Genomic DNA, 57,671 nt, shown 5'->3' on the forward strand with positions numbered 1-57,671 from the left:
TTAAAAGCGGTGGCATAAGCGGAGGCAAAAAAGGTGTAGTAAATAGCCAGGCTAACCGGCACATCCATGTTCATTTGGCGGGCTTTAATGCCGCGCCAGGCACTTTTAACAAAGGGCAGGGCCGCATACAGCACTACCGGCAGTGTCAACAGCATGCTGATCCAGCGCAGGTAACCCTGATGCGATGCCTCTATGCCAGTGTAATCGCCAAAATACAGGGCAACTGCCAGCATCATCACCTGCATGGTCATAATGCCTGAAACGGCCAGCCGCTTTAAAAAGCGGCTCAGCTCGGTTTTATAGCGCTGCTCTTCCTGGTCGGCGACAAAAGGGCTGGCCTGATAACCAATGTCGGCAAGCTTTTGCAAAATACCGCTAAGTGGCACTTGCCGCGCATCCCAGCTTAAATGACAGCGCTGGGTGGTTGAATTGACATTAACCTTGTGTACGCTGGGTAACTGCCGCAGTTGTTTTTCGATAAGCCAGGCACAGGCCGCACAGCTGATACCACTGACAGATAGCTCAATTTCAGTTAGGTCACCGAGCTGACGGCTGACATCTGTTAGCACATCGGCGGCGTCAAATTGGCTCAGTTCCGCTTTTAGCTGCTCAGGCAGGGCCTTGGCTTTGTTGGCCGGCTCGGTACGAAAACGGTAATAATCGGCCAGGTTACTGGCAATGATGGTGTCGGCTACTGCCTGACAACCGGCACAGCAAAAGACGCGCTGTTGGCCGTCGAACATCAGGCTGAAATTAAAACCCGCTGGCACGGGTTCATGACAGTGAAAACAGCGCGTGTCGCTCACATTTAGCCTTAGTGATAACCCAGTTTAACTTCAGCCGTGGCGGGCAGTTCCAGCGTGGCGCGTAGTTTCCAGTCTTTGGAGGCATCAGACACTACCAGCTGCCATTTGCCGGTAGGGGTAACAGGCAAGTCAGCAACATACAATAGCTCACCGCTACGCTGGGCATCCAGAGCAAAATCGCGTTCAGCCAGCGTCGGGTGATAAAAATCCAAATGTACAGCACCATCCAGAACGGTGTTTTCAGCAAAACGCACCACGGCCCGGTTACCTGCTACTAATACATGAGCATCCAGGTTACGCAGCGCGGCCTCGCGATACTTAGCCAATTGCATATTAATAGCGCGACCCGCTTTGTAATAATCGTCTACCACCAGATCGGGGGAGTGTTGCTGCATGACCACTATGGTATGCACAGCTTTTAGCGCGGTGATTACCGGTATAGCGATTAAGACCCAAGGCCATAACTGTTTGTACCAGGGTTTTGTATCTTGCTGCATTAACACCTCAACTTGCACGGCACACCGGGCCGGTATTATATAGCAATAAGCCCCAGAGAAAGGGGCTTATTTTATCGTTTACTCACGCCTGTCACTGTGCCGTTGTGGTAGGCTCAGGATGGGCTAAACGGTATACGTAGGCTGTTAAAATATGGACTTTGTCTTTACCCAGTGTTTGCTCGAACGCCGGCATCACACCATAACGGCCTTTGGTTAGGGTTTCTTCAACCGCAGCCGCTGAGCCGCCATATAACCAGATATTGTCAGTCAGGTTAGGCGCACCAAAAGGCAGATTATGTGCCAGGCTGCCTTTACCGTCAGCACCATGACAAGCGGCGCACAACGCAAACTTGGCTTTACCGGCTTCGGCTTCGCGCTCGTTGACACTGCGGCCTGACAGGCTAAGTACATAAGCGGTCATTTCTTTTACGCCTTGCTCGCCCAGTGCATCAATCCAACCCGGCATCGCCGCTTTGCGGCCATATAACAGGGTTTCTTTGATTTTATCCGGCGTGCCACCGTACAACCAATCGTTATCTGTCAGGTTAGGGAAGCCCTGCTGGCCACGCGCATCTGAGCCATGGCATAGTGCACAGTTTTGTAAAAACAGACGCTGACCAATTTTAATCGCTTCGTCATCGTAAGCCAGATCCAACACATCGCGCTGAGCAAACTGCTGGAATACCGGGCCGTACACTTCATCCGCTTTAAACACTTCACGGTCTAGCTGCACATTCAGGCCTTCCGCTTTGGCTTTTTCTACCGCCAGGCGCGACTCTTCCAGCGATTTTATGCCCTGATTCGAGCTGGTCCAGCCTAAAAAGCCCTGCCATTTACCCAGGCCAGGGTAGGCGGCCAGATAATACACCGACCACACCAACGTCAGCACGAACATGTAGGTCCACCAGCGCGGCAACGGGTTGTTGATCTCTTCAATACCGTCCACTTCATGGCCGGTGGTTGAGTCTTCAGGAACACCAACATGGTTGGTCAGGTTCCATTTCAGTAACAGCGCACAGCCGATAAGCACCGGCAGCGTTAACACTATGATCCAAGCACTCCAAAAGTTACTCATGACCAGACTCCTGTTTGTTTTTTTGTGGTGCCTTTTGTTCGTCGTCAAATACCAGGTTTGCCGCCTGGTCAAAATCCGTCTTACGCTTTTTGCTGTAAGCCCAGATAACAAAGGCAACAAAAGCGACGAACAAAATCACGGTAAAAATACTGTGTATCGTTGAATATTCCATGAGCATTACTTCAGGTGTGTGCCCAGTGATTGCAAATAGGCAATCAGCGCCTGCATTTCGGTTTTACCCTGCACCGCAGCGGCCGCACCGGCGATATCTTCGTCAGTGTAAGGTACGCCATAGCTTTGCAACACTGTCATTTTCTTCGCTGTGTGCTTGCCATCTAACAGGTTTTTATCCAACCAGGGGTACGCCGGCATATTTGACTGCGGCACCACTGAGCGCGGGTCCATCAGGTGTGCATAATGCCAGTCATCGCTGTAACGCTGGCCAACACGGGCTAAATCTGGGCCGGTACGTTTTGAGCCCCACAGGAACGGATGATCCCACACGCTTTCACCGGCGACCGAGTAGTGGCCATAGCGCTCTACTTCAGCACGAAACGGGCGTACCATCTGGCTGTGACAGCCAACACAGCCCTCACGGATATAAATATCGCGACCTTCAAGCTGCAGCGCAGTGTAGGGTTGCATGCCATCGACCGGTTGCGTGGTTTCATCCATAAAAAACAGCGGTGTGATCAGCACCAGAGTACCAAAGCTGATGGCGACAATACTTAATATCGCTAACAGGCTAACGCTTTTTTCAATCTTTTCATGATGATTTTTGTTCGACATGATTTACCTCTTACGCCGCTGCTGGTACAGGTTGCAATGATTCTTCTTTGGCGCGCACGGTTTTATACACGTTGTACGCCATCAGCAACATACCGGCGACCACAAAGACACCACCGATAAAGCGCATCAGATAGAACGGCATTGACGCTTCCAGGCTCTGCACAAAGCTGTAGGTGAGGGTGCCGTCGGTGTTAACCGCGCGCCACATCATGCCCTGGGTAATACCCGAGATCCACATGGCAACGATATACAGTACCACGCCGATAGTGTGCAGCCAGAAGTGAGTGTTAATCAGCGCAATGCTGTACATCCGGCCCTGGTTGTATAGCACCGGGATCAGGTGGTAGATGGCGCCGATAGAAATCATCGCAACCCAGCCTAAAGCACCAGAGTGCACATGGCCGATAGTCCAGTCAGTGTAATGTGACAAGGCGTTCACTGATTTAATCGCCATCATCGGGCCTTCAAAGGTCGACATGCCATAGAACGACAGCGACACAATTAAGAAGCGTAAGATTGGGTCGGTTTTTAGTTTATGCCAGGCACCAGACAGCGTCATAATACCGTTGATCATACCGCCCCAGCTTGGTACAAACAGCACGACAGACATCACCATGCCTAATGACTGTGTCCAGTCTGGCAGTGCCGTATAGTGCAAATGGTGTGGGCCGGCCCAGATATACAGTGCAATCAGTGCCCAGAAATGCACAATCGACAAACGGTACGAATACACCGGGCGACCAGCTTGTTTTGGCACAAAGTAGTACATCATGCCAAGGAAACCGGCAGTTAACAGAAAGCCTACCGCATTATGGCCATACCACCATTGGATCATCGCATCCACAGCGCCGGCATAGATTGAATAGGATTTAAACGCACTAACCGGAACCGCCATGCTGTTCACAATGTGCAGTGCGGCAACGGTAAGAATAAAACTGCCTAAAAACCAGTTTGCCACGTAAATGTGGCTGGTTTTGCGTTTTACCAGCGTGCCAAAAAACACGATGGCGTAAGATACCCAGACCAGGGTAATTAAAATATCGATTGGCCATTCCAGCTCAGCGTATTCTTTTGAACTGGTTAAGCCCATAGGCAGGGTAATAACGGCAGCAACAATTACGGCCTGCCAGCCCCAAAAAGTAAACATGGCCAGCTTTTCAGCGAACAAACGTACCTGACAAGTGCGCTGCACAATGTAATAACTTGTTGCGAACAAAGCGCTGGTACCAAAAGCGAAAATCACCGCGTTGGTATGTAAAGGACGAAGGCGACTGTAAGTTAGCCATGGCGTTTCAAAGTTTAACGCTGGCCAATATAATTGTGCCGCTATTAACACGCCCACCGCCATGCCGATAATCCCCCAAAAAACGGTGGTTAAGGCAAAGAGGCGGACAACGCGATAGTTGTAGTCAACATTTAACGTATTGGTCTGGCTCATGTTGAGTTCCGCTGCAGTTTGTGCTGGTTACTGATACAGGTTGCTTGCACAACCATTCTTGTTATAGGCAGGCTAAAACATCCACAACAGGCAATGTTTGGTCTACCAATTTGGGGCCGCATATTAAGGGTTTTACCCCTGAAAAGATAGGTAAAAGCACCCGTTTTATGATTTAGAACAAAGTCGTTGCTCACTAAATAACCAAGTGTAGCCGTTGTTTGAAGCTTTTCATTAAAACCGCGTACAATAACCACTTTGTTGTGCTAAAGGCTGACCCCGTGTTGCGATTTTACCCGTTGCTATTGCTGCTGTTAACCCTTAGCGCCTGTTCTCCTGAGCGCGCTGCGTCAACTAACGCCACCACGCTGTATCAACATGGCTCGGTCACAGTACAACTAAGCCCGGCGGCAGCGCCGGTTGAAACGCCACTGAAATTAACCGTAATTGCTGATGGCGCCAGTGCTGTGTCAGGCAATATTACCGGTGTGTCGATGTATATGGGCCGTATTCCACTTCGGTTCAGTCCGGCAGCTGGGGGCTTTGAAGCCGATTTTTTGCTCGGTGCCTGCGCCGATCCCAATATGTTATGGCAGCTTGATATTGACATCCTTGATAGCGACGGAAAAAAACACACCGTAAAACAGCAGTTTCACTCCAGTTGGCGTTAAAAGCGTAAATTTTTGCTTGAGATTTGCTTAAAAAGTAGCCAGTATCAGGCGGCAAATTAAACCGGAGTATGCGCCATGACCAGCGAATTTGTCCGTAATATTCACCTGGCTACCGCCCAACGCATGAAAGAGCAGGGCGTTGATTTATCAGGCATTGTAGAGCATTTTGAAAATGTGTTTATGCCAATGGACGAACTGCCACAGCTGCTGGGGCAACTGGGTTACCCGCAGCAGGATTTAAAGCAGTTTTTAAAAGGCACCGAAGGCTAAAGTGGCTTTAGCTGTTGGCTAACGGACAAGGCGTTGGCGTTAGTTGTTAGTCTGGCGGTTTCGACACAGACAAATTGCTGGTAACCCTCAGCTGGCATATCTGTCATTTTGCTGCTTTTAACCTGCCAGGGGTTCCACACCACAGTGGCATCATGACCAGCCTGGTTGATGCCAAGGGCGCCCAGTGCGCTGTCTAACCGAAGCTGACTGGCGCTTTGCGGGTAGATACGATCGACCTCTGTGCTAATTTTCAGCGCCACTTCAGCGTCATTAACAAGGCTATTGCTGACCTTATCCTGATAAACGCTGGGCAGTGGCCGCACAACGGCGGAATCAATAGTACCCACCTTGAAATAGCTGTGCAGTGCCGCTTGCTGTGCTATTTGGCTGTGGCAACTAAGCGATAGGCTTAGGCTGTCGTTCAGCGTAACGCTTAGCAGTAGCCGTGCTGTGCCGCTGTAGTGCGGTAAGTCGTTAAGCTCCAGCTGTAAATTGACACTGACGCCATTGTTGCTGACCTGCTTTGATACCAACTGCCATAAACGGTTACGCACCAAACCATGGTTGGGCACGACGATATTATCGGGGTTAAAGGCTTTGGTTGCCGGGCCAAACCATGGCCAGCAGATAGGTACGCCGCCACGAATGGCAGTACCGTTATGCCAGCTGGCCTGTGGCGATAACCACAGCACTTCACGCCCAGCGCTGGGCTGATAAGATAATAGCTGGGCGCCATATAATGAAATGACCGCCGTTGCATTACCGTGCCGCAGGCTGATGCAGGGTAAATCGGTTAAATGGGCAAAACCGGTGACTAATGTTATTGCTTCAGTCAATTCTCAGCGCTCCAGACAGTTGCTGATGCTAACTATATCAGCTGTGGAGCAGGTGTTCTTTCGTAACAGCGGCACGGACACCGCGCAGGCTGAGACAGCACAGGGATGTGCTGTTGAAGGCGGTGAAGAAAGAATTTCCTGCTCTGTAGCGTTACAGCCAGTGTTAGTTAATAAGTGTTGGTTAATAAAAAAAGCCAGCATAAAGCTGGCTGTGCGCTGACGCAATGGCTTACGCGTGCTTCATAAACTCAACGGTATTATCCAGCATGCGGTTACTAAAGCCCCACTCGTTGTCATACCAGCTCATTACCTTCACTAAACGGCCATTTACCCGGGTTTCGGTTGCATCAAAAATTGACGATTTCGGGTTGTGGTTAAAATCAACTGACACCAGCGGTAAGTCATTTACAGCCAGTACTTCGGCCATAGCACCGCCGGCACAGGCGTTACGCACTATATCGTTTACCTCATCAACAGAGGTATTGCGACCGGCAATAAAGGTCAAGTCAACCAGTGACACGTTTAGGGTAGGCACCCGAACGGCCAGGCCGTCAAATTTACCCACCAGCTCCGGCACCACCAAACCTACAGCAGCGGCGGCACCGGTTTTGGTTGGGATCATCGACATCGCAGCGGCGCGGGCGCGGCGTACGTCAGTGTGGTACACATCGCTTAAACGCTGATCGTTAGTGTAGGCGTGAATAGTGGTCATCAGGCCCGACTCTATGCCCAGGATGTCGTTTAACGGCTTGGCGATAGGCGCCAGACAGTTAGTGGTACACGAGGCATTAGAGATAATGTTCATTTGCGGCGTTAAAATATGCTGGTTTACGCCGTAAACTACAGTAGCATCGACATCTTTGGCGGGGGCACTGATAATGACTTTTTTCGCACCGGCTGCAAGGTGAGCGCCGGCTGATTTACGATCGGTAAACAGGCCGGTACACTCGAGCACCACATCAACATTTAATTGCTGCCAAGGCAGGTTAGCCGGGTTACGCTCGCTTAGGGTTAAAATTTCATCCTGATTAACGTAAATGGCTTTGTCGTTGTGCTCAACGTTAGCGGCGAAGATGCCATGTGCGGTGTCGTATTTCAATAAATGGGCATTAATAGCGGCATCGCCCAAGTCATTAATAGCGACCACTTTAATGTCATACTGTTTGCTGCTTTCGTACAGCGCCCGCAGCACATTACGGCCGATACGGCCAAAACCGTTAATTGCAACACGAATTGTCATGATAACCCCGTTAAACTTGCTAAAGTGAAAGTGGATGAATTGTTATGTAGTAAAATTACATTAATTACCAACTTTTTCAAGTTTTAGTCCGCTTTAAACCGACAAAAATGTAATTTAATGACACAAATTGACAATGACATTAGTCACAAGGCGGCCTAGAATGAGCGCTAGCCTTCTGACCAGACTGAGGATTTATCATGGACGCCAGCTTAAGGGCTGAACTTATCGCATTTTGCGGCATTGAAACCGAATTTAACGATGCCTGGGGTAAGCCAACTACCGTCAGTGAGGCCGATCAATTACAGTTGTTAGCGGCGCAGGGGTTTGCCATTGATGACGATGATACCGCCCGCAGCCAGTTGCTGGCGCGCCAGCTCGATTACTGGCAGCGCGTGCTGCCTTATGTATCAGTGCAGCGCGCCGATGAGCCGCAATACCTGACGCTACAGGTTACGCTGGCACAGGCCAATACCGCTGTTGCGCTTCATTTACACAGCGAAGACGGCGGCGCCGTCAGTTTTGAGCTGACGCCCGTCGATGGTGAGCTGGTGCAGGTGGTGGTGCTGGACGACGTGGAGTATCACCAGTACCAGCATACACTGCCTCAGCAGTTAGCGCCGGGGTATCACCAGGTTGCGCTGGCAGATGGTAGCGTAACGCAACAGCTTATTATTACGCCGGGCCAATGTTATCAGCCGTCGGCGTTTAGCCAGCAAAAACAATGGGGGATAGCGCTGCAGCTGTATGCACTGCGCTCGACACGTAACTGGGGCATAGGCGATTTTACCGATTTGCAGCACACGCTGACCTATCTGGCTAAATTAGGTGCCGATTTTGTCGGTTTAAACCCGATCCATGCGCTGTATCCGGCCGTGCCGGAAAACGCCAGCCCGTACAGCCCGTCATCACGGCGTTTTTTAGATATCCGCTATATTGACGTGACCGCCATGCCCGGCTTTAACCAGTGCGCGCGCAGCCAAAGCCTGGTGCAGGCGCCTGCCTTTGTGACTGCAGTCAGTGAGCAGCGCAGCAAAGATTTTGTTGATTATGAAGGCGTGATGCAGCTGAAACTGCCGGTAATGAAAAGCCTGTACCAGTGGTTTACCGAGCAGAGTGACAAGGAAACCAAGCAGCTGCAAAAGGCCTTTAGGCAATTTAAACAGCAAGCCGGCGACAGCTTAATGCAACTGGCGTTGTATGATGCGTTACATGCCTTTTTATATCAGCAGGATAACCAATACTGGGGCTGGCCGGTATGGCCACAAGAATATCGAGATCCTGAGTCAAAGCAGGTGAAGCAATTTGCCAGGCAGCAAAAAGCCGAGCTGGATTTTTACTGCTATCTGCAGTTTATTGCTCAGCAGCAAATAGCTAAGGCGCAGCAGGTAGCAAAAGACGCCGGCATGAGTTTGGGCCTGTACCGTGATTTGGCCGTCGGTGTCAGCGAAGCCTCTACTGAAATCTGGGCCAACCCCGGGCTGTATTGCCGCGATGCCAGCATAGGTGCGCCGCCTGATCCGCTGGGGCCAGCTGGACAAAACTGGGGCTTGCCGCCGATGTACCCGTACCAGCTGTACAAACAAGCCTATCAGCCTTTTATTGAGCTGCTGCGCGCTAATATGCAACATGCCGGTGCCTTGCGTATCGACCATGTAATGGCACTGTTGCGGCTGTGGTGGGTGCCTAAAACCGCAGCTAATGCCGGTGGTGGTGCCTATGTGTATTATCCGATTATGGATTTACTGGGCATTTTGGCGCTGGAAAGCCAGCGCCAGCAGGCGGTGATCATTGGTGAAGACTTAGGCACGGTGCCGGAGGGGATCCGCGAGCTGCTGCAGGACTATGGTGTGTATTCCTACCGGGTGTTTTTCTTTGAAACCGCTGCCGATGGTGGCTATATCTCACCGGCGCATTATCCGCGTCAGGCTATGGCGACGCTGACCACCCACGATTTGCCAACGCTGATTGGTTTTTGGCACTGTGAGGATCTGCGCCTGGGTAAAGATCTGGGTCTCTATCCGGATGAGCAGCAGTTGCAACAGTTGTATGCCCAGCGCCATGTGAATAAGCAGCGTATTCTCGACTCGCTGCACGGCCATCAGGTGCTGCCGGCCGATTACAGCCGCAGCACTGAGCATCTGGGCATGGACCGCACGCTAAACTTTGCCCTGCAGCGTCACTTGGCGGCTGGCAACAGTCAGTTATTGTGCCTGCAACTGGAAGATGCGCTGGAAATGACGCAACCGGTGAATGTGCCTGGCACCAGTAACGAATATCCAAACTGGCGGCGTAAGTTAAGCCAACCGCTGGAGCAGTGGCGCGACAACCCGGAGCTTGCCGGGCTATTTAGCCAAATTAGCGAAAAGCGGCGCCAAGCATAAAAAGGCGTTGGCGTATTTCGCCATCGCCAAGCCTGCCTGAGCTGGTAAGGTGACTTGATAAGGCCCGTGAGCAGAAATAGAAGGGATACAAGATGAGCGTAACACTGTTAGAACAGGTACAATGTGCCGAACCCTTTGCCGTATTAGGCTGGCAGAGAATAAAGCCGGACAGCGCAGTCGGTTTAGTGTTACGGGTGTATTTACCCCAGGCCACTCAGGTAACAGCTATAGCGGCAACGAGCGGTAAACCGCTGGGTGAGCTTACGGCTGTGCCCGGTTGTAGCGGTGTGTTTGAGCTGGTACTGGCCAAAAAGCGCAAAGCGGAAGCCTATTATTTGTTGGTGCAAAGCGGCAGTTATCAATACCAGCTGATTGACCCTTATCAGTTTACTGATGAAGCCTATTATGCTGTGCATTATGTCACCCACCAGCCGGAAAACCTGTATCGCCAGCTTGGCGCCCAGCTTATCCGCCTGCCATTTGGCAAAAGCAGTATTAACGCCACCCGTTTTGCCGTTTACGCCCCTAATGCCAGCAGTGTCAGCCTGATTGGCGATATGAATAGCTGGGATGGCCGGGTACACCCGATGCAGCGCACGCACTGTGGCCATTGGGTGCTGGTGGTGCCACAAGTGGCCGCCGGTGTGCGTTATAAATTTGAAATTAAAGATAAAAACGGCCATTTGCTGCCACATAAAGCCGATCCGATGGCGTTTTATGCCGAGCAGTATCCATCTCATGCTTCCCTGGTGTATGACCATAACCATTATCAATGGCAGGACAGCGCCTGGCGTCACCGAAAAGCGACCGATCCGCTGCAAAGCCCGATCAGCATTTACGAGCTGCAAGCCGGCAGCTGGCGGCGCAGCGCCGATAACCAGCCACTGAGTTACCGTGAACTGGCATCAGAGCTTATTCCTTATGTGCTGGACATGGGCTACAGCCATATTGAGCTGTTGCCGGTAATGGAGCATCCGTTTGACGGCTCCTGGGGCTATCAGCCGCTGGGTTTATTTGCGCCCACCTCGCGCCTGGGTAACCCGGATGATTTTAAATACTTTGTCGATAAGTGCCATCAGGCCGGTATCGGCGTGATTTTAGATTGGGTGCCGGCGCATTTTCCCGAAGACGGCCATGGCTTAGCCCGCTTTGATGGCAGCCATTTGTATGAATATGAGGATCCGCGCCGGGGCTGGCACCCGGACTGGAATTCCTGCATTTATGATTATGGTAAGGACTATGTGCGCCAGTTTCTGGTGGCCAGTGCGCTGTATTGGCTGGAACATTTTCATATCGACGGCCTGCGCGTCGATGCGGTGGCGTCGATGTTGTACTGGGATTATTCGCGTAACGAAGGCGAGTGGATCCCCAATATTGATGGTGGCAACCATAACTACGAAGCCATCAGCTTTTTCCGCTGGTTTAACCGTGAGGTGTATAGCAAATTCCCACAGGCGATGACCATTGCTGAAGAGTCGACGTCTTTTCCTATGGTGTCGCGTCCGGTTGATATGGGCGGGCTTGGCTTTGGTTTTAAATGGAATATGGGCTGGATGAACGACAGCTTGCGCTATATGAGTAAAGATCCGGCTTACCGGCGCTACCATCACAACGATTTGACCTTTTCCATGGTGTACGCCTACAACGAAAACTTTATTTTGCCGTTATCGCACGATGAAGTGGTGCATGGCAAAGGCAGCTTGCTAAACAAAATGCCAGGTGATGAATGGCAGCAAGCGGCTAATTTGCGTGCCTATTACGCCTTTATGTTTGCGCACCCGGGTAAAAAGCTGAATTTTATGGGCAACGAGTTTGCCCAGGGCCGTGAGTGGAACCATACCCAAAGCCTGGACTGGCATTTGCTGGATTACGACAAACACCGTGGCATGCAGCAGCTGCTGCGTGACTTAAACCAGACGTATCGCCGCTGCCCACCACTGTATCAGCTGGATTATCAGCAAGACGGCTTTCGCTGGCTGGACCATCAGGATGCCGATCACAGCACCTTAAGTTTTCTGCGTCGCGACGCCAGTGGCGATGTGATATACGTAGTGTGTAACTTTACCCCTATGCCGCGCAGCAATTTTTTACTCGGCGTTGAGCAAAGCGGCGACTATGAGGTTATCCTCAATACCGACAGTGAATATTACTGGGGCAGTAATTACAGCGTTGGCACCGCTCTGAGTAGTATCAGCGGCAGTTATCAAGGCCTGGCACAGCATCTTTGCCTGCAGTTGCCACCGCTGGCCACGCTGTATCTGCGTAAAAAGCGCTAAAGCCGGTGCTCGAAGTGATTAAGTAAAGATAAGTAACCTGGGGCATTACACCTTATGGCACAGCACATTCCGCTGTTAAAGCTAACTTATGGCCAAAGTACACCGCTTGGCGCAAGCTGGGTAGCGGCTGGCGCTAAAGACAGCATTAGCCAAGACAAAGACGAAGATAGGGCAGGTCATTGGAATTTCGCCGTTTATGCGCCGGAGGCCACGGCGCTGACATTGTGCTTGTTTCAAAGCGATACTGAAGAGCTACTGGCAGAGATTGCCTTTAGCGCCCGCACCGGCGATATCTGGCATTTAGCCGTAACCGGCATTGCGCCGGGCACCTTATACGCTTTTAAAGCCGATGGGCCAATGCAGCCCGGCCAGGGCTTGCTGTTTGATAACGAGCGCATTTTACTTGACCCTTATGTAAAACAGCTTAACCGCAGCATCAGCTTTAACGAGCGCTTATATGGCACAAAAAGCCATTTTATGCTGGCCAAGGGCGTGTTAAGCCAGCACGAATTTGACTGGCAGGACAGCGTAAAACCGAATATTGCACGGGAAAAAACCGTTATTTACGAAGCGCATGTCAAAGGCATGACCATGTGCCACCCTGAGGTGCCCGAGCATCTGCGCGGCACTTATCTTGGCCTGTGTCATCCGGCCATTATTCTGCATTTACAGCAGCTGGGCATTACCAGCCTGCAACTGTTACCAGTGGCGGCCTTTATGAGCGAGCCCAGGCTGAATAAGCTGCAACTGAGTAATTACTGGGGCTATAACCCGGTGAGTTTTTTTGCCCCCGAGCCGCGTTATCAATGTCAGGATGCCCTGACTGAGTTTAAAACCCTGGTGCGTACTTATCATCAGGCTGGTATTGAAGTCATTCTGGATGTGGTGTTTAACCACACGGCAGAGGGGGGCGATGATGGCCCGCTGCTGAGTTTTCGCGGCCTGGCTAACCGGCATTATTACCTGTTTGAAAGCCATGCCGATATTACCGATTTTAGCCAAAGCTGTAATTACACTGGCTGTGGCAATACGGTAAATCTGGCCCAGCCGATGGTACAAAAGCTGGTGATGGATGCACTGCGTTATTGGGCCACCGAGATGCAGGTCGATGGCTTTCGCTTTGATTTAGCCACCACACTGGCGCGTGAACATAAAAGGTTTAACCCTTATGCCGCGTTTTTTCAGATCATCGCGCAAGATCCGGTATTAAGCCAGCTTAAGCTGATTGCCGAGCCGTGGGATGTCGGCCCGATGGGCTATCAGCTGGGGCAGTTTCCGCCACAGTGGTCAGAGCTAAACGATAAGTGCCGCGATACCTTCCGCGCCTTCTGGCGTGGCAATAAAGGCGTACTGCCGGAATTTACTACCCGCCTGTTGGGCTCGCGCGATATCTTTCAGAAGCACCACAAACCGGCCTGTTGCAGTGTGAATTATCTGACCTACCATGACGGCTTTACGCTGCAGGATCTGGTGAGTTATCAGGATAAACACAACTGGTTAAATGGCGAAGAAAACCGTGATGGCCACAGCCATAACTTAAGTTGTAACCACGGGGTAGAGGGGCCCACCAAAGATAAATCAATTATCGCTAGCCGCTACCTGCATAAGCGCAATCTGGTCGCCACCTTGTTGTTAAGCCAGGGCATGATCCACTGGCTGGGCGGCGACGAGTTAAGCCATAGCCAGCGTGGTAATAACAACGCCTATTGTCAAGATAACGACATCAGCTGGCTCGACTGGCATCTGGATAGCGATGAGCAGGACTTTTTCGACTTTGTCTGTCAGATGCTGGCATTTCGGCGCCAATACAGCTGTTTACAGCAGTTATCCTTGCTGGACGATAACTACCAGCTGCATGGCGAAAAACATCAGATTTGCTGGTACCTGCCCGATGGCAGCGAAAAGCAGCAGCACGACTGGCACGACCCCGAGCGTTCAGCCTGTATCTTTCAAATTACCAATAAACACAGCAATGCCAGTTTATTGTGCATTATGAACGCTTCCAGCGACGCCTTGGTGGTTAGTTTACCCAAACGCCCCTGGCAGCCGCTGTTTGACACCAGCATAAACAAAGGTATGGCGTCTAAGGCTAAGGAAAAACAGCAGCAGTACCAGCAAAATGCCAACAGTATCTCGGTCTGGCTGTAGGTTTATCGGCCGTGTTTTTGTATAATGCGCGCCGTTCAGACGTGCCAGCGGGCGGCTTGGCACGTACCAGTGAAAAATAATAAAGGAATGTCAGATGACAGACACAGCTGCACTTTGCGATATCGGCTTTGTTGGCGCCGGTGTAATGGGCAAAAACCTTATTCTGAACCTGGCTGACAACGGCTACCGCGTGGCAGCGTTCGACCTTGATCACCAAAAACTGGAAGCCGTGCTGGCGCAGGATAAAGCCGAGCGTGGTGACAAGCCGGCCCGGGTGATCGCCTGTAGCTCTTACACTGAATTATTGTCGCGCCTGTCAGCGCCGCATTTAATTGTATTATCGGTACCGGCCGGCAAACCGGTAGATGATGTCTGTCATAAGCTGATTGACGCCGGTATTCAGGCCGACGATATTATTGTCGATACCGGTAACAGCCTGTGGACTGACACAGTAGCGCGGGAAAAAGACTACGAAGGCAAGTTTATTTTCTTCTCTACGGCGGTATCGGGCGGTGAAGTAGGCGCCCGTTTTGGCCCCTCACTGATGCCAAGTGGCGACCCGTACGCCTGGACCCGCATTAAACCCTTATGGCAGGCGATTGCCGCTAAAGTCGATCCTGCCACCGGTAAGCCGATAGAGCGCTTTGAGCCGGGCAATCCGGTGACCGAAGGCGAGCCCTGTGCCGCCTACATTGGCCCCAGCGGCTCTGGCCACTATGTCAAAATGGTGCACAATGGCATTGAATACGCCGATATGCAGCTGATTTGTGAAGCCTATCAGGTTATGCGTGACATTCTGGGCATGACAGCTGCCGAAATTGCCAGTGTGTTTACCGGCTGGAACAACGGCAAGTTGCACAGCTACCTGATGGACATCAGTGCCCAGGTACTGGCCACTAAAGACTCTGAAACCGGCTTGCCGCTGGTGGATGTGATTATGGATAAAGCCGGCCAAAAAGGCACCGGCCTGTGGACAGCCGTCAGCAGCTTGCAGCTGGGTAGCCCATCGCCCACCATTGCTGAGGCAGTATATGCCCGCTCCTTGTCTGCACTGAAGCACGAACGGGTAAAAGCCGCTACGGTACTGGCCGGCCCGGCGCAAAACCTGATTTCGCCGGAGCAGAAAGCCGAGATCATTCAGGCACTGCACGATGCGCTGTATTGCGCCAAGATCTGTGTCTACGCTCAGGGTTTTCACCTGATGAAAACCGCTGCCGACGAGCATGGCTGGCAACTTAATTTTGCTGAAATTGCCAAGATCTGGCGCGCTGGCTGTATTATTCGCGCGGTGTTTTTACAGTCGATCACCGAGGCTTACGAGCGCAACGACGAGCTGGAAAACCTGCTGCTGGACCCGTTTTTTGCCAAGCAAATTTCGGTGTACCAGCAAAACTGGCGCAAGGCTGTCGCCAACGCGACCTTAGCCGGCATACCGGTGGCGGCGCTAAGCTCAGCCCTTAGCTACTACGACTCCTACCGTACTGCTGTGCTGCCTGCCAACTTATTGCAGGGGCAGCGGGACTTTTTTGGTGCCCATACCTTTGAGCGTACCGATAAAGCCAAAGGCAAAATGTTCCATGTAGACTGGAGCCATAGTGATCGGCCAATGGTGAAAATAAAATGAGTACTTTCACAATAGGCACCCCCGGTGCGGCCAGCGCCACCAAAGTGTTGTTACTAGGTGCAGGCGAGCTTGGCAAAGAGCTGTGCATCGAATTAAAGCGCTACGGCTGTGAAGTGATAGCGGTAGACCGTTACCCTAATGCACCGGCCATGCAGGTGGCCGACAAAGCTGTGGTCATGTCGATGCTGGATAACGCGGCACTGCGCCAGCTGGTAATTAGCGAAAAGCCGGCACTGATTGTGCCCGAGCTGGAAGCCATTGCCACCTCAGTGCTGATTGAGCTTGAAGACGCCGGTTTTAACGTAGTGCCAAGCGCCAAAGCCGTTAACCTGACGATGAACCGCGAAGGCATTCGCCGCCTGGCAGCTGAAGAGCTGAAGCTTGCGACCTCGCCCTATGTGTTTGCCAACGATAAAGACAGCTTTGTCGCTGCCGTGCAGCAAATTGGTTATCCGTGCGTGGTAAAACCGATAATGTCCTCCAGCGGCAAAGGCCAAAGCGTACTGCGCTCTGATGCCGATCTGGATGGCGCCTGGTTGTATGCGCAGGAAGGCGGCCGCGCCGGCAAGGGCAGGGTGATCGTCGAGGGCTTTATCGACTTCGACTACGAAATTACTTTGCTTACGGTAAATTCGCTGTCCGGTATTCAATATTGTGCGCCTATCGGCCATCGGCAGGAAAAAGGCGACTACCGCGAAAGCTGGCAGCCGCAGCAGATGAGTGAACAAGCACTGGCCAAGGCGAAACACTATGCCAAAGCGGTGGTAGAGGCCTTAGGTGGCCACGGTTTATTTGGCGTCGAACTGTTTATTAAGGGCGATGCGGTGTACTTCTCCGAAGTGTCACCCAGGCCACACGATACCGGCATGGTCACCCTGATTTCACAGCAACTAAGTGAATTTGCCCTGCATGCGCGCGCTATTCTGGGCTTGCCCATTCCGCAAATTAAACAATATGGCCCGGCCGCCTCGGCGGTGTTGTTAGTGCCCGGCCACAGCGCCGATATTCAGTATCAGGGGTTAGCCGACGCCTTAGCCGAACCGGATACCGAACTGCGTATATTCGGTAAACCCGAAGTGCAAGGCGAGCGGCGCATGGGCGTAGCACTGGCACTCAGTGACAGTGTCGAAGCCGCGACACAAAAAGCGCTTAACGTGATTAGCAAGTTAACCGTAACGCTTAATTAGCGGTATTAAAGCAAAACCACCTACGGGTGGTTTTTTAATAACTTAAATTGTAAACGTATTGTTTTATTTTGAGTTAAACCCAAAACATGATATTGGACTTAAGGGTATGTTGAGATTTTTCATCGTTAGCTGGGCTTTGCTGTCTTTTCGGTATTTCACCAGATAGCGCAGCTGGCAAAGCTGGACCGGGGCATTTCCGCAAGGGCGGGCGGTGTTAACCGATAAAAGCGGCCATTTTGTTCAGTTTGATGAGCCACAGCTGGTTTTGACAGAGCTTAAACAACTAATCAGCCTGTTAGATAAATATTAAGGGCAAGAGATGAAATTAAATAGCAACCTGCTTTCAAGCACACTAAAACGAAATTTAAGCTTGTTGATGTTTGGTATTACGTTTTTTTTATCACATACCGCCACTGCCGAGCCTGAACAACACATTGTTGTGCAAAATCTGCAAGCCTGGCATCAGCGGGCTATTGCCGGTGGTTTTGATGGGCAGGTCTTGGTAATGCAGGCTGGCAAGCCGTTGTTACATCATGCTTATGGGATGGCAGATTATGAGGCAAATAAGGCTTTTAGCACTGACACTGTGTTTGACATTGGCTCTATTACCAAACAATTTACCGCCGCTGCCATATTAAAGCTGCAAGAGCAGGGCAAGCTGCAACTTATCGACACACTTGAGCGTTTTTTTCCTGAAGCTCCGGCAGACAAGCAGTCGATTAGTTTACACCAGTTACTTACGCACAGCTCTGGCCTGGTAAACAATTTATCCGGTGGCGATTACAGTAAAGTCAGCCGTAACACTTTTATCAGGCGCTTGTTTAAATCACCACTTGAGGCGTCACCTGGCAGCAGTTTTTCCTATTCCAATGCCGGTTACGCCTTACTGGGGTTAGTTATTGAACGGGCCTCCGGCCAAAGTTATGAGCAGTATGTACAACAGCATTTGTTGCAGCCTGCCGGCTTGCGAGCTACCGGCTATACAGTGCCGGACTGGCAAGCCTTGCCGATAGCGACAGGTTATGAATTAAAACGCGATAGTTTTTGGCGTGGCAAGGCGGATGGTAGTAGCGAGCGCTGGGGCACGCCATTGGAAAAGTCGTGGGATAAAGATGGACCCTGGTGGAACCTACATGCTAATGGCGGCTTTTTATCGACTATTGGCGATCTCACACGCTGGCACCAGGCATTACAAACCGAATCGGTGCTTACGAAAGCGTCAACCGCATTACTGTTTAGACCACATGTCGCTACAACTCGCGCTGGAACCTATTATGGTTATGGCTGGATAACAGAACCTGCAGGGGAACATGGTAAAGTGGTGCGCCATGGTGGCAGTAACGGCATCTTTAGTACGGACTTGCGTTATTACTCTGACAGCCAATTGCTGATTATTTTTATGACCAACAATGATAGCCGGTTTTTTCCGGACTACCGGGACACCTTACTGGCTTCAGTATTCACAATTACAAAGGAATAGTATGTATCAGGGAGCTTGTTTATGCGGCGCTGTTGAAGTTGAAATTCACGGCCCGATTAGCAGTATTATTCATTGTCACTGCTCGTTGTGCCGTAAATCCAGCGGCACGGCTTTTGCTACCAATGGCTTTGTACAGCGGGCGGATTTTAAACTGGTAAAGGGGGAGGCTGAGCTAAGCCAGTTTGCCTTTAAACCGGGGCGGTTGCGGCATTTTTGCCGGCACTGCGGCTCACCCGTGTACAGCAGTAATGCGCAAGATCCAAGCCGTTTGCGGCTACGCTTGGGTATTTTAACCACAGATATTAGCGAGCGGCCGATATCACACAATTTTTATAGCAGTAAAGCGAATTGGGAAGATCTCGATGCTGCTTTGCCACGTTATGATAGTTTTGAACCCGGCCGCTAATCCTTTTGCTGGAGTCTGTAGCTATTATCACCAGATAAAATAGCTGGTATTTAACGCAATTGATTGAATTCATATTTGTAAACAACTATAACTAAACCTGCACTGCGTGTTTATGCTGTTGCTGTTTCATAATGATGTCACGGAGGGGGTATGTTGTTACGAAGGATATGTCTGGTCAGTACCTGTCTGTTTACTACCTTGCTTGCCAGTGCCACTGTGTTGGCCAAACCTTTGGTAGACTTTTCAGCCGAGCAGAATAAACTCTGCTGGAAGATGATAGAGCAAAAAAACACCGGCCATTGCAAACTGCATTTTAACCGCTTAGATGGTAAAACCTTTGCCTATCCGTCACGTGATGAGATCTCCCGTGCTTTTAGCCGCTATTTCAGTGCGCGCACAGAGTTTCCTACCTCGTTTCAGCAGATGGAATATGCGCTGCAGTTTTTTAACTACAGCCTGGAGCGTTATCCGGTGCGTGACAGTTTAAATTATATCCGCAGTAATGACGGTACCACGCAGCTCAGTATGACCATTTTAACCTCCGCCAGCGGTGGCTACAGTTTTATCCTGGCCGACAGCGACGCGCACTTTCGCCAGGTTGTCGATGCGCTGCAATACCCCAAACCGCGTCCTGCAACGCATTATTACCGCAATATTGCCAGGCTATTTACCGAATAACCCGGCAGGCGTTAGCCTAAACTCAGGCGTGGCGCGGCATCGGGCAGCCATTCTACGAGTGCGGTTTGCTGCCGCTGGAGCAATAACTGGCCTTGTACGGCGCTGATATCATCGACAAAGAGCCACTGACAATCCAGCTGCTCGCGGCTGATGTTTAACAGCATAAAGCCTCGGTCATACACATTGGCATACTGCAAACCCGGCACCAGTTGCACCAAGGCGGTTTCTGCAGCGACTGCAGCGTCGCGGTCCGGCAGGTTAATATATTGCTCTAGACCTGGCGAGGTGACTGATGCGGTAGCAAGCTCAACTGCTACAGGCGTACCATCAGCTAAATCGATATGATTTGCCCAGGCATTGTGGGTATCGCCAGCCAGCACCACCAGCTTTTTCCCCAGGTTACTTACGTGTTGCAAAATTTGCTCGCGCTCTGCAGGGTAGCCATCCCAGGCATCCAGGTTGTATGGGATCGCCGGCAGTTGCAATAAAGCAATAACCTCTGGTGTCAGTCGTGCCTGATTTGCCTGTAAATATGCCAGTTGCTCCGCCGTCAAGCTGGCATCGCCAGCCTGTGCGCGGGCAGCCAGCTGTGCCAGGGTAGCAAGCTCGGCGTAGGCGCTGATACTGAGCTGTTGGGTGGCTATTGCTGCAGGTAGCAACATGCGGCCCATTAGTACCTGTTGTCCCAACAACTGCCAACGTGCGTCCGACTGGTTTAGCTTGTCTAGCAACCAGGTTAGCTGCTCGCTGCCTAGCAAGGTGCGGCCTTGTTGCATTAAATCGCTGCTAAAAGCCGTACTGTCTAACTGACCGCTGGTTGCATCGATATAATTTGCGTAGTCAAGCTGTTGGTCGCGGCCTATTACACGGGTGTCCAGCATCATTAAATTGACCAGATCACCAAATTCAAACTGGCGATAAATACTCAGCTCGTCATTAGGTGCAACCGGTCTTATTGGCATCCACTCAAAATAGGCTTTGAGGGCAGCTTGTTTACGCTCGCCAAAATCGCCTTCGTCTGCCTGATGATTTTCGGCGCCAGCGCGCCAAGTATCATTGGTTATTTCATGGTCATCCCATACGGCAATAAAGGGCGCTGTGGCATGTAGTTGTTGCAGCGCCGGGTCGCTGCGGTACTGGGCATAACGTTGGCGGTAGTCATCCAGGCTGATAATTTCTGTAGCCGGTTCAGACAGCCGGCCAAGAGCGGCGGCATTTTCGCTGGCATAGCCATCAGTACCATATTCGTAAATGTAATCGCCCAGATGGATAACCGCATCTAAATCGGCCACCTCGGCAGCCTTGGCATAAACATGAAAATAGCCGGCCGGGTAGTTCGAGCAGGAAAACACTGCCAGTTTTATGCTATTTACGCCGGCGTCGGGCAACGTTTTCGCACGCCCCGTGGCTGAGACCACGTTGCCGGCACTAAAGCGGTAGTAATACACTGTGCCAGCGTTTAGCTCGCGCACATCAATTTTTACGGTAAAATCACTGGCTGCACTGGTATCGGTAAGGCCACTGCGAATAATCCGGCTAAAGGCGGCATCTTCTGCCAGTTGCCATCTTATTGGCACTAACGGGGCATCTGCGGTTACTCTGGTCCACAATATCAGCGCATCTGCTGCAGGATCACCGCTGGCAACGCCATGTAAAAACTGTACTTGATAGGGTAGCGGCTCCAGCTCAGTGTTATCACTGCTGCATCCAAGCAGACTGGTAGAGATTACGGCAGTACCGAAGCCAGCAGCAGAAGCTTTTAAAAAATCACGGCGGGTAAGCGGGCGATTAAAAGAGGTCATTATTATTCTCCTGGTTAGACCAGTGCAGTGAAGCAGAGTTAAGTGACAATAATGTGAAATCGTTAATTGAAACTGGTTTTATCCGTTAATATAGCTGCACTGAACAGGCGGTGAGAGTTCGCCGTAAAAACACTTGTTACTTAAGTCATACTTTGCACAGGAGCAAAAAAATGAAACTTACCGAGCAGCAGTGGCGTGAACGCCTAAGTGACGAGCAATACCGGGTTACCCGCTTAAAAGGCACTGAATATCCGTTTAGCGGCGAACTGCTGCATAACGAGCAGGCCGGTAGTTACCACTGTATTTGCTGTGGTGAAATGCTGTTTAGCTCAGAGACTAAATTTGATGCCGGCTGTGGCTGGCCCAGTTTTTATCAGGCGCTGGAGGGCAAGGTAAACTACCAGCGTGATACCAGCCATGGCATGGTTCGCACCGAAATTCTCTGTGCTAACTGTGATGCCCACTTAGGCCATGTGTTTGACGATGGCCCGGCGCCGACCGGTCAGCGCTACTGTGTTAATTCAGTGTCGTTAAGCTTTAACCGCCGCGGCGAATAAAAAAGCTGTAACTGTTGTCGTAGCCTTTCAACTTCTATTACAATACGCGCCGGCAAAGCAGCAGCGGCGCAGACCGTGCTTTGGCCACCCTATTAATTCATCTTACTGAAGTAAAAGGCCGACACATGACCCTATCGCACGCAGAACAGTATCAAAAGAGCTGGCAGGAACGCCAGGAATATGCCGAAAACATGCAGCCTATTATCGGCCGTCTGTACCGTAACAAAGGCATTGAAGTGGTGGTGTATGGCCGTCCGCTGGTCAATGCGACGACTATCGACATTATTAAGGCGCATAAAAGCGTAGAGCGTTTTGAAGGCCAGAAGCTGCGTCTGCGTGAGAGCTTTCCGGTTTTAGAAGCGATCAGCAAAATGAACCTGGCACCGGGCCGGGTAGATATTGGCAAGCTGGCCTATGGTTTTATCTACAAAAACGCCGCTAACGGCACCGAGCTGGAGCAGTATTTAGCCCGCGAACTGGCTGAAATTTTGGATCATGAAGATCAGGTGAAGCCGGTAGATGTGGTGCTGTACGGTTTTGGCCGTATCGGCCGTTTATTAGCCCGTTTAATGTTAGAGCGCTCTGGCCCCAGCACTAAGCTGCGCCTGCGTGCTATCGTGGTGCGTGGCGGTAAAAAAGGTGACTTAGAAAAACGCGCCAGTCTGCTGCGCCGCGACTCTATCCACGGCCCCTTTAACGGCAGCATTACCGTCGATGAAGAAAACCAGGGTATTAAAGCTAATGGTACCTTTATTAAAGTGATTTATGCCAACTCGCCAGAGCTGGTCGACTATACCCAGTACGGTATTAATGATGCCTTAGTGGTGGATAACACTGGTATCTGGAAAGACGACAAAGAGCTGAGCATTCACTTTAACAGCAAAGGTGCAGCCAAAGTATTACTGACTGCACCGGCGAAAGGTGAAGTACCCAACATCGTTTATGGTGTTAACCAACACATGATTTTACCGGAGCACAAAATTGTCTCCGCTGCCAGCTGTACCACCAATGCCATTACGCCGGTATTAAAAGCGCTGGAAGACGAGTACGGCATTCGTAACGGCCACGTGGAAACGGTGCACTCTTACACTAACGATCAGAACCTGATTGATAACTTCCACAGCGCAGAGCGCCGTGGCCGCGCGGCACCACTGAACATGGTATTAACCTCTACCGGTGCGGCCAGTGCCGTTGCCAAAGCCTTACCGCAGTTAAAAGGTAAGTTAACCGGTAATGCGATTCGCGTGCCGACGCCTAATGTGTCAATGGCGATTTTATCACTGAACTTAAACCGCGAAACCAGCCGTGACGAGCTAAATGCCTTTTTACAGCGCACCTCGCTGTTCTCTGAGCTGCAGGATCAAATCGACTTTACTGCTTCTACCGAGATCGTGTCGTCTGACTTAGTCGGCTCACGCTATGCCGGTGTGGTGGACTCTCAGGCGACTATTGTTGATGGTGACCGCTGTGTGTTGTACGTGTGGTATGACAACGAATTCGGTTACAGCACCCAGGTTATCCGGGTAATGAACGACATGGCCGGTATTAAATACCCAACCCTGCCGGTAGCGCGTTAAACTGTGCCTTTATCGAAAAGCCGCTTAATAGCGGCTTTTTCTTTATGCTTAACCTGTTAGAATCTAACCCATCTTTTCGCCGCCGCGGTTTTTGCAGCTCTGGCGTACTGGCGGCGTTGTTTAACCTGAAATGGATCTACTATGAAAATCACCAGTAATTTTGACAGTGGTAATATTGAAGTATTAAGTGCCGACAGCCCGGACAATATCCAGCTGGCCATTCGTAAAGACAATCAGTCAGACTTTTTTCAGTGGTTTCATTTTCGCCTAAGCACTGAGCATGCCCAGGAGCATACGCTGACCATTACCAACGCCGGCCAGTCGGCTTACCCGGATGGCTGGAAAGACTATCAGGCGGTAGCCTCATACGACCGGCAAACCTGGTTTCGGGTTGACACCGAGTATGATGGTAAAGCGTTAACCATTAAGCACTTCCCTGAAGCCGAATCAGTGTATTTTGCCTATTTCGCGCCGTACAGCTATGAACGTCATATGGACTTACTGCATCAGGCCCAGTGTGATTACAACTGCCAGTTGGTTGAGCTTGGCGAAACTTTAGACGGGCGCGATATGAGCCTGTTAGTGGTAGGCGAGCCGGAAGAGGGCAAAAAGAAAATCTGGATCACCGCACGTCAGCATCCGGGTGAAACCATGGCCGAATGGCTGATTGAAGGCCTGTTGGATCGTCTGCTGGATGAAGATGACGGCGTCGCCCGCGCTTTGCTGGACAAAGCGGTATTTTATATAGTGCCCAATATGAACCCGGACGGCTCAGTGCGTGGCCATTTACGGACTAACGCCGCAGGCATGAACTTAAACCGTGAATGGTTAAACCCGTCGCTGGAGAAAAGCCCCGAGGTGTATCTGGTGCGCCAGAAGATGCTGGAAACCGGCGTTGATCTGTTCCTTGATATGCACGGCGATGAAAACCTGCCGTATAACTTTGTCGCTGGTACCGAAGGCGTGCCGTCATATAATGCGCGCATCAAAGGCCTGGAAGAGCTGTTTAAACAAACCTTGCTCAGCGTAACGCCAGAGTTTCAAACCGAGTTTGGTTACGATTTAGACGAGCCGGGTAAAGCCAATATGACCATCGCCACCGCCTGGGTTGGCGAGCAGTTTAACTGTTTAGCCTACACGGTAGAAATGCCGTTTAAAGATAATGCCAACCTGCCGGATGCCGCCTATGGCTGGTCAGATGTACGCTCAATGAAACTGGGTCAGGATATGCTGCCGGCCATTTTGGCGGTGGTTGATAAACTGCGTTAAGTCAAAGCATGCTTAAGCTTATCCGGCGAATTATTCTGGCGGGTGCGCTTTGCACGCTCGCCGGCTGTGCCGCCCTGAGTCAGTGGCTGGCAGTGTCACCGCTGCCGGTCAGCAGTCTGAGCCAGGCACAGCGCACTGCACTGGATAACCACAGCAACCTGGGCCAGCGCGACCTGCGTTGGCCCCTTCAGCAAAGCCAGAGGGCGCTGGTAAATAACCGCACCAATTTTTTCGCTTATCAGGGGCAGGGTAGCCTGCTGGTTGCGCTTGGCAATACCGTGCAGTTTAGCCTGAATATTAACGGCCGGCTGGTTCAAGTCCGGCCTGACGCCAGTCTGGGCCAATACCTTGAGCTTGATATCAGTAAGCTGACTAAAAACGGCATCAATCAGCTGGCGCTTACCGAGATACAGCCGCTGGGTGCACAGCTTCGGCTGGTGCTGCCGTTTCCACAGCTTGGTCACACCACGCCAGAGGCGGCGGGCTTTTCCACTGATGAGCTTGAACAGCTGGATGCGATGATTGAACGCGATATCCAGCAAGGCTTTCCCGGCGCTGTGCTGTTAATTGTTAAAGACGGTAATATTGTTAAACACAGTGCCTATGGCTATGCCAACCGCTATGCCCAGGATGGCAGCGCGCTGGAGCGCCCCGAGCCGATGCAAACTGACACGGTGTTTGATCTGGCGTCAAACAGCAAAATGTATGCAACCAACTATGCGCTAATGCAGCTGGTTAGCCGCGGTCAGTTGGATATTAATGCGCCGGTATCGCAGTATCTGCATGAATATCAGGGGCAAGGCCGTGAGCAGCGGCTGGTCAGTGATTTGCTGTACCATAATGCCGGCTACCCGCCAGAGGTGCATTTTCACCGGCCGGATAACCGCCATGGCCCGGCGTTTTACTCTACCGAGCGCCAGCTGAGTATGCAGCTGATTGCCACTCAGGTGCCGTTTGAACGCGAGCGGGGCGGCAAGGCGGTATACAGCGACATCGATTATATGTTGTTGGGCCTTATTATCGAGCGTATTACCGGCATGACACAGGATCAGTATCTGCGTGAAACCCTGTACCAACCGATGGGACTTAGTTATACCGGCTTTAACCCGCTGCGCCACGGTATCAGCGCACAGCAAATTGCCGCCACTGAGCTTGACGGCAATAGCCGTGCTGGTAGGGTACTGTTCCCGGCAGATAAACGGGTAGTGGTGCGCGGTGAGGTACATGATGAAAAAGCCCGCTATGCCTTTGACGGCGTCGCCGGCCATGCCGGGCTGTTCTCCAGCGCAGAAGAGACGGCAAAGCTGGCACTGCTGGCGCTGCACGGTGGTTATGGCTTAACAAGGGTGTTTGACGATAAGGTGCTGCAGCAGTTTGTCCGGCCGTCGGTGTTTGACCATACCGTTGGGCTGGGCTGGCGCACCGCCACCGGTGGCGATCTTAACTGGCACTTTGGCCCTTATGCCAGCCAGTATGCGTTTGGCCATACCGGCTGGACCGGCACCGCCACCTTAATAGATCCGTATTACAACCTGGTGGTAGTGCTGCTAACTAATAAAAAGCACAGCCCCATCTTAGCCGGGGCCGGCGACGGCTATTATTTTGCCGGCGATAAATTTGAAACTGGTATGTATGGCAGCATCATGAGTAAAATATACCAGGCAATGCAATAAGCAGCCCAGGGCTGCACCAAAGAAGGCTTAAGCGTTATGGCGATCATTTCCTGCCCGTTTTGCGGGCACAAAATTTCAGATAAAAGCCCCAGTTGCAGTAAATGCAATGGTGATATAGCCGGCTTAACGCCGCAAAAACGGGAAGCACTGGCGCGGGATAAAGCGCTGGATCAGGCGCAAAGCCTGGTTAATCACTCTATGTTTGCCTTACTGTTGTTTTTAGCTGGCTTTGGCCTGATGTACTGGTGGGACCCAGAAACCGGCAGCCCGCAGCAGTATATTGCCGGCGGCGCTATTGGCTTGGGGTTCTGCTGGTACATTATCAGTCGGGCCCGCATTATGTTATTGAGAAGGCGTAAATGAACTTTACCGCGTTAGTACAGGCGATGACGCCTGAAACCTATGAAAAGCTGTCGGACGCTGTGGCCACCGGCCGCTGGGCCGACGGTAACCCCCTTAGCGCAGCGCAGCGCGAGCAAAGCCTGCAGCTGGTAATGGCTTATCAGGCGCAGGTGTTAAAGTCTGAAGAGCTATTTACCATAGGCGCTGATGGTCAGATGATCCAAAAAACCAAAGCCGAACTGAAAAAGCAGTTCGAGGCAGAGCAGTCTATAGCAAGGTTCGCGCACGATGATCTTTAAACGTTTTTTCAAACCCAAATGGCAACATGCCGATGCCGCTGTGCGACAACAGGCGATTGCCGAATTAAACCGTGACGAGCAGGCGCATAAAACGGTGCTGCACGAGCTGGCGTTTAACGATGGCGCCGAAGCCGTGCGTAAGGCCGCACTGTTAAAGCTCAATGACTTTTCGCTGTGGTGGCAGGCCAGTAAGCATGACAGTGCTGAGCGCTTACAACAGTTGGCCGAGCAAACGCTGGTGCAGCAACTGCTGGATAATCAGGTAGAGCCCAAATTAAAGCAGCAGTTTATTGCCCAGTGCAACCGCAGCAGCATTTTAGAGCAGCTGGCGCAAACTGAAACTGACAGCGGGCTTAAATTCAGTTTGTTGCAACGGCTGAATAAAACCGAGCTGAATATTAAAGCACTGCAGGATGCTGTGCTGTCAACGGCGCAAAAGCTGCAGCTGTTAGCGCCGATTCACGATGAAAAAACGCTGGAAAAATTAAGCAAACAGTTAACGGGTGAATTGCAGTTAGCGGTTGAGCAAAAGCTGCAACAGCTGGCAGAGGCAAAACAAAAGCCGCTGCAGCTGCGTAAACAGCTGACACTGCTACTGGCTAAGCTGAATGCCCTGCGCGAGCGCGCCAATCTTAACGAGTTACCGGTGCAGTTTGACGAATATAAGCAGCAGTGGCAGCAGTTAGAGGCCGAGCTAGCTTGTTTAGGCGCCGAAGCCGACGAGTTTCGCGGCAAATATAATAAAATTTGTCAGCTGACCGAGCAGTGGCTGGCGCCCCGGCTTAGTGAACTTGCCAAAGCGCAGGCGCTTGAGGCCACAAAAGCCGCCCAGCACCGGGCGCAGCAGCAGCTAAGCGCCGAGCTTAATAGCGTTGAACAGCAGTTGCAACAGGCGTTGCTGGCGGCGGATATTACCGCAGCGCAGCAACTGGAAACAGCCCTTAGCGCCATTCAAAGCCGGCTTACCCAGAGTGATGTCGGCGATAAAACCGTTTTACAACGGCGGCTGACACAACTTGGCGAGCAGTTATCGCAGCTACCCAAATTGGCTGAGCAGCTGGCGCAGTTAACCCGTATCGTCGCCGATTGGGCGGCGTTACCCATACCAACTGATTTAGCCGCTTATCAGGCCACCTTGTCGCAGTTACAGCAACTGCAGCAAAACTGGCGTCAGCAAAGTAAAACTTTGGCTATCGCCGTACCCGACAGCCTGCAGCAGGCACAGGCCGACTTAGCCAAGCACTGGCAGCAGCTACAGCAGCAATTTGATGGTCAAAGCGAAAAGGCGTTACGCCAGTGCCGCAGTAAACTCTCGCAGTACCGCCGGTTACACAGCGCCGGTAAATTTAACGCCTTGTTTGGCTTGTTTAAGGGGATCGAGCAGGAGCACCAGCAGCTAAACCCTGCGCAGCAGGCGCAGCTTGCTAAAGACTATGAATTTGCCCGCGACACCCAGGCTGAGCTTACCGATTTACAACATTATATTGCTACACCGCGTAAGCAAGCACTGCTGACAGCAATGCAGCAGTTGCCCGGCACGATTGCTGACAACGAAGTGCACCAACGCGCCGAGCAGGTAAAACTGGCCCGTGCCAGCTGGAACAGCTTAGGCCGTGCTACACCAGAGCTGGAAACCGGCCTGAACGCTGCCTTTGATGCCGCCTGCGAGCAAGCCTTTGCGCCTTGCCGGGCGTATTTTGCCAGGCTGGATGCCGCGCGCGCTAAGCACCGTGAAGAGCGTGCAGCTATCATCGCTCAGGCAGAGCAGTTGGCGTTAGCGCAACTGGACAGTAAGGCGCTGCAGCAGCAACTAGCTCAGTTAAAGCAAGCCTGGCAGCAGGCCGGTGCAGTGGATAAACAGCAGTTTAGTGCACTTAACCAGGCCTTTAACCAGGCGCTTAAGCCGCTGAGCCAGCAGCTGGAAAGCCTGTGGCAGCAAGGCGCAGAAGCACGCCAACAGCTGATTGATAAAGCAACAGCCGCACTAAGCCTGACCGAGCCCAACCAGACGGCTAAGGTGTTAAAAGAATGTCAGCAGCAGTGGAAAACCCTGCCAGCCGCTGGCCGTAAGCAGGATCAGGCGCTGTGGCAGCAGTTCCGTCAGCTGTGTGATGGCTTTTTCAATGCCCGCTCGGCACAGTTTGAACAGCAAAAACAGGCCGAGCAGGACGAGCTGCAGCAATATGAGTCTGCACTGTCTGCCTTGTTAGCATCGCTGGAAAGCGCCGCCAGTGCCGCTGAGTTTGACCAACGGCAACAAGCGCTGCAGCAGATGGACCCGCAAGGTGTTGCCAGCCAGCAGGCAGTCAGGCAGGTGCTGGCAAAATTGCAGTTAAAGCGTCAGCAGTGGCAAAACACTCAGCAACAGCAGGGTTTACAGCTGATGTTTGAACAGTTGTCAGATCCCACTTTAAGCGCCGAGGCATTACCCGCCGGCTACCGCGAGTACTTTGGTGCCGGGCGTGAGCAGCAGTTTAGCCGTGAACAACTGACCATAGCGCTGGAGATCATCTGTGATAAAGCCTCGGTGGATACCCGTGCCGAGCTGCGTCAGCAGGTACAGTTAATGCTGTTATCGGATAAGCATAATCAGGGTAGTACGCTGGATAAACACAGCTTGCTCAAGCGCTGGTTAGACTACGGCGCGGTGACGACGGCAGAGCAGGGCTTACTGGCCAGAGTTAAAGCCCTGTTCATCTGATGCTGAGGTTATTGTTATCAGCAAACTGACTGCGGCTTAGTCCGCGGTCAGTTCGCCGCGCAGGTTTTGCTGCATTTGCCGGCGAATGTCATCGCTGGTTAAGTCTTTACTTAGCAGATAATGCAGCTTGGTTAACGCCGCTTCCAATGTCATATCATAGCCGCTTATCACGCCGGCCTGCGCTAACGCATTGCCGGTGGCATAGCCCTGCATATTTACTTTGCCTTTAAAGCATTGGGTACAGTTAACGATGATCAGGCCGTTTTGGCTGGCTTCGCGCAAGATCTGCAACAGCTCTGGCCGCTGCGGCGCATTGCCGACACCAAAAGATTTAATGATCAGCGCCCTTACCGGTGCTGTGGTCATATTTTTAATCACATCAGTGCTAATGCCCGGGTACAAGGTAACCACGCTGATTGGCTGTGGAATAACTTTCGCAAGCGTAAGCGGGGCGGCAAGCCTGGTTTGGCTTAATTTGCCGGCCACTAAATTAATATGAATACCGGCCTCAATCAGCGGCGGGAAATTGGGTGAGGCAAAGGCGTTAAAGCCGCTGGCATCGGCCTTGGTGGCGCGGTTACCGCGAAACAACTGGTTGTTAAAGAACAGCGCTACTTCGGCAATAGGGTAGTTGGCGGCCAGATAGAGTGCGTTTAACAGGTTAACCTGACCGTCTGAGCGCAGCTGCGCCAATGGTATTTGCGAGCCGGTAATAATCACCGGCTTTTGCAGGTTCTCCAGCATAAACGACAGCGCTGAGGCCGTGTAGGCCATAGTATCGGTGCCATGCAGCACAACAAAACCGTCGTAGTTGTCGTATTGCTGCTGAATATCTTCGGCGATATGGCGCCAGTGCTCGGGTGTCATATCGGATGAGTCAATTACCGGGTGGTATTCGTGAATATCAAATTCCGGCATTTCCGCGCGGTAAAATTCCGGCATCCGTTTTACCGTATCGGTTAAAAAACCCGGCACCGGCACATAGCCCTGCGGCGAGTGCTGCATACCTATGGTACCGCCGGTGTAGGCGACATAAATGCGTTTTCTGCTCATTGAAACTTAACCTAAAAAAATGCCCGGTGTTAGCCGGGCATTGTAGAGTGTTTTAGCGTCACTGTCAGTTGATGCTGCAGCTGACGCAGTATGAGTAAACGCCATTTGGATCATTAAACTGGTTTAACAGCACAAAGTCTTGTTTTAACTGTTTGCTCAGCTGTTGCAGCAGTTTTTGCTCGGCGCTAATGCCAGGTTGCGGTAACCAGCCCTGGGCTTTGGCTTCACCTAACAGATCTTTAATCATCTGCTCCGTTGGCGACAGCTCCTGCTGCACCACTTTGACGTCATACAGGGTTAAACCGGCTTTGTCGGCAGCGGCTTTTACCGCATCATCCAGCGTACCCAGTTTATCGACCAGGCCAAGCTCTAACGCCTTACGACCGGTCCACACCCGGCCCTGAGCTACCTTGTCTACGTCGGCGTTTGACATATTACGGTTTTCACCCACCAGAGTTAAAAACTCGGTATAGCCACGCTCAATTAACAGCTGGAACAGGTCTTTGGCGTTCTTGTCCAGGCCTTTAAACAGCGGTAAACCGGCCGAGAAACCGGCAAGCTCAGTAGTGCCAACGCCATCGACATTTAGGCCCAGCGTGGCAAAGGCGTCTTCTGCGGTGTGCAACAGGCCAAAGATACCGATAGAGCCGGTGATAGTAGTAGGGGCTGCCCAAATCTCATTGGCCGGTGCGGCAATCCAGTAACCGCCTGACGCAGCCACCGCACCCATAGAGGCAATAACAGGTTTACCCGCTTCACGCAGTAAGCGAATTTCCTGGCCAATCACTTCTGAGGCATAAGCACTGCCGCCAGGGCTGTCGATCCGTAGCACAACGGCTTTAATTTTATCGTCATGGCGTGCTTTACGCAGCAGGGCCGCAGTAGAATCACCGCCTATGGTGCCGGCTTTGGCGGTGCCATCGACAATAACCCCACGGGCAACAATCACACCTACTTTGTCGGTAACCGGGTTATCAAACTGCTTAGCGGGAATAACCAGCTTAGCGTAGTCTGCAAAGGTAACATGGTTATAGGTATGCTCGTCATCTTCACCGACGATAGCAATTAAATCGCGGCGAAAGGCTTCACGGGTTTTAATGGCATCGACCAGGCCGGCATTCACCGAATACTGGCTTAAATCGCCTTCAGCGGCTTGCAGTTTTTCCAGCAGGGCGGCAAAGGTCTCATCAAAGTTATCGACGGCAAAACCACGACGCTCGGCTACCTGGGCTTTGTAATCGCCCCACAGCTCGGTTAACCAGGCGCTGTTAGCCTCTTTGGCCTCAGGCGACATGTCGTTACGTAAAAACGGCTCTACGGCAGACTTATAAGTACCAACGCGGAACACATGGGTGTTAATTTTCAGCTTTTCCAAGGCGTTTTTGTAATACATCGGGTAGCTGCCATAGCCTTCCAGCAGCACAGCGCCCATTGGCGTTAAGCTGATTTCATCAGCATAGCTGGCCAGGAAATACTGGTTTTGGCCATAAAAACCACCATAGGCAAACACTTTTTTGCCGGCGGCTTTAAAGCCGGTAATGGCATCACCAATACGCTGTAATTTGTCCAGTGAGCCACGGCCCAGCATAGATAAGTCCAGTACCATGGCCTGAATACGGTTGTCGGTCGTAGCTTTGCTAATCACGGTGACCACATCTGATACCAGCACTTCGGGTGCTTCTTCTTCGGCGCCCAGGCTTTCGTTAATAGCGGTAGCAATAGGATCTGTCCAGCGCTTTTCTTCTACCAGATCGCCAGTCAGGTTCAGCACCAGGGCGGCCGTCGGCGGCACTTTTACCTTATCATCGCCGCTGAAGATAGAAGTGATAATGACACCTACCACGAAAATAAACAGCAGGTTAAGAATAAGCGAGCGAAAGCCACGGTATATACGTGCTATCGCGCTGAATAACCGGCGGATAGGGCCAGATTTTTTTTCGGTCATGGAAGCGTCCTGTATTAACAAACTATTTTTACTTAGGGTTATGCTAAACAATTTGCTGTCAAAGACTAAATGGAATTTGTAAGTAAATGTGTAACACTTTACCCGCTTAGCCCACCCACTAATACAGGGGCTTGCGCCTTTGCTTGCTATCGTTTGGCAAAGCGGCTAAAGTCTGCAGCAAACAACAGGTACGACCAGAGAGGCAAAAGTGGCATACCAAAAACTATTACAACCACTGGATCTGGGGTTCACCCAGCTGAAAAACCGCGTCATTATGGGCTCGATGCACACGGGCCTGGAAGAAGAGAAACAAGGCTTTGCCAAATTAGCGGCCTTTTATGCCGAGCGCGCTAAAGGGGGCGTCGGCCTTATTATCACCGGCGGCATCAGCCCGAACTTTCGCGGCAACTTGGTGCCTTTCGGCAGCCAGTTAAGCTTTTGGTGGCAGGTAGGCAAACATAAGCAGGTAACGCAAGCGGTGCACCAGCACGGCGCGAAGATTTGCTTACAACTGCTGCACGCTGGCCGGTATGGTTACCACCCATTTAGTGTGGCGCCCAGTAAAATTCAGTCGCCGATAACGCCGTTTAAACCCGCACAAATGAGCGTCCGTCAGGTACGCAGTACCATTAAAGATTTTGCCCACGCCGCTAAGCTGGCGAAAAAAGCCGGTTATGACGGTGTGGAAGTAATGGGCTCTGAGGGGTATTTAATTAACCAGTTTATTTGTGCCCGCACCAATCAGCGCACCGATGAATGGGGCGGCAGTTTTGATAACCGTAGCCGCTTCGCGCTGGAAACCGTAAAAGCAGTACGCGAGGCCTGCGGTGAAGACTTTATTATTGTCTACCGGCTGTCGATGCTGGATCTGGTCGAAGATGGCAACAGTTACGATGAAGTAGTCGCACTGGCCAAAGGCATCAGTAGCGCTGGAGCCACGCTTATCAATACCGGTATCGGCTGGCACGAAGCCCGGGTGCCTACCATTGGTACCATGGTGCCACGCGCCGCTTTTAGCTGGATCACGGCGCGTATAAAGCAGGAAGTGACCATACCGGTAGTGGCGACCAACCGCATTAATGACCCGCAGGTGGCGGAAGATATTATCGCCAACGGCCAGGCCGATATGGTGTGTATGGCGCGGCCATTTTTGGCCGATGCCGACTTTGTTAATAAAGCAGCGGCCAACAAAGCCGATGAAATTAATACCTGTATTGCCTGTAATCAGGCCTGTCTGGATCATGTGTTTCAAAACAAGCGCGCCAGCTGTCTGGTTAATCCGCGCGCCTGTTATGAAACCGAGCTTAACTTTACGCCGGCGGCCAGCCGCAAAAAAATTGCCGTGGTTGGTGCTGGTCCAGCTGGCCTGGCGTTTAGTGTGTATGCGGCGCAGCGTGGCCATGAAGTGCATTTATTTGATAAGTCGCACCAGATTGGCGGCCAGTTTAATTACGCCAAGCAAATTCCCGGTAAAGAAGAGTTTCATGAAACCCTGCGCTATTTTGGCCGCATGCTGGAATTACACGCAGTGAAGCTGCATTTAAACTCGCCGCAAACGGTCGGGTCGTTAACGGCTGGCGGTTTTGATGAGGTAGTGCTGGCCAGCGGTATAGTGCCGCGTGATATTGGTCTGACGGGCAGTGAGCATCCAAAGGTGCTGAGTTATTTGGATGTACTGCGCGATCATAAAGCCGTGGGTAAGCATGTAGCCATTATCGGTGCCGGCGGCATCGGTTTTGACGTGGCGGAATATTTAACTGAGCCGCACTCGCTAACACTGCAACCCGATGCCTGGCTGAAAGATTGGGGTATCGACAAGCAGTATCAGGCGCGTGGTGCTTTATTGCCGGACGAGGTAACGCCTCCGGCTGAGCGTAAGGTGTATTTGCTGCAACGTAAAACCAGCAAAGTGGGCGCCGGCTTAGGTAAAACTACCGGCTGGATCCACCGTGCGTCGCTGAAGAAAAAGGGCGTCGAGATGATTGCCGGCGTGAACTACCTAAAAGTCGACGATAACGGCCTTTGGGTAGAAATTGGCGGTGAAGAGCGCTGTCTGAATGTGGATAATGTGATTATCTGTGCCGGGCAGGAGCCACTGCGCGAGCTGCAGGCCGGCCTGACGGAGCAGGGCATTAAAACGCACTTAATTGGTGGCGCCGATGTCGCCGCAGAGCTGGATGCCAAGCGGGCCATTCGCCAGGGTGCTGAGCTGGCAGCGGCTATTTAGCGCGCACTAAGTGGTTTGCACCAAAGCCGGGCGCCATTTTGGCGCATTCCCTACGCAAAGGCACCATGTTGGTGCCTTTGTCATTTCTGCGTCATGCCATTGCCATATCCGCCACCTAAGCTGTTGCCTTGCCAGCACATAAATTAGCCGCTATTCAGGTATTTACTGCCAAAGGCTGCTATTCTGGTATCAGCTTTGCACCCAATTCATTCATATCAGTGTAATTATCAAAGCCAACAGGGAGTTATATATGTCCGGTGTATTAACCATGATACTGGCAGGTGGTGAAGGTACCCGTTTAGCGCCGCTGACCGGCATCAGGGCTAAACCTGCGGTACCTTTCGGCGGTAACTATCGCATTATTGATTTTGTGTTAAACAACTTTGTGAACTCGGATTTACTGCAAATCTTTGTTATTACCCAGTTTAAATCACACTCGCTGATGAAACACCTAAGCCGCGCCTGGCGGGTGTCGGGCTTAACCAACCGCTTTATTGACCCTATACCGGCGCAAATGCAAACCGGTAAACACTGGTATTTAGGCACGGCCGATGCCATTTACCAGAACCTGCATTTAATTCATGGCCTGGACCCGGAGCATGTTTGTGTGTTTGGCGGCGACCACATCTATAAAATGGATGTACGGGACATGCTGAACTACCACCGGCAAAATAATGCCCGTTTAACGGTGGCGGCGATACCGGTGCCAGTAGAGCAGGCGCATGAGTTTGGTGTTATTGAGGTCGATGCGCACGGTAAAATGATTGGCTTTGAAGAAAAACCGAAAAGTAACCCGAAAACCATTCCCGGCCGGCCAGATTATGTGCTGGCGTCGATGGGCAATTATATTTTTGAAGCCAAAACCCTGGTTGATGTACTGGAAGAAGATGCGAAACAAGTTGATTCCAAACACGATTTTGGCCATAACATTATTCCGGCACTGTATCCGTCGGGCGATGTGTACGTGTACGATTTTTCCTCCAATACCATTCGCGGTGAAAACGAGCGCAGTGCCGGTTACTGGCGTGATGTGGGCACCTTAGATTCGTACTATCAGGCTAATATGGATCTGATAGCGGTAGAGCCGCCGTTTGACTTGTATAACCGCTACTGGCCGCTACGCGGTTATACTCCGCCGGTACCGCCGGCCAAGTTTGTACACGACGAAACTAACCGCACCGGTCAGGCCATTAGTTCTATGGTGGCGTCGGGCTGTATTGTCAGCGGCGCCATCGTATATCAGTCTATCCTGGGTTTTAACGTGCATGTACACAGCCACAGCTACATTGAAAAATGCGTGCTGATGGGCAATAACGACATTGGTCGTGGTTGTCGCATCCGCCGTGCCATTATCGACAAAGACGTTAAAATTGCCCCCGGCACCGTAATAGGCGAAGATCCGGTGTTAGATAAGCAGCGTTTTCATGTCTCTGCCAGCGGTGTGGTCGTGATCCCCAAGGGCGCCAAAATTGGTTTTGACGAATGATGTTGATAGCTAAAAGATTGATAAGTAAAAGGTTAGGGTAGTGCATATAGTCTTTATTTGCAGCGAATACGAGGGCTTAATAAAAACCGGCGGCCTGGCCGATGCTTGCCGTGGTTTGGCGCAGGCGTTACTGGCACAAGGCCATCAGGTTACGGTAATACTGCCCTGTTACCAGCCGCTGTATGCGCTGCGTAGCGGCGTTTTTAGCAGTGTCTATACCGATCTGGCCGGCCGCCAGTTTGGCTGCGCGGTGCATGAAGTTGAGCAGGGTGGTGTCAATATCGCCCTGGTTGAGCACGATGATTTTTTCAAACGTGAACGGCCCTATGACGATGGCGAGCATGGCTACACCGATAACCCGCTGCGCTTTGCGTTTTTTTGCAAAGCGGCGCTACAGTGGCTGCTGCAAAGCGACAAGCCGGTTGATGTGATTCACGGTCACGACTGGCAAAGTGCGGCGGCGGCCTACTATTTAAAGCAGCATTTTAACCAATCAGCGCTGGCGGCGGTGCCTTTTGTGTTTAGTATTCATAATGGCGCTTATCAGGAGCGCTGCGCGGCGCATTGGCGAAGCGAGCTGGCCATTGAACCCGCGCGAAGCGATGAGCTTAATTTTTTGGCCACCGCCCTTAGTTATGCCGACAAAATTAATACCGTAAGCCAGGGCTACCGTGACGAGCTGATGCAAGAGCCGATGGCAAGCGGCTTAAGCGCTTTGTACCAGCAGCGCGCAGCGGATTTTGCCGGTATTTTAAACGGCTGTGATTACCAGCTGTGGGACCCGTCCAGCGATACGCATTTAGCGGCGAACTATAGCGCTTCGAAGCTCAGTGGCAAGCGTGTCTGCCAGCAAACCATACGTGAAGAGCTGGGGCTTGGTGCAAGTAAAGCACCGCTTTTTGTTGGCGTAAGCCGTTTAACCGGGCAAAAAGGCTATGACTATCTGGTGCCGGCACTGAGCCGCTTTTTGGCGCATTCTGCGGCGCAGGTCATTATTATGGGCACCGGCGAGCAGCGTTATGTCACGGCGTTGCAGCAACTGGCACAGCAGTATCCACAGCAGTGCCGTTTTGTTGAGGGCTTTAGCGATGCCATGGCGCATCAGCTTGAAGCCGCCGGCGACTTCTTTTTAATGCCCTCTTTGTTTGAGCCCTGCGGGTTAAACCAGCTTTACAGTTTACGTTACGGCACTGTGCCGCTAGTGCGCCTTACCGGCGGCTTAAAAGACACGGTAAAACCCTGGCCGGGGCGGGGTGCTACCGGCATTGGCTTTACCGAGCCGGATATTGCCGCCACCTTAGCTGCGCTTAACCAGGCTGAGTTGCTGTACAGCAAAGCCGATAGCTACCGGCGGGTGCAGCAAAATGGCATGGTACAAAACTTCAGCTGGCAAGCCGCTGCCAGCCAGTATCTGGCGCTGTACCAGCAGGCGCTTTGGCAAAACGCGCATTAAAAAGCCGCAAATTGGTTGAAAGGGCGGCAGGCGCGCGTTACCTTGCCATAATCTGATGTAAAGATTACTGTTAATTTGCTAGGCTGCGCGCAGCTACCACCATCGGGGTTTTTTATGGATGCATTAACTTTACTTCACAGCCGTTATTCGTCAGCCCGTTTAACCGAACCCGCCCCGGCAGGCGAAGCGCTGGACAACATTAAGCGCGCCGCGCTGCAGGTGCCGGACCACGGCAATTTACGCCCCTGGCGTTTTATTATCGCCGAAGGTCGTCAGGCGCTGTGTCGCCTGGGTGATATTTTTGCCGAAGCGGCCGTAGAGGACGATCCGGCCATTTCCAACGAGCTGCTAGAGCGCGCCCGGCAGCTGCCACTGCGTGCGCCTATGGTGATTGTCTGTATCGCCAAGGCGGTAGAGCATGCCAAAGTGCCGTTAATTGAACAGCAACACTCTGCCGCCTGCGCCATATTAGCCATGCAGCAAGCCGCTTTTGCTCAGGGTTTTGGCGGCATCTGGCGCACCGGCGCCTATGCCCAGTTAGATTTTGTTAAACAAGCGCTGGAGCTGGGTGAAGACGACGAAATTGTCGGCTTTTTATACCTGGGCACACCAAGCGGCGAACCAGCTAAACGCCACACGCCCGAGCCAGCGGAGTATTTTTCTTATCTTTAAGTTGCTTTGAATCAAATAAAAAAGGCGCTGATTAAAGCGCCTTTTCTGCAGTTAATGCTATTAGAGCAAGCTATTTAGAACTCAGCATTACCCGGTGTGCGTGGGAAGGCGATTACATCGCGGATATTACCAATACCGGTAACGTACGACACCAAACGCTCGAAACCTAAGCCAAAACCGGCGTGCGGCACTGTGCCGTAACGGCGCAGGTCGCGGTACCAGCCATAAGCTTCTTTATCCAGGCCCATTTCGTCCAGGCGTTTATCAAAAGCCTCTAAGCGCTCTTCGCGCTGGCTGCCGCCGATAATTTCACCTATGCCGGGGGCTAATACGTCCATGGCTGCTACCGTTTTACCATCGTCATTTAAGCGCATGTAAAAGGCTTTAATGTCTTTCGGGTAGTTTTGCATAATGATAGGCGCGCCCACATGCTCTTCAGCCAGGTAGCGTTCGTGCTCAGACTGTAAATCGACACCCCATTCCACCGGGTATTCAAACTTTTTACCGCAGGTTTTCAGAATTTCAATAGCGTCGGTGTAGTCCATCCGCACAAAGCTGGAATCGACCAGTTGCTGTAAACGGGTAACGGCGGTGGGGTCGATACGCTCGGCGAAAAACGCCATATCGTCAGCGCGCTCGGTTAATACCGCTTTACAGACGTATTTCAGCATATCTTCAGCCAGCTGGGCGATGTCTTTAAGTTCAGCAAAGGCCACTTCCGGCTCTATCATCCAAAACTCGGCCAAGTGGCGGCTGGTGTTAGAGTTTTCTGCGCGGAAGGTTGGGCCAAAGGTGTAAATTTTTGACATGGCACAGGCGTAGGTTTCGCCGTTTAACTGGCCGGATACGGTTAAAAAGGTTTCTTTACCGAAGAAATCCTGGCTGTAATCCACTTTGCCTTTGTCAGTGCGCGGCAGGTTTTCCATGTCCAATGTGCTAACGCGGAACATCTCGCCGGCGCCTTCAGCATCGGAGCCGGTAATAATAGGCGTGCTGATCCAGTAATAACCCTGCTCGTGGAAAAAGCGGTGTACCGCCTGGGCTAAACAGTGGCGCACCCGGGTAACAGCGCCCATAATGTTGGTGCGCGGGCGCAGGTGGGCGTGTTCACGCAGGTACTCCATACTGTGGCGCTTGGGGGCCATAGGGTAGGTGTCCGGGTTTTCTACCCAACCCAATACCTCTACGCTGGTGGCTTGCAACTCAAACGCCTGGCCCTGGCCTTCAGAGCGTGCGATAGTGCCGGTTACGGCCACCGAGCAGGAGGTGGTTAAACGCTTTACTTCAGACTCGTAATTATTCAGCTCTGCCGGCGCTACGGCCTGCACAGCGTCAAAGCAGCTGCCATCATGAATAGCTAAAAAGGAAATGCCGGCTTTTGAATCGCGGCGGGTGCGGATCCAGCCTTTAACGGTGACAGTGTCACCAACGGCATAGCGACCTGCTAATACATCTTTAATAACGGCGTGCGTCATGCAACAAACTCCAGAGGGTGTAAACTTTAGACAACTGCGTAAAGCCTGTAATGATACTGCGGCTAACGCACAACACAAGTAAAACTTAGCCGGGTAAAAAAATTGACTGACAGCAGCAGAAAAGCCGAAAAGTTTGAACGGCGTCAGGGGCCGGATTGGATCTGCCGCGCCTTTGGCTGGCTGGCCATTAGCGGCTGGTTATTGTTCTTGCTGGCGATGATTATTGCCCATTACGCCAGGCCAGAGATGGACACCGGTCTGGTGCGTTATTGGGGCATTGAAATTCGTAGCGAATGGCACCCTATGTTAACCTTGTGCCTGCAATATTTTTTACTGGCCTCGGCCATTAGCAGTGGCTTAAGTTTACTGTTAAACCGGCTGCGGCTGCGCCGGCGTACAGACCATCTGCACTTTAATATTGTGCTTTTGCTATTAAGCTGTTTAAGCCTGTTGCTGTATTTGTTCTGGTATGTTTAAACGCCAACGACCGCACGCATGGCAAAGCTGAGCTTAGTTAACTGTGCCGGGCTGATAATAAAAGGCGGCATCACGTAAATCAGGTTATTAAAGGGGCGGATCCATACGCCAAGCTCGACAAACTGCTGCTGCAAGGCGGCGACATTCACCTTGTCATGCATCTCCAGCACGCCAATAGCGCCTAACACCCGTACATCTTTTACCAGCGGTGATTGGACACAGGGCGCAAGCTCAGCCTTTAACTGGCGTTCTATCGCCGCTACCTGCTGTTGCCAGTCGCCCTGGGCGATAAGACTTAAACTGGCACTGGCCACGGCGCAGGCCAGTGGGTTAGCCATAAAGGTCGGGCCGTGCATTAGGCCGCCGGCGGCGCTTTGACTGATGCCACGGGCGATTTCATCGCTGCACAAGGTAGCAGCCAGGGTTATATAGCCGCCGCTTAGCGCTTTACCCACGCACATGATATCGGGTGCTATATTGGCATGTTCACAGGCAAACAGTTTGCCGCTGCGGCCAAAGCCGGTGGCAATTTCATCGGCTATCAGCAGTACCTGGTACTTATCGCACAACGCACGGGCGCGGCGCAAATACTCAGGATGATAAAAGCGCATACCGCCATAGCCTTGCACTATTGGCTCTAAAATAAGCGCGGCAATTTCATCGTGTTTTTCTGCCAACAGTTGCTGCAGCGGGGCGATATCCTCCGGCAAAAACTCACCGTCAAAGCGGCTTAGTGGCGCCGGTAAAAAGTAGTGCTGGGGTAACAGGCTGGCAAACATATCGTGCATGCCATCAACCGGATCGCACACCGCCATGGCGGCAAAGGTATCGCCATGATAGCCCTTACGCAGGCTAATCAGCTTTTGTTTTTGTGGCGTAGCGCTGGCCAGCCAGTATTGCAGCGCCATTTTTATCGCCACTTCTACCGCGATAGAGCCACTGTCGGCTAAAAATACTTTGGTTAACTTGCTTGGCACCATACTAAGCAGCTGCTGACACAGCTGCACCGCGGGTTGATGCGTAATGCCGCCAAACATCACATGCGCCATTTTGCCAAGTTGTTCGGTTACTGCAGCGTTAAGCACAGGATGGTTATAGCCGTGCACGGCCGACCACCAGGAGGCTGTGCCATCGACCAGACGCTGACCGTCTTCCAGCTCCAGTTCACAGCCTGCTGCCGCCACCACCGGATACACCGGCAGCGGGTTTAGCATAGAAGTGTAGGGGTGCCAGATATGCTCGCGATCAAACGTCAAATTAATGCTCATTATTTAACCTGTAGTAAAGTTTTGCTGCTGGTCTGTGTTGACAAGGCCCAAGTGGCGGTTAGACTAGCCGAAAATACTTATTAGCTCAATTTGATCAGGGATATTTATGCAGGCTGTTGTCCGCCATGATTGGACCTTAGCGCAGGTTAACGCGCTGTACGCACTGCCATTTAATGATTTGCTGTTTCAGGCGCAAACGGTGCACCGTCAGCACTTTAAACCCAATGAAGTGCAGGTAAGTACCTTATTGTCGATTAAAACCGGTGCCTGCGCCGAAGACTGTAAATACTGCCCGCAAAGTGGCCACTATAACACCGGTCTGGAACGCGAACGGCTGTTGGAAGTTGAGAAGGTGCTAACCCAGGCCAAAGCCGCCAAAGACAAAGGCGCCAGCCGGTTTTGTATGGGCGCCGCCTGGACCAACCCGAAGCAGCGCGATATGCCCTACATTATTGAAATGGTACGCGGTGTAAAAGCCATGGGGCTGGAAACCTGTATGACGCTGGGTATGCTTGATGGCGAGCAGGCGAAAACGCTGGCCGATGCCGGCCTGGATTACTACAACCACAATCTGGATACCTCACCGGAGTTTTACGGTGAAATTATTACCACCCGTACTTATCAGGACCGCTTAGACACCCTAAGCCATGTGCGCGATGCCGGTATGAAAGTATGCTGCGGCGGCATTTTAGGCTTGGGCGAGAGCGCCAATGATCGCTCAGCACTGCTGATGCAGCTGGCCAATTTACCCGAGCACCCACAGAGTGTGCCGATTAACATGCTGGTAAAGGTAGCGGGCACGCCACTGGAAAACGTCGATGACTTAGACGCCTTCGAGTTTATCCGCACCATAGCAGTGGCACGTATTATGCTGCCCAAAAGCCATGTGCGCTTATCGGCTGGTCGTAGCCGTATGAACGAGCAAATGCAGGCGCTGTGTTTCTTTGCCGGCGCGAACTCGATTTTCTACGGCGATAAGCTGCTGACTACCGATAACCCGGAGGCTGATGCCGATATGCAGTTGTTTGCCAAACTGGGTATTACGCCAGAGCAGCGCCATGATGTGTCGGACGAAGCGCATCAACTGGCACTGGCCGATGCAATAAAAGAGCAGGCCAACCCGCCGCTATTTCATGCAGCGCAGTAATCGATGACACAGACTAGACTGGCGCAAATGCGCCAGGCACTGGCCGAACGTGAGGCCAGCCAACTGCTACGCCGCAGCGTTACCCTTGAACAATACAGCGGCCGGGTGCTGCGCGTAGCAGGCAATAGCTACCTTAATTTTTCCGGCAATGACTATCTGGGTTTGGCCACTGATCCTGAGGTACTTAACGCCTATGCCGAAGGCGCTGCCGCTTATGGTGGCGGCAGCAGTGGCTCGCCTTTGGTTACCGGGCAGCATCAGGTGCATCAGCAGCTTAGCGACACCTTGTGCGACTGGCTGGGCTTTGAGCAGGTGCTGCTATTTTCCTCCGGTTTTGCCGCCAACCAAACCATGCTACAAACGCTGGCACAAAAGGGCGATACGCTGTTGTTGGACAAACTTAGCCATGCTTCGCTGATAGACGGTGCCTTGCACAGCGATGCACAGTTAAAGCGGTTTGCGCACAATAGTTTATCGGCTTTGCTCGCTGCGCTTAATGATGCCAGCCAGCCGCTGGTGGTGACTGAGGGCGTGTTTAGTATGGACGGTGACAGCCCGGATCTTAACGCCATGCTAAGCCTGTGCCGGCAATATCAGGCGCCGCTTTTGCTGGACGATGCACATGGTTTAGGCGTTAGCGGGCCAGAAGGTAAAGGCACCGCTGCGGCGCAGGGTATTGTCAGTGGCGACCTGTTTTGCACTATGGCGAATTTTGGCAAAGCCTTGGGCCTGGGCGGCGCCTTTGTTGGCGGCAGTAAAACCGTGATCGACTATTTAACCCAGTTTGGCCGGCATTATATTTACAGTACGGCGCTGTCGCCGGCACTTTGTGCGGCGGTCATTAAAAGCATTCTACTTTGCCGCGGCCAAAGTTGGCGGCGGGACAAACTACACAGCAATATTGCGCGCTTTCGTGCTTTGGCGGCGGATTTGCCGCTGTTAGCTTCACAGAGCGCCATTCAGGGCCTGGTGCTGGGCGACAGTGTAAGGGCACTTAACATGAGTGCGCAGTTAAAACAGGCCGGTATCTGGCTTAGCGCAATACGCCCGCCAACGGTGCCTAAGGGCAGTGCGCGGCTGCGCATTACGCTAAGTGCGCAGCATACCGAGCAGGATATTCAGTTATTAGTGCAGCAGTTAAGGCAGTTAGTATGAGTGCTGTAGTACAACAACCAGACAGTAGCAGCCGTTTTCGCCAACAAGTCGCCAACAGCTTTAGCGCGGCATCAGCGCACTATATGCAAGGCGCCCGTTTGCAGCAGCAGGTAGCGCTGGATGCACTGGCAAGGCTTGCTAAAACAAAGCATGGCCATTTGCTCGATCTTGGCTGTGGCCCGGGCTGGTTGCACCCACGTTTTAGTGAGTATTGCCACGCTTTTACCGCAGTAGACTTTAGCGCCGGCATGCTGGCGCAAGCGGCTAAAGCGGGGCTGGCACAACAGTACTTGCAGGCGGATGCCCAGCAGCTGCCCCTGGCCGATAACAGCGTTGATACCGTGTTTTCCAGCCTGATGCTGCAGTGGTGCAGTAAGCCTGCGGCGGTATTTGCTGAAATTAGCCGGGTGCTTAAGCCTGGCGGTACTGCGGTTATTACGACCCTGGTTGATGGCACTTTAACTGAGCTGGCGCAGGCGTTTGCCAGTTTGGATAACTACCCGCATATTAGCCGGTTTTTATCTGTCGACAGTATCCGCCAGGTCGCCGAGGATAGCCAAAAGGCGGGCGGCCTTAACTGGCAGTTTGAGCGGCGCCGTTACCCGCTGTATTACCCCGATGTGCAAAGCCTGGCCCGTGAGCTTAAGCTGTTGGGGGCCAATCAGGTTGCTGGCCGGCGAACTGGCTTAACCGGCAAAGGCTACTGGCAGCAGCTGGCACAGGCCTATGAGGTGCATCGCACTGTGCTGGGGCTGCCGGCCAGTTATCAGGTGCTGACGCTAAGCGGAGTGAAACATGCCGGCTAAAACCCTATTTATTACCGCTACTGATACCGACGCCGGTAAAAGCTATATCAGTGCTATGCTGCTGCAGGGCTTCAAAGCGCTGGATGTTACTGCCATCGGTGTAAAGCCCATAGCGGCTGGAGCTGACGCAAAGGGTTTTAATGGTGACGCGTTACTACTGCAGCAGCATTCCGGTATCGCGTTACCCTATAAGGTGGTGAATCCTATCTGTTATCAGGCACCGGTGGCGCCACATTTGGCGGCGCTTAATGAACAGCAGCCGATCGATGAAAAGCTACTGAATGACGCCTTGCAACACTGGCAAAATCTAAAAGCAGAGCAGCTGCTGATAGAAGGCGCCGGTGGCTGGTTATTGCCGTTGTCGGCTAAGCGCTATCTGGCCGATTGGGTAGCAGAGCAGCAACTGCCAGTGCTGTTGGTGGTAGGTATGAAACTGGGCTGTTTAAACCATGCCATGCTTACGGTACGCGAAATTGAGCGCAGTGGCTGTCAGCTAATCGGCTGGGTAGCCAACTGTATTGATCCGCATATGTTATTGCTGGAGCAGAACATTGCGGATTTGCGCCAGCGCATCAGTGCGCCTTGCCTGGCGGTGGTGCCTTATGCGGCAGAGCCGGCGCTATATCAGCAGCTAGCGAAACAGATAGCAGTTTCTTTGCTCTAGAGTCCGATAAGGTGTATGGGTAACCGGTTTGCCCACACCAACACGCCGTAAATACTTCCATGTAGGCTCGATTCAGGCATCCATGCCTTCAACGGTTGGTTTAGGGCAAGCCGGTTACCCCGCGTCGACACCGTTTTTTTTATACCAGCATTGTCGATAAATCTGCATGCTCTGCCAACGGCATTTTATCACCAGCCTGAAACAGATAACCGCCTTTGCTGCCAAGTAATGTTAGTTTACCGTCGTCGTGCTTAAGTGCGCTGCCCTCAGGCAAGGCAATAATCGGCGTGGCCGGGTGTAACTGCATAAACTCGGCCAGGCGCATATCGCGGGTTTCACCATGAAAGCCCTCCGGCTTGTAGTCGCTGTAATGCGGGTTTAACTGCAGTGGTAGCAGGTTTAGCGCGGTAAACGAGGCGGGCTCAATAATCGGCATATCATTGGTGGTGCGAATGCTGGCGCCGGCGATGTTTGAACCGGCACTCCAGCCCAGGTAGGGTATACCTTCGGTTACGCGTTTTCTGATAAGTTGCACTATATCCTGTTGATATAACTGATAAAGCAGATGAAAGGTGTTGCCGCCGCCAACCGCTATTGCTTTGGCGTCCATTACTGCCTGGCGCGCATCATTATGCTGATGAATACTGGTTACTGTTATACCCAGCGGCAACAGCGCTTGCTGCACCATGGCCTGATAGGCGTCGTATTCGATGCTGACACCGGCATAAGGGATAAACAGCAGTTTATCAATACCGCTGAGGTGACTGGCGATCCAGCTTATGTATGGCGCCAGATAGTCGCTGTTGTCGGCGCGGGAGCTGCTAAGTAGTAATAACTGCATGCTAAACCTCGATATGCTCAGCTGCTGAGCGTTGACATTAATAGTTACAAATTATGACTGCTAATGGTGGCACTGCTGATTGAAAACAAGCTCTAAGGCCATATATTAGCGGGTAGTAAGTCATTAGAGGTAGCTGTTATGAAAAGAGTGTTGTTGTTTTTAGCCACTAACCTGGCGGTAATACTGGTATTAAGTATAGTGCTTAATATCGTTTTCAGCTTTTTAGGCGTAGATCGCAGCAGCATTGGCGGCCTGTTGGTGTTTGCGGCGGTGTTTGGTTTTGGCGGCTCTTTTATCTCGTTAGCCATGTCTAAGTGGATGGCAAAACGCTCTACCGGCGCGGTAGTGATTGAACAGCCTCGTAATGCGACCGAGCAGTGGCTGGTAGCGACGGTGGCGCGTCAGGCTAAAGCGGCTGGCATTGGTATGCCGGAAGTGGCTATTTATGACTCACCAGAGATGAACGCCTTTGCTACCGGTATGAACCGTAATGATGCCTTAGTGGCGGTCAGCACGGGTTTGCTGCGCAATATGCGTGAGGATGAAGTAGAAGCGGTTCTGGCACACGAAGTGTCGCATATTGCCAATGGTGACATGGTTACCCTGACGCTTATACAGGGCGTGGTAAACACCTTTGTGATTTTCCTGGCGCGCTTAGTGGCCGGTATGCTGAATAACAACAGCAACAATAACCAGGGCGGTGGTTTAGCTTATTTCGCTACGGTAATTGTGCTGGAGCTGGTGTTTGGTGTGCTGGCCAGCATTATTGTGATGTGGTTCTCACGGCAGCGTGAATACCGCGCTGATGCCGGCGCCGCTAAGCTTGAGGGCAACCCGAATAAAATGATTGCGGCGCTGGAGCGGTTAAAGTACAACCACGAAAGCCGGTTGGAAGGCAGCATGATGGCCTTCGGTATTGCCGGTGGTGGCAAAAAGTCTGAACTGTTTTTAAGCCACCCACCACTGGAAAAGCGTATTGCGGCATTGCGTAGCCGCCAGTTCTAAAGCTGGCAAAATGGGGTCAGAGAACTCTGACCCCATTTTATTAGTCCTGCACCTTGCGAACAAATTCAGATTTTAAGCTCATGGCACCAAAACCGTCGATCTTACAGTCGATGTCATGATCGCCCTCTACCAGACGGATATTCTTTACCTTAGTGCCAATTTTTACTACAAATGACGAGCCTTTTACCTTTAAATCTTTAATTACGGTAACGGTATCGCCATCCTGCAATACATTACCTGCACTATCACGAATTTGCCGGCTGCTATCTGCATCTGGCACATTCGGGTTCCATTCGTGGCCACATTCCGGACACATTAGCAAAGCGCCGTCCTCGTAGGTGTAAACAGACTGGCATTTAGGGCAGGCGGGTAAGGTTGTCATACGGGCTCCAACATAGCGCTTGGGCGCAAAAACGCGCATTATAACCCAGTTACAAATGGCCGTTGGCACTATTAATCTTTTGAATACTGGCAATAGCCGAAGCGGGCTGGTATCCACGGCGGTTTTTGCTATGGTAGGGCAAAATCCGACAGTGGGAGTTGTTATGTTAGCTGCACCGAAAATAGACGCCTTTTTGCCACCCCGGCGTATTTTAATGGGGCCAGGCCCATCTGATGTGCACCCGCAAGTGCTGGCGGCGCAAGCCAGGCCAACCGTTGGCCACTTAGATCCGCTGTTTATCGGCATGATGGATGAGCTAAAGCAGCTGCTGCAATATGCGTTTCAAACCCGCAATGAAATGACGCTGGCGGTGTCGGCACCGGGCAGTGCCGGTATGGAAACCTGTTTTGTTAACTTGTTAGAGCCCGGCGATACGGTTATTGTTTGCCGTAATGGTGTCTTTGGTGAGCGCATGCGGCAAAATGTCGAGCGCTGCGGCGCCACTGCCATTACCGTAGATAACAGCTGGGGCGAACCAGTAAACCCGCAGCAGGTCGAGGACGCACTAAAAGCCAACCCGCAGGCAAAGTACCTGGCCTTTGTCCATGCCGAAACCTCAACCGGGGCCTTATCGGATGCTAAAACCCTGTGTGCCTTGGCGCAGCGGTATGGCTGCTTATCGATTGTTGATGCGGTCACCTCACTGGGCGGCGTAGAGCTTCGCGTTGATGAGTGGGGCATAGATGCGATTTATTCCGGCAGCCAGAAATGTTTGTCCTGTGTGCCGGGCTTGTCACCAGTGTCGTTCTCACCCAAAGCGGTCGAGCGCATCAAAGCGCGCCAACGGCCGGTACAAAGCTGGTTTTTAGATCAAAGCCTGGTGATGAGTTACTGGAGCGGCGGCGCTAAGCGCAGCTACCATCATACTGCGCCGGTGAATGCGCTGTATGCACTGCATGAATCACTGCGGCTGTTGGCGGCCGAAGGGCTGGAGCAAAGCTGGCAGCGGCATAAGGACATGCACCAGCTGTTAAAGCAGGGCCTGACCGGGCTTGGGCTGGAGTTTGTCGTGGCCGAGCCGCACCGCTTGCCGCAGCTAAACAGTGTGTATATTCCACAAGGGGGCGATGACGCTGCCGTGCGCAAACAGCTGCTGGAGCAATACAACCTGGAAATAGGTGCAGGCTTGGGAGAGCTGGCTGGTAAAGCCTGGCGCATCGGCCTGATGGGCTATGCGGCACGGCGTGAAAATGTGGCGCTGTGCTTAAAAGCCCTGCAGACGGTGTTAGGCTAAACATCGACGTCGTATTGGCTTTTTATGCGCTTAGCGCTATGTTCAGTACAACTTTATAAAAAGGAGTGACTGTGTATGCCAATATCACCGCAATTGAATGCTGAAATCCGCGTGCTGACGTTGTTTAACCTCGACAGTGCGATGGAAGGTATTAAAGTGCATAAATCGGCTGATGCAGACACTGTTGCTGCCATCAGCCGTTTATATGAAAAAGGCCTGGTGACACAACAGGACGGTGGTTACCTGACCGATTTAGGTATTCACTGTGCTGAGCATCTGCAAACCGCGCTACGTATTCTGGGCGCTGAAATGCAACCTTCGTAAGGTATTGCGGTGTTGTTTTAGCTGTTGTTTCAGCGCAGATAACGCCGCTGCATCATCATTGAAAAGCGCAAGCTCGTAGGACGTTATCAGCGCTAACAACAGTTGGCGCTGCTCATTCTGTTGCTGCTCTGCCAGCATACGTAAAAACGCTGACAATGGCTGGTGCGCCGGCTTATGTCGCAACATAGCGGACAGCGTCTTGCTTAACAGGCGATAAGCCTGCGGCTGTGTTGGACGTTCACGGCGTCGCCACCATAGCAGAGCGACAACCAACAAGGCTAATACCGTAATAAATGCCAGCCCATAGGCAAAGCGCTGCAAATTTTGCCTTACCTGTTGCCACAGGTCGCGCTGGTTATCGTCGTTAAAACCCAATACCCATACCGACCAGTAGTAATCCAGGTGCATCAGCTGCTGCCTTAGGTTATTAAGCAAGGCGTTACGTTGCCAGGGCGAGGTCAGCAGCTGACGCTGCTCAGCAGATAATGCATCATCTAAACTGGATAAAATGCGCTGTGGCGCCACGGCGGCTGTTGGGTCAAACTGCTGCCAGCGGCCCTGATCTGCATATTCGACCCAGGCATGGGCTTCACGCTGGCGCACGGCCAGATAGCCTTGCTCCGGGTGCCAGTCACCGCCCTGATAACCGCCAACTACGCGGGCTGGTATACCGGCGGCGCGCAGCAGCAGCGCAGTAGCAGAGGCATAATGACTGCAAAAGCCGGTGCGGCTATCAAATAAAAACTGATCAACACTGTTTGCGCCAAGCAACGGTGGGGTCAGGCTGTAAAAATACGGCTGCTGGCGAAAATGGCTGGCAATGGCGTCAATCAGCGCCGGCACTTGTGGATGTTGCGCTTTGAGCTGACGGCCAAAGGCCAGCGTTTGTTCGTTGCCGGCTGGAAGCCGCAGGTTCAGCTGCTGCTCCTGCTCAGACAGTACCGCCACTGGCTGCAGTTGGCTGCTAAGCTGATAACTGGTGCGCTGGCTTACCGGCTTGGTGGCAAGCACCAGGCCGGAGGGGGCAATATTCACATTAGCACTGCTTTGCCATGGGTTAGCCAGCGCAAATAAACTGCGTTGCTGACTGGCCTCGGCGATAATACGGTAATCTAGCGTTGCCTCTGCTGGCGTGGCGCCCTGATGAACGTTGCGATAATTGCTACCAGAGCGCAGCGGGTTTTCCTGCCAGCGGCGGCCATCAAAATCTTCATACAAACGGGCGCGCCAATACAATAATTGCCGCTCTGGCACACCGTTTTCAAACTCGACGCGAAATGCCAGGCTATCGTCTTGCACTAACTGCTCAATACTGCCCGGATCCAATGTATCGCTTAAGCCTGTGCTGGCAACCTTGGCGGTGGGGATCTGCCAAAACGGCGGTAAACGTGGAAACAACAAAAACATCGCCAGCCAAAGCGGCAGGATAATCAAAGTGGCACGAGCAATATTGGCCGGTTTAAGGTTGCTACCGGCTGGGGCGAACAACAGATAATGGCTGTACATATTGGCAAACAGGGCGGTGATAATAACCAGCGCCACCAGCATGTTCTGATGCAGAATAAAGCAGCAACCGATAAGAAAGTAATGTACCCACACCAGTTGCCGTGCTTCAAACAACTGCCGTAGCGCCAGTAACCGTAATACGGCGGCCAGCAGCAGAATTTGCAGCATAAAGTTAAGCACACCGGCTTGCTTTAAGTTAAACAGCAGAGCCACCGCAACGCAGGCGCCAATGACATTGACGGCTTTGAGGCTAAGACTGGTGTTGGCGTAAACCAGGGTGGCAAAACGTGTTAGCAGCAGCGCCGCGAAGATTAAACTTACCCACAGCGTAAAGGCTTCCTGTAACAACAGCAAAAACGCCAGTTGTAACCCCAGCCAAACCACCATTAAGCGTTTTTGTTTTAGCATAATGCCAGTGCCTGTAAACAACGTTGTAACTGTGCCGGCCCTTTGGCCTGCGCTACAGTCAACGCCGGTAGTTTAAGCCCATAGCTGGCACCGCTTTGCTCCAGCGTCAGTAAGTCGCGACTGGCCTGGCGTAAGGCGCGCTCCAGCGCATCGCCTGATACGGCCGGTACCACTACCCAGTCGCTCTGTAGCTGGGGTGGCGGTGTCTGCTGTTGCCTGACAACCGGTGTTGCCGGGTCGCGCGCTAAGCGTTTCCATACCAGATGGCGGATACTGTCCCCCTGTCTGTAGGCTGAGAGGGTATCATCACTGACTTGCTGACGGGTAGAGGTTTGGTCCTGCTCTGGCATGATACCGGCTGCCGGGCTCTGCTGTGCTGGTGACGGATATACCCAGTAATGCTGTAACAGCGCAATATAACTAAAGGCCTGCCATAAGCCAAACGGATACTGGCTGCTGACTTTGATTCTGGGCAAGGTATATTTGCCGCGTTTACCGGCAGCGATATTCAGCGTAATGGCCGGTACACAGCGCTGACTAACCACCTGATGCTGCTGGCCGGTGAACTGCAGCCTTAACATCCGGTGGCGGTTGTTGTCATTAGCTGCCGCAATCAGCTGCAGGCTTAGGCCAATGTCCTGCTCAGCGAAGCCTTCACCCGGTGCTAAACTGCTTAGCGTAAGCCCGCTAAGGTTTTGATAACACAGCACTATGCTTAGCAAAAACAGACTGAGCAACAAATAGCTTAACAGCAAAATCAGGTTGTTCTGGTAATTGGTGCCCAGCAGGTACAGCAGCACAATCAGGCCGAAAAACCACCAGCCATAGCGGGTTGGCAAGATAAAAATCAGCTTTTGTACCAAGGTAACACTGGGCACTGCGGGCTGGCGTTTGTCCAGATAACGGCTTAGCAGACGCCAGTACAACGGATACAGCGCTTTGGTTAGAGCTGACATGGCGTTTGTTGCAGTAATACCTGGCTTAAACGGCTGTCCTGTGCCGATGAGGCAGGGTCAAGCCGGTGCTCGGCGACATAAGGAAATACCTGCTGCACATCAGCGGCACTGACATAACTGCGCTCTTCCAGCAGGGCAAAGGCTTTTGCCGAGCGCAAAATGGCTTTAGAGGCACGCGGCGACAATGGCAGCATATCGCTGCGATGGCGGCTGTTGTTTACCAATGCTAACAAATAATCCAGTAGCGCATCTGAGGCATGCACCTGCGGCACCTGTTGTTGCAGCGCACGTAATTGCTCGGTGTTGAGTTGCTCAGTTAACAGTGTCAGCCTGGATTGGTTGTTGTCGTGTTTCAGTAATTGATGTTCAGCCTGATGATCGGGAAAACCCAGCGATAGCCGGAACATAAAGCGGTCTAATTGCGACTCTGGCAGGGGCGAGGTGCCAGCGTGAAACAGGGGGTTTTGCGTGGCAATAACAAAAAACGGCTTCGGCAGCGGGCGGGTTTCACCGTCAATTGATACCTGCTTTTCTTCCATGGCTTCGAGCAGCGCACTTTGTGTTTTCGGGCTGGCGCGGTTAATTTCATCAGCCAGCAACACCTGGCTAAACACCGGCCCGGCCTGAAAATGAAATTGCTGTGAACGGGTATCATAAATATTCATGCCGACTAAGTCGCCCGGTAGCAGATCATTGGTAAACTGCACCCGACGATAGCTCAGGCCAAGGCTATTGGCCAGCGCGTGTGCCAGCGTGGTTTTACCCATACCGGGCAAATCTTCCAGCAGTAAATGCCCCTCGGCTAATAAACAACATAACGCCAGGCGGATTTGCCGCGGCTTACCCAAAATAACCTGATTCAGGCTTTGTTCTACGTGATGCAACTGTGTTAACACCGGTACTCCTTACTGCTTGGCGATTGACCGTGCTTATTGATAGCTGGCAGAGGCTTAATAGTAACTGCGCATGGCAGAACTGCAACTATAAAAAAGGCGGCTTGCGCCGCCTTTGGGTTAACATCAGCCGTGATTAGAAGTTTACTACCAGCTCTGCTGAGCAGGCATCGGTACCCGCTAAACAAATTTTGTAGCTTACAGCTGCGGCCTGAGAAGTAAAGCGATCACGATAGCGGCCAGTATTGTCAACCGTATCGACCAGGTTACCGTCTCGGTAGATATCTACCATATCAGCACTGCCGGTAAAGCGCAGGTCAACAATGGTTGAACCGGTGCGGGTACGCACTGAGCGCTGCAGGCTTAACTGCAGATCAGTATTGGCCTCACTTACCGTTACCGTTTTGCTGATAGTGTTGCTTAAACCGGTAGCATCGGTAGCAGTCAGGCTTACGTTGTAAGAGCCTGATGCAGCATAGCTATGGCTTGGGTTAGCGTCTGCTGAGCTGTTACCGTCACCAAAATCCCAGCTCAGGCTGCTGATATCATCGTCAGCATCAGTGGATAAATCAGTAAAGTTTACCGTCAGCCCCGAAGCGACGAAGCTAAAGTCTGCTACTGGTGCCACTGGCACCGGCGGTGTCTCGTCGTCTGACAAGGCAGTAAGCGTCAGATCCCAGCTGTTCAGTGTGCCGGTATCCAGGCCGGCGTTGTCAGACACCAGTAAGGTCCAGTCGCCTTGCATTTGTTCGCTGTTAAAGGCATCGGTTTGCCAGCTTTGTACTATATCATCGGCACTGCCACCGGTGCGGTTATGCAGCGTATGCTCAGTACCCTCGGGTGAGCGTAGCTTGACAATCAAATCGCCTTGCCAGGTATGGGTAATGTTGACGCCGACGTTAGTGCCAAATACAACACCATTTTGCGGCACATTGATAACGCTGGTTATCCCTTCCGCGTTATTGTCTGGAATGGCAATTGGCGTGCTGTTGCTGTAGTCGTAGTCATTAAGCCCTTGCGGCAGCACACTTAAACTGGCGTTAACCGATTTAACCAGCTCGCCGGTTGCGGCATCGGTACCGGTGATGGTGAACTGGTAGTTGCCCCAGGGCGTGTCTGCACTGGTCGGCGCGCTAAGCATCAATGTTTGGCCAGGCTGAGCGGTTGATGCCGATAAGGTGACACCCTCTAATGCTGGCTGTGCACTTACGCTAAGTTCAACATCGCCTGTCCAGTCAGCAATATTGCCAACATTCAATGTGTATTGTGCGGTATCGCCAGCAGTGATTTGCTGATTACGCGGCGTTAGTGACAGTTTAAACGATGGCGTCGGATCTGCTTCAGCTAACGCATTAACCAGATTTAACCGCTTACCTGATACAGTTTTACCTTCTAAAGCGGCTAAGGTGTCACCGGAGTCCATTAAAATGGCTTTCATTTCCAGCGGGCTTAAATCCGGGTTAATCGACCACAGCAAGGCCGCTGCTCCGGCAACATGAGGCGATGCCATCGAGGTGCCAGAATAAGACGCATAACCACCACCAGGAATGGTAGACAGGATAGCGGAGCCGGGTGCACCTAAATCAACCGAGGTTAAACCATAGTTTGAAAAGCCTGACATGGCGTCGTTACGATCGGTTGAGGCGACAGATACGATAACGTCAAGATCATAGGCGGCAGGGTACATTGGCGCTGAATCGGCGTTACCGCCGTCGTTACCGGATGCGGCAATAAACAAAATACCGGCATCACCACCAGACTGAATGGCGGCGCGCAGGGTTTCAGAGTAACCACCGCCACCCCAGGAGTTGTTGGTGGCTTTAATATCGACACCGTGGTTCAGTTTTAAATCTGTGAAGTAGTTAATACATTCAATAGCACCTGCCGTACTGCCGCCCGTTGGGCCAAGGAACTGGCAGGGCAGCAGCGTAACATTCCAGTTAACGCCAACCACACCAACGCCGTTGTCACCAGAGGCGCCGATAGTACCGGCGACATGGGTACCGTGACTGTCGCTGTCCATCGGATCCTGCGCCGCATTTAAGGTTGAATAACCATAAGTGCTGCCTGGCAGGTTGCCTGGATTAACCCAGCGGTTAGCAATCAGATCCGGGTGGTTGTAGTCCATACCGGTATCAATAACACCGATAATAATATCCTGACTGCCGGTGGTAATATCCCAGGCCTCCACCGCCTTGATATCAGCGCCAGCAGTGCCGCCGCTTTGACCGGTGTTTTGCAGGCCCCACAGCTCACCAAAACGTGGGTCGTTCGGCGTTGCTAAGGCTTTTAACGGAAAGTCAGGCTCGGCAACTTCAACTGCGGCATGCGCGGTCAGCTTTTTAATTAACCGGTCGCGGTCCACGCCTTTAGGCACCTGAACTTTAACGATACGGCCATCTGCGACATAGCGCATCTTCATATCGCGGCCCTGAGCATCCAGCTGGCGTAAGCTGGCGCCGTTGCGTGTTATCACATCGACCCGCTCTTGTTTTGATACGCCGGGTTTAAACATTACTAATATCGAATCTTGTGCTGCGGTGCCAGTGTTAGCCAGCGCTGTGCCTGAGAGCAGGGCTGCTGCAATCGCTGCTGCCAGCATAGTCTTTTTATTCATAACTGTTCCCATATTTAATTAGTTGTTAAATATATGCTTATTATTTAGCACAATTATGGATAGCACGATTCAGCCTGCTGATTAAACTAAATTGTAAAATTAAACCTTTGTTACTAGTTTGTTTGGCGGCCTAATTGTTAATGCTATTATGTAAATATTTGTTATTAATGGTTTAATTGTTCAACTTGTTTTGCCGCCTGATAATGTAAATTAGTTGTTTATTACTATTGATAGTTTTTGTTACTGCTTTAGCCTAGGTTTTTGCTACAACAGGAAAGGACGTTCAGGTGAAAAAACGTATAGCGTATTGCTACGGCTGCCTAATTGCCCTGCTATCAGCAGGGGCTTTGGCTGATGTGTCGCTGCAATTTACCACCTTGTTAGAGCGGCATGCGCTGGCTAATGGTGTCGATATTACCCAGTTGGGTGATTTAAATGTTACTGATGTGACGCAGTCGGGGCAGGGACATTATGCGGTGTTATTGCAACAAGGCGTGCTTAATCAGCTCAGTTTAACCCAGAGCGGTTTTGCCAATCAGACACAGGTGAGTCAGTTTGGTAACGGCAATAGTGCGCACATTATCCAAAACGGCAGTAACAACTTAATCCAATTGCAGCAATGGGGTAATCGTCAGTTCACGATAGAACAAAGCGGCGTTGGTGCCGAAATCTCAATAATTCAATACTAATAATAAGTTAGGGAGAATGTTATGAAGTTACAATTTCCACGTAAACATATGCTTGGCCTTGCTATCGCTTTGGTCATCAGCGGCCCGGCGCTGGCGCAGGGTAACGAAGCCATTATTAATCAAACGTCAGCGTCAGCGGCTGAGGGTAATCTGGCTGAAGTCAGCCAAAGCGGCGAGATTAATCTGGCCGTTGTAGAGCAAAACGGTGCGCTTAATAACGCCTCTGTGACTCAGGACGGTGTGTGGTTAGAAAGCTATAACTTTGTTAGCGGTAATGACAACCAAACACGAATTGAACAAGCGGCCGATTGGCACATTGCCTATGTGGATCTCAGCGGTAATGACAACACCGTTACGGTGGCGCAGGACGGTTTTTATAACACGGCAGAAATTGTCGTCAGTGGCGATACCAATGACGCTGTGGCTGTGCAATCAGGCGAGATCAACGAAGCCTTAATCAGCCTGGCCGGTAACACGAATCTGGCTGAAATGGAGCAAAGCGGTAACGGTAACTGGGCTAATGCTGGTTTTGCCGGTAACGACAATAGCCTGTTTAGCGTGCAGCAGGGCGATAACAACGAAGCCGGCATGTTTAATCTGGCCGGTAACCGTAATAGTTTTGAATCTGAACAGTTTGGTAATGCCAACGTTGGTGGTGTAGTTGGCCTAAATGGTGACAATAACAGCGTCTTTGTGTTGCAAGAAGGTGATGCTAACGCCTTTATCGCCTTTGATGTGGCCGGTGATGATAATCTGGTTGATGTAATGCAGCTGGGTAATGCTAACGAATTTATTCTTGACCCACTGTCAGGCGATCAAAATCTGGTGCTGGTTGAACAACGTGGTGACGCCAACAGCGTAACAGCCCCGATCGGTTTAATCGGTAACGATAACCAGATTGATGTGTTA

50 protein-coding genes (2 of these 50 cut by a window edge) are annotated in these 57,671 nt (G+C 52.0%); 31 read left to right on the forward strand and 19 right to left on the reverse strand.

Annotated elements, in window-relative coordinates; translation table 11 throughout:
- The 6 genes from RNAN_RS09930 to ccoN form a co-directional block, all read right to left on the reverse strand.
- Positions 1-806, reverse strand: partial view of a heavy metal translocating P-type ATPase gene (locus tag RNAN_RS09930; protein ID WP_008221346.1) — the beginning only. Its footprint begins 1,573 nt before the window's first position; only the first 806 of its 2,379 coding nucleotides appear in the window; it begins with the start codon at positions 804-806; the stop codon falls past the left edge of the window.
- Positions 807-814: 8 nt separating this feature from the next.
- The gene (locus RNAN_RS09935) at positions 815-1,303 is read right to left on the reverse strand and encodes a FixH family protein (protein ID WP_040551992.1); all 489 of its coding nucleotides are present in this window, start codon (positions 1,301-1,303) and stop codon (positions 815-817) included.
- A 91-nt stretch (positions 1,304-1,394) separates the two neighbouring features.
- Positions 1,395-2,378 carry a cytochrome-c oxidase, cbb3-type subunit III gene (gene ccoP, locus RNAN_RS09940; protein ID WP_008221350.1) on the reverse strand — a complete coding sequence of 328 codons (984 nt, stop codon included), beginning with the start codon at positions 2,376-2,378 and terminating at the stop codon, positions 1,395-1,397.
- Positions 2,371-2,550 carry a cbb3-type cytochrome oxidase subunit 3 gene (locus RNAN_RS09945; protein WP_008221351.1) on the reverse strand — a complete coding sequence of 60 codons (180 nt, stop codon included), beginning with the start codon at positions 2,548-2,550 and terminating at the stop codon, positions 2,371-2,373. Before RNAN_RS09945 ends, ccoP begins: the two co-directional genes overlap by 8 nt.
- A 5-nt stretch (positions 2,551-2,555) precedes the next feature.
- Complete coding sequence (gene ccoO, locus RNAN_RS09950) at positions 2,556-3,167, reverse strand: cytochrome-c oxidase, cbb3-type subunit II (RefSeq protein WP_008221353.1); 612 nt, start codon at positions 3,165-3,167, stop codon at positions 2,556-2,558.
- A gap of 10 nt (positions 3,168-3,177) precedes the next feature.
- On the reverse strand, positions 3,178-4,605 hold the full coding sequence (ccoN, locus tag RNAN_RS09955; RefSeq protein ID WP_008221355.1) for a cytochrome-c oxidase, cbb3-type subunit I: 1,428 nt from the start codon (positions 4,603-4,605) through the stop codon (positions 3,178-3,180).
- A gap of 278 nt (positions 4,606-4,883) precedes the next feature.
- Here ccoN and RNAN_RS09960 point away from each other — a divergent pair, with 278 nt between their 5' ends.
- Together RNAN_RS09960 and RNAN_RS09965 are read left to right on the forward strand one after the other, a co-directional pair.
- Positions 4,884-5,273 (forward strand): hypothetical protein, encoded by a 390-nt coding sequence (locus RNAN_RS09960; RefSeq protein WP_008221357.1) that lies wholly within the window; start codon positions 4,884-4,886, stop codon positions 5,271-5,273.
- 75 nt (positions 5,274-5,348) lie between these two features.
- Positions 5,349-5,543: a hypothetical protein gene (locus RNAN_RS09965; RefSeq protein WP_008221359.1), complete on the forward strand. Its 195-nt coding sequence runs from the start codon at positions 5,349-5,351 to the stop codon at positions 5,541-5,543.
- Here RNAN_RS09965 and RNAN_RS09970 read toward each other — a convergent pair.
- Positions 5,540-6,379 carry a D-hexose-6-phosphate mutarotase gene (locus tag RNAN_RS09970; protein WP_008221361.1) on the reverse strand — a complete coding sequence of 280 codons (840 nt, stop codon included), beginning with the start codon at positions 6,377-6,379 and terminating at the stop codon, positions 5,540-5,542. The two genes, RNAN_RS09965 and RNAN_RS09970, sit on opposite strands and share 4 nt — an antisense overlap.
- 229 nt (positions 6,380-6,608) lie before the next feature.
- Positions 6,609-7,619, reverse strand: coding sequence for a type I glyceraldehyde-3-phosphate dehydrogenase (gene gap, locus RNAN_RS09980; RefSeq protein WP_008221365.1), 1,011 nt, complete (start codon positions 7,617-7,619; stop codon positions 6,609-6,611).
- Between the two features lie 197 nt (positions 7,620-7,816).
- Here gap and malQ point away from each other — a divergent pair, with 197 nt between their 5' ends.
- The 8 genes from malQ (at position 7,817) to RNAN_RS10020 (ending at position 19,799) form a co-directional block, all read left to right on the forward strand.
- On the forward strand, positions 7,817-10,000 hold the full coding sequence (gene malQ / locus RNAN_RS09985) for a 4-alpha-glucanotransferase (RefSeq protein WP_008221366.1): 2,184 nt from the start codon (positions 7,817-7,819) through the stop codon (positions 9,998-10,000).
- A gap of 92 nt (positions 10,001-10,092) precedes the next feature.
- A complete protein-coding gene (gene glgB / locus RNAN_RS09990) occupies positions 10,093-12,276 on the forward strand; it encodes a 1,4-alpha-glucan branching protein GlgB (protein WP_008221368.1) in 2,184 nt (727 codons plus the stop codon).
- A 54-nt stretch (positions 12,277-12,330) separates the two neighbouring features.
- A complete protein-coding gene (gene glgX, locus RNAN_RS09995; protein WP_008221370.1) occupies positions 12,331-14,424 on the forward strand; it encodes a glycogen debranching protein GlgX in 2,094 nt (697 codons plus the stop codon).
- 94 nt (positions 14,425-14,518) lie between these two features.
- Positions 14,519-16,048 carry an NADP-dependent phosphogluconate dehydrogenase gene (gene gnd, locus RNAN_RS10000; protein WP_008221373.1) on the forward strand — a complete coding sequence of 510 codons (1,530 nt, stop codon included), beginning with the start codon at positions 14,519-14,521 and terminating at the stop codon, positions 16,046-16,048.
- Positions 16,045-17,235, forward strand: a complete 1,191-nt coding sequence (gene purT, locus RNAN_RS10005; RefSeq protein WP_008221375.1) for a formate-dependent phosphoribosylglycinamide formyltransferase — start codon at positions 16,045-16,047, stop codon at positions 17,233-17,235. The genes gnd and purT overlap by 4 nt, the downstream gene beginning before the upstream one ends.
- A 319-nt stretch (positions 17,236-17,554) precedes the next feature.
- Positions 17,555-18,715, forward strand: a complete 1,161-nt coding sequence (locus RNAN_RS18695) for a serine hydrolase domain-containing protein (RefSeq protein ID WP_237739909.1) — start codon at positions 17,555-17,557, stop codon at positions 18,713-18,715.
- A 1-nt stretch (position 18,716) separates the two neighbouring features.
- Positions 18,717-19,121: a GFA family protein gene (locus tag RNAN_RS10015; RefSeq protein ID WP_008221378.1), complete on the forward strand. Its 405-nt coding sequence runs from the start codon at positions 18,717-18,719 to the stop codon at positions 19,119-19,121.
- 150 nt (positions 19,122-19,271) lie between these two features.
- On the forward strand, positions 19,272-19,799 hold the full coding sequence (locus tag RNAN_RS10020) for a hypothetical protein (RefSeq protein ID WP_008221379.1): 528 nt from the start codon (positions 19,272-19,274) through the stop codon (positions 19,797-19,799).
- 11 nt (positions 19,800-19,810) lie between these two features.
- Here the strand turns inward: RNAN_RS10020 and RNAN_RS10025 are convergent, their stop codons facing one another.
- Positions 19,811-21,601: an alkaline phosphatase D family protein gene (locus RNAN_RS10025; RefSeq protein WP_008221381.1), complete on the reverse strand. Its 1,791-nt coding sequence runs from the start codon at positions 21,599-21,601 to the stop codon at positions 19,811-19,813.
- 170 nt (positions 21,602-21,771) lie between these two features.
- Between RNAN_RS10025 and msrB the strand changes: the two genes are divergently transcribed.
- The 7 genes from msrB (at position 21,772) to RNAN_RS10060 (ending at position 30,019) form a co-directional block, all read left to right on the forward strand.
- The gene (gene msrB / locus RNAN_RS10030) at positions 21,772-22,158 is read left to right on the forward strand and encodes a peptide-methionine (R)-S-oxide reductase MsrB (RefSeq protein WP_008221383.1); all 387 of its coding nucleotides are present in this window, start codon (positions 21,772-21,774) and stop codon (positions 22,156-22,158) included.
- 125 nt (positions 22,159-22,283) lie between these two features.
- Complete coding sequence (locus RNAN_RS10035) at positions 22,284-23,735, forward strand: glyceraldehyde-3-phosphate dehydrogenase (protein ID WP_008221385.1); 1,452 nt, start codon at positions 22,284-22,286, stop codon at positions 23,733-23,735.
- A gap of 141 nt (positions 23,736-23,876) precedes the next feature.
- The gene (locus RNAN_RS10040) at positions 23,877-25,004 is read left to right on the forward strand and encodes a M14 family metallopeptidase (protein ID WP_008221388.1); all 1,128 of its coding nucleotides are present in this window, start codon (positions 23,877-23,879) and stop codon (positions 25,002-25,004) included.
- A gap of 8 nt (positions 25,005-25,012) precedes the next feature.
- A complete protein-coding gene (pbp4b, locus tag RNAN_RS10045; RefSeq protein WP_008221389.1) occupies positions 25,013-26,677 on the forward strand; it encodes a penicillin binding protein PBP4B in 1,665 nt (554 codons plus the stop codon).
- Positions 26,678-26,713: 36 nt separating this feature from the next.
- Positions 26,714-27,040, forward strand: a complete 327-nt coding sequence (locus RNAN_RS10050; protein WP_008221390.1) for a hypothetical protein — start codon at positions 26,714-26,716, stop codon at positions 27,038-27,040.
- Entirely contained in the window at positions 27,037-27,318 is a 282-nt protein-coding gene (locus RNAN_RS10055; RefSeq protein WP_008221391.1) for a YeaC family protein, read from the forward strand. Before RNAN_RS10050 ends, RNAN_RS10055 begins: the two co-directional genes overlap by 4 nt.
- Entirely contained in the window at positions 27,308-30,019 is a 2,712-nt protein-coding gene (locus RNAN_RS10060; RefSeq protein ID WP_008221393.1) for a DUF349 domain-containing protein, read from the forward strand. The genes RNAN_RS10055 and RNAN_RS10060 overlap by 11 nt, the downstream gene beginning before the upstream one ends.
- A 36-nt stretch (positions 30,020-30,055) precedes the next feature.
- Here RNAN_RS10060 and ansA read toward each other — a convergent pair whose 3' ends face one another.
- Together ansA and sppA are read right to left on the reverse strand one after the other, a co-directional pair.
- On the reverse strand, positions 30,056-31,072 hold the full coding sequence (ansA, locus tag RNAN_RS10065; protein ID WP_008221395.1) for an asparaginase: 1,017 nt from the start codon (positions 31,070-31,072) through the stop codon (positions 30,056-30,058).
- Between the two features lie 64 nt (positions 31,073-31,136).
- Positions 31,137-33,017: a signal peptide peptidase SppA gene (sppA, locus tag RNAN_RS10070; RefSeq protein WP_008221396.1), complete on the reverse strand. Its 1,881-nt coding sequence runs from the start codon at positions 33,015-33,017 to the stop codon at positions 31,137-31,139.
- A 208-nt stretch (positions 33,018-33,225) separates the two neighbouring features.
- Between sppA and RNAN_RS10075 the strand changes: the two genes are divergently transcribed.
- From RNAN_RS10075 to RNAN_RS10090, 4 genes are all read left to right on the forward strand, one after another.
- Positions 33,226-35,244, forward strand: coding sequence for an NADPH-dependent 2,4-dienoyl-CoA reductase (locus RNAN_RS10075; RefSeq protein WP_008221397.1), 2,019 nt, complete (start codon positions 33,226-33,228; stop codon positions 35,242-35,244).
- A 250-nt stretch (positions 35,245-35,494) separates the two neighbouring features.
- A complete protein-coding gene (gene glgC / locus RNAN_RS10080) occupies positions 35,495-36,730 on the forward strand; it encodes a glucose-1-phosphate adenylyltransferase (RefSeq protein ID WP_008221398.1) in 1,236 nt (411 codons plus the stop codon).
- 40 nt (positions 36,731-36,770) lie between these two features.
- Positions 36,771-38,183, forward strand: coding sequence for a glycogen synthase (locus RNAN_RS10085; protein ID WP_008221399.1), 1,413 nt, complete (start codon positions 36,771-36,773; stop codon positions 38,181-38,183).
- A 114-nt stretch (positions 38,184-38,297) separates the two neighbouring features.
- Positions 38,298-38,855, forward strand: coding sequence for an NAD(P)H nitroreductase (locus tag RNAN_RS10090; protein ID WP_008221400.1), 558 nt, complete (start codon positions 38,298-38,300; stop codon positions 38,853-38,855).
- Positions 38,856-38,929: 74 nt separating this feature from the next.
- Here RNAN_RS10090 and asnS read toward each other — a convergent pair whose 3' ends face one another.
- Positions 38,930-40,330 carry an asparagine--tRNA ligase gene (gene asnS, locus RNAN_RS10095; RefSeq protein WP_008221402.1) on the reverse strand — a complete coding sequence of 467 codons (1,401 nt, stop codon included), beginning with the start codon at positions 40,328-40,330 and terminating at the stop codon, positions 38,930-38,932.
- Positions 40,331-40,432: 102 nt separating this feature from the next.
- Between asnS and RNAN_RS10100 the strand changes: the two genes are divergently transcribed.
- Positions 40,433-40,807 carry a hypothetical protein gene (locus RNAN_RS10100; protein WP_008221403.1) on the forward strand — a complete coding sequence of 125 codons (375 nt, stop codon included), beginning with the start codon at positions 40,433-40,435 and terminating at the stop codon, positions 40,805-40,807.
- On the opposite strand, the gene bioA is transcribed toward RNAN_RS10100, so the two are convergent.
- Positions 40,804-42,075: an adenosylmethionine--8-amino-7-oxononanoate transaminase gene (bioA, locus tag RNAN_RS10105; RefSeq protein ID WP_008221405.1), complete on the reverse strand. Its 1,272-nt coding sequence runs from the start codon at positions 42,073-42,075 to the stop codon at positions 40,804-40,806. The two genes, RNAN_RS10100 and bioA, sit on opposite strands and share 4 nt — an antisense overlap.
- Positions 42,076-42,181: 106 nt before the next feature.
- Here bioA and bioB point away from each other — a divergent pair, with 106 nt between their 5' ends.
- Genes bioB through bioD form a run of 4 tightly spaced genes read left to right on the forward strand, consistent with a single transcriptional unit; the run spans position 42,182 to position 45,847 of the window.
- Positions 42,182-43,222 carry a biotin synthase BioB gene (bioB, locus tag RNAN_RS10110; RefSeq protein WP_008221407.1) on the forward strand — a complete coding sequence of 347 codons (1,041 nt, stop codon included), beginning with the start codon at positions 42,182-42,184 and terminating at the stop codon, positions 43,220-43,222.
- 3 nt (positions 43,223-43,225) lie between these two features.
- Positions 43,226-44,377, forward strand: coding sequence for an aminotransferase class I/II-fold pyridoxal phosphate-dependent enzyme (locus RNAN_RS10115; RefSeq protein ID WP_040551979.1), 1,152 nt, complete (start codon positions 43,226-43,228; stop codon positions 44,375-44,377).
- Positions 44,374-45,183: a malonyl-ACP O-methyltransferase BioC gene (gene bioC / locus RNAN_RS10120; protein WP_008221411.1), complete on the forward strand. Its 810-nt coding sequence runs from the start codon at positions 44,374-44,376 to the stop codon at positions 45,181-45,183. Before RNAN_RS10115 ends, bioC begins: the two co-directional genes overlap by 4 nt.
- A complete protein-coding gene (gene bioD / locus RNAN_RS10125) occupies positions 45,173-45,847 on the forward strand; it encodes a dethiobiotin synthase (protein WP_008221413.1) in 675 nt (224 codons plus the stop codon). The genes bioC and bioD overlap by 11 nt, the downstream gene beginning before the upstream one ends.
- Before the next feature lie 139 nt (positions 45,848-45,986).
- Here the strand turns inward: bioD and pepE are convergent, their stop codons facing one another.
- On the reverse strand, positions 45,987-46,688 hold the full coding sequence (gene pepE / locus RNAN_RS10130; RefSeq protein ID WP_008221415.1) for a dipeptidase PepE: 702 nt from the start codon (positions 46,686-46,688) through the stop codon (positions 45,987-45,989).
- Between the two features lie 138 nt (positions 46,689-46,826).
- Between pepE and htpX the strand changes: the two genes are divergently transcribed.
- The gene (gene htpX, locus RNAN_RS10135; RefSeq protein ID WP_008221417.1) at positions 46,827-47,693 is read left to right on the forward strand and encodes a protease HtpX; all 867 of its coding nucleotides are present in this window, start codon (positions 46,827-46,829) and stop codon (positions 47,691-47,693) included.
- Positions 47,694-47,733: 40 nt separating this feature from the next.
- On the opposite strand, the gene RNAN_RS10140 is transcribed toward htpX, so the two are convergent.
- Positions 47,734-48,075 (reverse strand): zinc ribbon domain-containing protein YjdM, encoded by a 342-nt coding sequence (locus RNAN_RS10140; RefSeq protein ID WP_040551980.1) that lies wholly within the window; start codon positions 48,073-48,075, stop codon positions 47,734-47,736.
- Between the two features lie 163 nt (positions 48,076-48,238).
- On the opposite strand from RNAN_RS10140, the gene RNAN_RS10145 reads away from it, so the two are divergent.
- The gene (locus RNAN_RS10145) at positions 48,239-49,369 is read left to right on the forward strand and encodes a pyridoxal-phosphate-dependent aminotransferase family protein (protein WP_008221420.1); all 1,131 of its coding nucleotides are present in this window, start codon (positions 48,239-48,241) and stop codon (positions 49,367-49,369) included.
- A 75-nt stretch (positions 49,370-49,444) separates the two neighbouring features.
- Positions 49,445-49,693, forward strand: coding sequence for a TIGR02647 family protein (locus RNAN_RS10150; RefSeq protein ID WP_008221421.1), 249 nt, complete (start codon positions 49,445-49,447; stop codon positions 49,691-49,693).
- Here the strand turns inward: RNAN_RS10150 and RNAN_RS10155 are convergent.
- The 4 genes from RNAN_RS10155 to RNAN_RS10170 form a co-directional block, all read right to left on the reverse strand.
- On the reverse strand, positions 49,658-51,607 hold the full coding sequence (locus tag RNAN_RS10155) for a transglutaminase TgpA family protein (protein ID WP_008221422.1): 1,950 nt from the start codon (positions 51,605-51,607) through the stop codon (positions 49,658-49,660). The genes RNAN_RS10150 and RNAN_RS10155 overlap by 36 nt on opposite strands.
- Positions 51,601-52,563 (reverse strand): DUF58 domain-containing protein, encoded by a 963-nt coding sequence (locus tag RNAN_RS10160; RefSeq protein ID WP_008221423.1) that lies wholly within the window; start codon positions 52,561-52,563, stop codon positions 51,601-51,603. The genes RNAN_RS10155 and RNAN_RS10160 overlap by 7 nt, the downstream gene beginning before the upstream one ends.
- A complete protein-coding gene (locus tag RNAN_RS10165) occupies positions 52,551-53,459 on the reverse strand; it encodes an AAA family ATPase (RefSeq protein WP_008221425.1) in 909 nt (302 codons plus the stop codon). Before RNAN_RS10165 ends, RNAN_RS10160 begins: the two co-directional genes overlap by 13 nt.
- Before the next feature lie 133 nt (positions 53,460-53,592).
- Positions 53,593-56,073 carry a S8 family serine peptidase gene (locus RNAN_RS10170; RefSeq protein ID WP_008221429.1) on the reverse strand — a complete coding sequence of 827 codons (2,481 nt, stop codon included), beginning with the start codon at positions 56,071-56,073 and terminating at the stop codon, positions 53,593-53,595.
- Between the two features lie 287 nt (positions 56,074-56,360).
- On the opposite strand from RNAN_RS10170, the gene RNAN_RS10175 reads away from it, so the two are divergent.
- Both RNAN_RS10175 and RNAN_RS10180 read left to right on the forward strand, forming a co-directional pair.
- Complete coding sequence (locus RNAN_RS10175) at positions 56,361-56,762, forward strand: curlin subunit CsgB (protein ID WP_148275703.1); 402 nt, start codon at positions 56,361-56,363, stop codon at positions 56,760-56,762.
- A 21-nt stretch (positions 56,763-56,783) separates the two neighbouring features.
- Positions 56,784-57,671, forward strand: the 5' portion of a protein-coding gene (locus RNAN_RS10180; RefSeq protein ID WP_008221433.1) for a hypothetical protein. It continues 591 nt past the right edge of the window; only the first 888 of its 1,479 coding nucleotides appear in the window; the start codon lies at positions 56,784-56,786; its stop codon lies off the right edge, out of view.

The organism is Rheinheimera nanhaiensis E407-8 (genome assembly GCF_000296695.1).
Classification (GTDB): Bacteria; Pseudomonadota; Gammaproteobacteria; order Enterobacterales; family Alteromonadaceae; genus Alishewanella; species Alishewanella nanhaiensis.

Bases quoted from the DNA above. Each gene is read 5' to 3' on its own strand.
- gnd (WP_008221373.1), top strand. From the start codon at position 14,519: ATGACAGACACAGCTGCACTTTGCGATATCGGCTTTGTTGGCGCCGGT.
- bioA (WP_008221405.1), bottom strand. From the start codon at position 42,075: ATGAGCATTAATTTGACGTTTGATCGCGAGCATATCTGGCACCCCTAC.
- RNAN_RS10055 (WP_008221391.1), top strand. From the start codon at position 27,037: ATGAACTTTACCGCGTTAGTACAGGCGATGACGCCTGAAACCTATGAA.
- glgC (WP_008221398.1), top strand. From the start codon at position 35,495: ATGTCCGGTGTATTAACCATGATACTGGCAGGTGGTGAAGGTACCCGT.
- RNAN_RS10020 (WP_008221379.1), top strand. From the start codon at position 19,272: ATGTTGTTACGAAGGATATGTCTGGTCAGTACCTGTCTGTTTACTACC.
- RNAN_RS10025 (WP_008221381.1), bottom strand. From the start codon at position 21,601: ATGACCTCTTTTAATCGCCCGCTTACCCGCCGTGATTTTTTAAAAGCT.
- purT (WP_008221375.1), top strand. From the start codon at position 16,045: ATGAGTACTTTCACAATAGGCACCCCCGGTGCGGCCAGCGCCACCAAA.
- RNAN_RS10155 (WP_008221422.1), bottom strand. From the start codon at position 51,607: ATGCTAAAACAAAAACGCTTAATGGTGGTTTGGCTGGGGTTACAACTG.
- RNAN_RS10015 (WP_008221378.1), top strand. From the start codon at position 18,717: ATGTATCAGGGAGCTTGTTTATGCGGCGCTGTTGAAGTTGAAATTCAC.
- sppA (WP_008221396.1), bottom strand. From the start codon at position 33,017: ATGACCGAAAAAAAATCTGGCCCTATCCGCCGGTTATTCAGCGCGATA.
- ccoP (WP_008221350.1), bottom strand. From the start codon at position 2,378: ATGAGTAACTTTTGGAGTGCTTGGATCATAGTGTTAACGCTGCCGGTG.
- pbp4b (WP_008221389.1), top strand. From the start codon at position 25,013: ATGCTTAAGCTTATCCGGCGAATTATTCTGGCGGGTGCGCTTTGCACG.
- ansA (WP_008221395.1), bottom strand. From the start codon at position 31,072: ATGAGCAGAAAACGCATTTATGTCGCCTACACCGGCGGTACCATAGGT.
- RNAN_RS09935 (WP_040551992.1), bottom strand. From the start codon at position 1,303: ATGCAGCAAGATACAAAACCCTGGTACAAACAGTTATGGCCTTGGGTC.
- RNAN_RS10145 (WP_008221420.1), top strand. From the start codon at position 48,239: ATGTTAGCTGCACCGAAAATAGACGCCTTTTTGCCACCCCGGCGTATT.
- RNAN_RS09965 (WP_008221359.1), top strand. From the start codon at position 5,349: ATGACCAGCGAATTTGTCCGTAATATTCACCTGGCTACCGCCCAACGC.
- RNAN_RS09945 (WP_008221351.1), bottom strand. From the start codon at position 2,550: ATGGAATATTCAACGATACACAGTATTTTTACCGTGATTTTGTTCGTC.
- RNAN_RS10060 (WP_008221393.1), top strand. From the start codon at position 27,308: ATGATCTTTAAACGTTTTTTCAAACCCAAATGGCAACATGCCGATGCC.
- ccoN (WP_008221355.1), bottom strand. From the start codon at position 4,605: ATGAGCCAGACCAATACGTTAAATGTTGACTACAACTATCGCGTTGTC.
- glgB (WP_008221368.1), top strand. From the start codon at position 10,093: ATGAGCGTAACACTGTTAGAACAGGTACAATGTGCCGAACCCTTTGCC.
- malQ (WP_008221366.1), top strand. From the start codon at position 7,817: ATGGACGCCAGCTTAAGGGCTGAACTTATCGCATTTTGCGGCATTGAA.
- RNAN_RS18695 (WP_237739909.1), top strand. From the start codon at position 17,555: ATGAAATTAAATAGCAACCTGCTTTCAAGCACACTAAAACGAAATTTA.
- asnS (WP_008221402.1), bottom strand. From the start codon at position 40,330: ATGACGCACGCCGTTATTAAAGATGTATTAGCAGGTCGCTATGCCGTT.
- RNAN_RS10140 (WP_040551980.1), bottom strand. From the start codon at position 48,075: ATGACAACCTTACCCGCCTGCCCTAAATGCCAGTCTGTTTACACCTAC.
- RNAN_RS10160 (WP_008221423.1), bottom strand. From the start codon at position 52,563: ATGTCAGCTCTAACCAAAGCGCTGTATCCGTTGTACTGGCGTCTGCTA.
- gap (WP_008221365.1), bottom strand. From the start codon at position 7,619: ATGACAATTCGTGTTGCAATTAACGGTTTTGGCCGTATCGGCCGTAAT.
- ccoO (WP_008221353.1), bottom strand. From the start codon at position 3,167: ATGTCGAACAAAAATCATCATGAAAAGATTGAAAAAAGCGTTAGCCTG.
- RNAN_RS10050 (WP_008221390.1), top strand. From the start codon at position 26,714: ATGGCGATCATTTCCTGCCCGTTTTGCGGGCACAAAATTTCAGATAAA.
- htpX (WP_008221417.1), top strand. From the start codon at position 46,827: ATGAAAAGAGTGTTGTTGTTTTTAGCCACTAACCTGGCGGTAATACTG.
- bioD (WP_008221413.1), top strand. From the start codon at position 45,173: ATGCCGGCTAAAACCCTATTTATTACCGCTACTGATACCGACGCCGGT.
- bioC (WP_008221411.1), top strand. From the start codon at position 44,374: ATGAGTGCTGTAGTACAACAACCAGACAGTAGCAGCCGTTTTCGCCAA.
- RNAN_RS10090 (WP_008221400.1), top strand. From the start codon at position 38,298: ATGGATGCATTAACTTTACTTCACAGCCGTTATTCGTCAGCCCGTTTA.
- RNAN_RS10115 (WP_040551979.1), top strand. From the start codon at position 43,226: ATGACACAGACTAGACTGGCGCAAATGCGCCAGGCACTGGCCGAACGT.
- RNAN_RS10170 (WP_008221429.1), bottom strand. From the start codon at position 56,073: ATGAATAAAAAGACTATGCTGGCAGCAGCGATTGCAGCAGCCCTGCTC.
- bioB (WP_008221407.1), top strand. From the start codon at position 42,182: ATGCAGGCTGTTGTCCGCCATGATTGGACCTTAGCGCAGGTTAACGCG.
- msrB (WP_008221383.1), top strand. From the start codon at position 21,772: ATGAAACTTACCGAGCAGCAGTGGCGTGAACGCCTAAGTGACGAGCAA.
- RNAN_RS10040 (WP_008221388.1), top strand. From the start codon at position 23,877: ATGAAAATCACCAGTAATTTTGACAGTGGTAATATTGAAGTATTAAGT.
- pepE (WP_008221415.1), bottom strand. From the start codon at position 46,688: ATGCAGTTATTACTACTTAGCAGCTCCCGCGCCGACAACAGCGACTAT.
- glgX (WP_008221370.1), top strand. From the start codon at position 12,331: ATGGCACAGCACATTCCGCTGTTAAAGCTAACTTATGGCCAAAGTACA.
- RNAN_RS10150 (WP_008221421.1), top strand. From the start codon at position 49,445: ATGCCAATATCACCGCAATTGAATGCTGAAATCCGCGTGCTGACGTTG.
- RNAN_RS10035 (WP_008221385.1), top strand. From the start codon at position 22,284: ATGACCCTATCGCACGCAGAACAGTATCAAAAGAGCTGGCAGGAACGC.